Origin of the sequence: Streptomyces cinereospinus (assembly GCF_042430725.1) — a bacterium.
Lineage (GTDB): Bacteria > Actinomycetota > Actinomycetes > Streptomycetales > Streptomycetaceae > Streptomyces > Streptomyces cinereospinus.
Genome location: NZ_JBHMCY010000001.1, coordinates 55,123 through 111,480 on the forward strand (window position 1 = coordinate 55,123; position 56,358 = coordinate 111,480).

Consider the following 56,358-nt stretch of genomic DNA (forward strand, 5'->3'; position numbering starts at 1 on the left):
GAGCCCACGCACGGGAAACAGGCACGCACGGGACACGAGCCCACGCACGGGAAACAGGTCCGCCCGCGCCCGGCGGCGCCACCCGGTGGCCGACCAGCCCCCGGCGTGTGCCCGCGCCGCCGGGGGCGGGCCCGTCACTCCGTGATCAGCAGCAGCTTTCCGACGTGGCCGCTCTCCTCCATCAGGCGGTGGGCCTCGGCCGCGTCCCGCATGGGCAGCTCGCGGTCGATCACCGGGCGGACGTGACCGGCGTCGAGCAGCGGCCAGACGTGTTCGCGTACGGCGGCGACGATGGCCGCCTTCTCACCGAGCGGCCGGGCGCGCAGCGAGGTCGCGCTGATCGCGGCCTGCTTGGCGAGCAGGGCACCGATGTTCAGCTCGCCCTTGACCCCGCCCTGCATGCCGATGATCGCCAGCCGGCCGCTGACGGCGAGGGCCTGGATGTTGCGGTCCAGGTACTTGGCACCCATGTTGTCGAGGATGACGTCGGCGCCCGCCCCGGCCGTGGCCTGCCGGATCTCCTCCACGAAGTCCTGCTCGCGGTAGTTGATCAGGATGTCGGCGCCCAGCTCGGCGCACCGCCGCAGCTTCTCCTTGCTGCCCGCGGTGACGGCGACCTTCGCGCCGACGGCCTTGGCGAGCTGGATCGCCATGGTGCCGATGCCGCTGGACCCGCCGTGCACGAGCAGGGTCTCCCCGGGGCGCAGGTGGGCGACCATGAAGACGTTCGACCAGACCGTGCAGGTCACCTCGGGCAGCGCCGCGGCCTGCCGCACGTCGAGGCCGCGCGGCACCGGCAGCAGCTGACCGGCCGGGACGGCGACCCGCTCGGCGTAACCGCCGCCGGAGAGCAGCGCGCAGACCTCGTCGCCCACGGCCCACCCCGCCACGCCCGCGCCGATCGCGGTGATCCGTCCGGAGCATTCCAGGCCGGGATAGGGGGAGGCGCCGGGCGGCGGGTCGTAGAAACCCCGGCGCTGCAGGACGTCGGCCCGGTTGACCGCGCCGGCCACCACCTCGACCAGCACTTCGCCCTCTCCGGCGACCGGGTCCGGGACCTCGTCCCACACCAGCGCCTCGGGCCCACCAGGTTCGGGAATCGTGATCGCATGCATGAAAGGGACGCTACCTCTCGGGCCGGGGACCCGGGCGGCTCCGCCGTCGGCCCGGTCCGCCGAGAAACCACCGTGCGCGACCGATGAGTTCGCGCGACGGTGAAGGTCTGCCCCTGCGTAACCCGAGTACGCGGAAGGACACCACACCATGAGCCAGCAGACGCCCGGTCTGGCCATCGAGACCGCGGGCCTGGTGAAGACGTTCGGCGAGACGAAGGCCGTGGACGGAGTCGACCTGGCCGTGCCCACCGGCACGGTGTACGGCGTCCTCGGCCCGAACGGCGCCGGGAAGACCACCACCGTGAAGATGCTCGCCACCCTGCTCCGGCCGGACGGCGGCGAGGCCCACGTCTTCGGCCACGACGTCGTCCGGGAGGCGGACGAGGTGCGCGGCCGGGTCAGCCTGACCGGCCAGTACGCGTCCGTGGACGAGGACCTCACCGGCACCGAGAACCTGGTCCTGCTCGGCCGGCTCCTCGGCCACCACAAGAAGGCCGCGCGGGAGCGCGCCGCCCAGCTGCTGGAGGCCTTCGGACTGACCGACGCGGCCGGGAAGCAGGTCAAGAACTACTCCGGCGGCATGCGGCGCCGGATCGACATCACCGCGTCCATCCTGAACACGCCGGACCTGCTGTTCCTGGACGAGCCGACCACCGGCCTCGACCCGCGCAGCCGCAACCAGGTGTGGGACATCGTGCGCGCGGTCGTCGCCCAGGGCACGACCGTGCTGCTGACCACGCAGTACCTGGACGAGGCCGACCAGCTGGCCTCCCGGATCGCCGTCATCGACCGCGGGAAGGTGATCGCCGAGGGCACCAAGGGCGAGCTGAAGGCGTCCGTCGGCGCCGGCTCCGTCCATCTGCGGCTGCGCGACGCGGAGCAGCGGCCGGAGGCCTCACGGGTGCTGCGGCGGGTGCTGCGGGCGGACGTCCAGCTGGAACCGGACCCGGTGGCACTGACCGCGCGCGTCGGCGCGGGGACGTCGAACGGCCGGGGCACCGCCGAGCAGGCCGCCGCCGCGCTCGCCGAACTGGCCCGCGCCGGCGTCGTCGTCGACACCTTCTCACTGGGCCAGCCGAGCCTGGACGAGGTCTTCCTCGCCCTCACCGGACACGACACCACGGCGCACGACGCGCCGCGGGCGCACGACGCGCCACAGGCTGACGACGGACCGCAGGCTCACGACGGACCGCAGGCTCACGACGGACCGCAGGCTGACGACACCAAGGACGGGGCCGCCGCATGACCATCGCGACCAGCACCGAGACCACCAAGGAACTCGCCCCCGTCAGCACCGAATCGCTGGCCGCGCTGCTGGTGGCCAAGGAGCGACCGCCGCGGCCGAGCGCCCTGTCGGCGTCGCTGACCTTCGGGTGGCGGGCGATCCTGAAGATCAAGCACGTACCGGAGCAGCTGTTCGACGTCACCGCCTTCCCGGTCATGATGGTGCTGATGTACACGTACCTGTTCGGCGGGGCGCTGGCGGGCTCACCGAAGGAGTACATCCAGTTCCTGCTGCCGGGCATCCTGGTGATGTCGGTCGTGATGATCACCATGTACACGGGGGTCTCGGTCAACACGGACATCGAGAAGGGCGTCTTCGACCGGTTCCGCTCCCTGCCGATCTGGCGGCCGTCGACGATGGTCGGCTACCTGCTGGGGGACGCGCTGCGCTACACCATCGCGTCCGTGGTGATGCTGGCCGTCGGCGTCTCTCTCGGCTACCGGCCGCACGGCGGGGCCGGTGGCGTGGCCGCGGGGATCGCGCTGCTGGTGGCCTTCTCGTTCGCCTTCTCGTGGATCTGGACGATGTTCGGGCTGCTGCTGCGCACCGAGAAGTCGGTGATGGGCGTCAGCATGATGGTGATCTTCCCGCTGACCTTCCTGTCCAACGTCTTCGTCGACCCGCGCACCATGCCGGGCTGGCTCCAGGCGTTCGTCAACAACAGCCCGGTCACCCATCTGGCCTCCGCGGTGCGTGGACTGATGGGCGGCGAGTGGCCCACCGGTGAGATCGCCTGGTCGCTGGGGTGGGCCGCCGTGTTCGTCCTGGTCTTCGGGCCGGTCACCATGCGGCTGTACAACCGCAAGTAGACCGCTCAGAGCCGCGGGGCGCGCCGCTCGTCCGGGGCGGCCCGCGGCACGATGGTGATCACCCGGTCCGTCAGCTCCAGCGTGTGCACGGCCGGATCGTCGTAGTGCAGCACCCGGTGCCCGCGGACGACGCTGATCACCAGGTCGTCCGTCTCGCGCGGGTTCCGGCCCACCTCGGCCCTGGTCACCGGCCGGTCGACGACGTCGAGGCCGCTGCCCTGGCGGATGAGGTCCTCCATGACCAGGCCGGCGGCCGGGCTGAGCACGGACAGGCCCAGCAGCCGCCCGGCCGCGCCGGCACTGGTGATGACCTCGTCGGCGCCGGACTGCCGCAGCAGCGGCGCGTTCTCCTCCTCGCGGACCGCGGCCACGATCGTCGCGCCCAGGTTGAGCTGCCGGGCCGTCAGCGCCACCAGGACGGCCGTGTCGTCGCGCTGGGTGGCGATGATGATCTGCGCCGCCCGCTGCACCTCGGCGCGCCTGAGCACGTCGCTGCGAGTCGCGTCCCCGAGCACGGCGGCGTAGCCCTCGGCCGTCGCGGCGTCCACCGCCTTGGCGCTCGGGTCGATGACGACGACCTGCTCCTTCTTCCGCCCCGTGGCGCAGACGGCCTGGATCGCGGCCCGCCCCTTCGTACCGAAGCCGACGACGACGGTGTGGTCGCGCAAGGGGGACCTCCAGCGGGTGTGCGGGACAGCGGACCGGGTACGGCGCCCGGACGTCGGGTCCGACGCTACCGAGCCGCCGGGCGCGCGCCCACCCCGGTCGGCGTGTCGGCCCGGGGGGCACGGGGAACGCGCCGGACGCTGTGCGGAACGATGGATCCGAGTGTCCGTACCGACGCAGCAGGGGGCCAGCGATGAAGGACGACGAGCATCCGCCGACGCACGGGGTGAGGTCCGCGTTGCTGCGGTCCCTGTGGAGCCGCTCGCGCAAGGAGGCCCGTGACGACGCGGAGGCGGGCCGCTCCATCACCATGCCGGTGCTGAACGTCGTACCGCCGTTGCAGCAGGTCCTCAAGCGCCTGTTCCTGGCGATACTGGTGCTGGTCATCACCGTCCTGATCGTCTATGCGGACCGTGAGGGCTACAACGACAACTCCGACGGCTCCCTCGACCTGCTCGACGCCGCGTACTACGCCACCGTCACCCTTTCCACCACCGGATACGGCGACATCACCCCGGTCAGCGGAACCGCCCGGCTGACCAACATCTTCGTCATCACCCCCCTGCGCGTGCTCTTCCTGATCATCCTGGTCGGCACCACCCTGGAGGTGCTCACCGAGCGCACCCGCCAGCAGGTCCGCATCCACCGCTGGCGCGCCCGCACCCGGGACCACGTCGTGGTCGTCGGCTATGGCACCAAGGGGCGGCACGCCGTGGAGACCCTGATCGGGCAGGGCATCCGCAAGGAGCGGATCGTCGTCGTGGACGCCCAGCACAAGATGGTCGAGGCGGCCGGCGACGACGGGCTGGTGGCGGTGACCGGCGACGCCACCCGCTCGGACACCCTGCTCAAGGCCGAGCTCCACCGCGCCACCCGCGTGATCATCGCCCCGCAGCGCGACGAGACGGCCACGCTGATCACCCTGACCGCCCGCCAGCTGAACAAGCACGCCACGATCGTCGTCGCGGTCCGCGAGGACGAGAACGTCCCGCTGCTCAAGCAGAGCGGCGCGGACACCGTCGTGACCAGCTCCAGCTCGGCCGGCCGGCTGCTCGGCACGTTCACGGCCACCCCGCCCGTGGCCCGGACGCTGGAGGACCTGATGACCCTCGGCAGCGGGATGGACCTCATCGAGCGCCTGGTGACCCCCGAGGAGGTCGGCCGGACGCCCCGCGAGTGCGCCGACCTGGTCGTCGCGGTCGTACGGAACCGCAAGATGCTGGACTACACCGAGGGGTGGCAGACGGAACTGCGACCGGGGGACCGGGTCATCACCATCAGCCGGCCGGTCGCCGCCGCCTGACTCCCACCCCGGCGGCCAGGGAGCGTGCCCGATGTTTCACGTGAAACACAGCCCGCTTCCGGGCGCGGCCCACGGCAGGTCGAGGAGCTCCGCCGCCTGACCGGCCCGCCCCCCACCCGGAGGGACCACCGCCAGGGCGTCCGCGACCGCGACGCCCCGCAGCATGGCCGGACCGTTGTAATGCAGCGGCACCGCACGGTCCGCCCGCAGCACGACGGGGACGAGCCGGGTGTCGTACGGATGCCCGTGCACCGCCTCCCGCAGGGGCAGCGCGTACGGCTCCCGCGCCGGCCGTGCCGCCAGCGTGCGCAGCAGGGGTTCGGCGAGGGTGAGCAGACCGGAGACGGCGGCCAGCGGATTGCCCGGCAGGCCGACCAGGTGCTGGCCCTCCCGGGTGCGGGCCAGCAGCATCGGGTGGCCCGGGCGGACCTTGACGCCGTCGACCAGGAGTTCCGCGCCGATGCGGCGCAGGGTGGGATGGACGTGGTCGACGGGGCCGGAGGCGGTGCCGCCGGTGGTGAGGACGAGGTCGGCGCCGCTGGCCGTGATCGCCTCGTACAGGGCGTCGGCGTCGTCGCCGATCCGCCGCACGGCCGTGACCTCGGCACCGAGCGCCCGCAGCCACGGCGGCAGCAGGGGGCCGAGGGCGTCCCGGATGAGCCCGTCGTGCGGCAGGCCCTCGGAGAGCAGTTCGTCGCCGAGGACCAGGACCTCGGCGCGGGGGCGCGGTACGGCGGTGAGCGTGTCGTACCCGGCGGCCGCGGCGAGGCCCAGCACGGCCGGGGTGACGAGGGTGCCGGGCGGCAGCAACTGGTCGCCGACGCGGCACTCCTGGCCGCGCGGCCGGATGTCCTGGCCGTGGCCGAGGTCGCGCGTGGCGTGCAGTCTGCCCCGGTCGTCCACCCGGCCGTGCTCACTGCGCAGCACCGCGGTGGTGTCGGGCGGGATCCGGGCGCCGGTGGCGATCCGGACGGCCTCGCCGTCACCGAGCGGCACGGGTGCCGCGTGGCCCGCGAGAATGCCCTGCTCCCGTACGTCCCAGGGTCCGGGTCCGGCGACCGCCCAGCCGTCCATCGCGGAGCTGTCGAAGGAGGGCAGGTCGGTGAGGGCGGTGAGGGGGGCGGCCAGGGGAAGGCCGAGGGCGGCGTCGAGGGGGAGCGGGGCGGGGGCGCGGCGGCTGCCGCGCCGGACGGCACGGGCGGCGGTCTCCCGGGCCTCCGGCCAGGGGGTGGCCTGGTGGGCGCGGTCCTGGGGCCGGTGGCCGCTCGCCGCGGGTGCCGCCGCGGCGGGGGGCGGGGCGGGGACGCCCGCGGTGTCCCGGGGCGGGGCGCCGTCCCGGTGGCGTGACCTGTCGTGGTCGTCCCTCACGAGTGCCAGCGCCTCCTCGACGTGACGGTCCTGGATGTCCTCGCCGTCCTGGATGCCAGAGGTGGTCATCCGGCGTCCGGGCGGGGCTCCGGGGCGGTCTGGGGGCCGGGGTCGGTTCGAGGGCCGGAAGCGGCGGGGTCCGTGGAGGCGGAGCCCGAGGGGGCGGAGTCCGTGGGCGCGGCGGCTGCGGGATCGGCGGCCGTGGGATCGGCGCTCTCCTCCTCCGCCCAGCGCAGCGCCAGGGCGGTGGCCCTGCGGGAGGCCTCGGCGACGGCGTCGGGGCCGCCGCCGGCGCGCGCCGCGGCGTACCCCACGAGGAAGGTGGTCAGCGGGGCCGCGGGCCGTGCCACCTCGTGGGCCGCGTCGCGGGCGAGGTCGAGCAGGACACCGGTGTCGACGTCGAGGTCGATGCCCAGCTCGTCCTTGACTGCGGAGATCCATTCATCCAACACGAGCCCATGCTCCCTGATGCGTGCCCTGGCAGTGGCGATGTCGTCCCAGGTGTCGCAGTCGAAGGACGCGACGGGGTCGGGGACGCGGGTGAGGTTCAGTTCGGCGGTGAGGAGCCGCAGGGGCAGGCCGGTGAGGCCGCCGTGCTCGGCTCCGAGGTGCGCGAGGGTGCCGCGCAGCCGCGGTGCCCGGTAGGCGGCCACGAGTGGCTGGTCACGGCCGTCGGGATCGGTGAGCAGCACGCCGTCGGCGGTGCCCGCGTCGAGTGCGGCGAGCAGTGCCCCGACCGTGCGTGCGCCGAGAAAGGGCAGATCCGCGGAGAGGACCACCACCCGGTCGGTGCCGGTCAGCGGCAGACCGGCCGCGAGGGCGGCCAGCGGTCCGCCGCCGGGCGGATCCTCGCGCGCCCACGTCACCGGCCGTGCGGTCGGCCTCGGACCGGCCACGACGACGGTCGTCCGGGCGCCGGCGCAGGCGGCGAGCACCCGGTCCAGCAGCGGGCGTCCGCCCACCCGTACACCGGGCTTGTCCGCCCCGCCGAGCCGCCGCGCGCCGCCCCCGGCGAGCACGACGGCGTCGTAGTCGCCGGACCGGCCGGATGCGGAGCCGGAGGGCTGCTTCTCGCTCACCCCCTGAGTATGCGTGCCGCCCGCCGTCCCGGGAAACGCGGGCGGACCCCGGTCACAAGGTGCGCAGCAGCACCGCCGGTCGTTCCACGCAGTCCGCGACATGGCGCAGGAAGCCGCCCGCCGTGCCACCGTCGCACACCCGGTGGTCGAAGGTGAGAGAGAGCTGCACGACCTGCCGCACCGCGAGCTCACCCTCGTGCACCCACGGCTTGGGGACGATACGGCCGACGCCGAGCAGGGCGGCCTCGGGGTGGTTGATGATCGGCGTGGACCCGTCCACGCCGAACACCCCGTAGTTGTTCAGCGTGAAGGTGCCGCCCGTCAGGTCCGCGGGGGTGAGCCGGCCGGCCCGGGCCGCCTCGGTCAGCCGGGCGAACTCCGCGGTGAGGTCCTCGGCGTCCCGGGTGTGCGCGTCGCGGACGACCGGCACGACCAGCCCTCGCTCGGTCTGCGCGGCGAACCCCAGGTGCACCTGGTCCAGCCGGACGACCTCCCTGGCCGCCATGTCCACGGTGGAGTTCAGCTCGGGGAAGCGGGCGAGCGCGGCGGTGCAGATCCGGGCCAGCAGGGCGAGCAGGGAGATCGTGGGACCGCCGGCCGCGTTCATCTCGGTGCGGGCCCGCATCAGCTCCGTAGCGTCGGCGTCCACCCAGCAGGTCGCGTCCGGTATCTCCCGCCGGCTGCGGGAGAGCTTGTCGGCGACGGCACCGCGCACGCCCTTCAGCGGGACGCGCAGGCCGGTGGCGTGGGCGGAGGCGGCCGGCGCGGCCGCCGGTGCGGACGGGCCCGCCGGTGCGGAAGCCGCCGGGGTGGTGGGCACGCGCGGGTGCGGCTCCGTGCGCGCCGGGGCGATGGCGGTGTGCGCCGGTGCGGTGGCCGGGTGGGCGAGCGGCTCGGTCCGCGGCCGGGCGGTCCGGCCCCGCGCGGCGGCGGCCCGCAGCGCGTACTCCACGTCGGCGCGCAGAATCAGCCCGTCTGGGCCGGAGCCCGTCAGTTCCCGCAGGTCCAGCCCGTGCTCCCGGGCCAGCCGCCGGACGAGGGGGGAGATCACCGGAACGGGCCCCTCACCGCGGCCGCCGTCACCGCTGACGTGGGAGTCGGGGCGGGCGGCCGGCGTGCCCGGAGCCGGGGCGGCCGGCCCCTGCGCGGCGCTCGGCCCCGCCGCGGGCGCGCCGGGGGTCCGGGGACGCACCCTGCGGCGCCGCGCCGGCGGCGCGCCCGTGCCGTAGCCGACCAGGACGTTGCCGGAGCCGGTGCCGGAGCGCGTGCCGGAGCCGTTGGCCGAGGCGGTGCCGGCGGTCTCGGGCGCCCGCGGACCCGGGCCCGAGGCCACGTCCGGCCCCGCCCCGGCACCCTGGGCCGTCCCGAACGCCGGACCGGGGCCCGGGCCCTGGCCGGTCTCGCGCGCCGGACCGGAGCCCACGCCCTGGCCGGTCCCGTACGCCGGGCCGGAGCCCGGGCCCTGGCCGGTCTCGCGCGCCGGACCGGAGCCCACGCCCTGGCCGGTCCCGTACGCCGGGCCGGAGCCCACGCCCGAAGCGGTACCCGTAGCCGGATGACCGGAGCCCGCTCCCTGGACGGTCCCGTAGGCCGGCCCGGAACCCGCGTCCGGCCCCTCGCCCGCGTCGTCGGAGGCCGCCGCCCCCACCGCCACCGTCAGCAGCGGGGCCCCCACCGGGAGCTCCGTGCCCTCCTCGCCGAAGCGGGCCGTGACCACGCCCCCGTAGGGGCAGGGGACCTCGACCATCGCCTTGGCCGTCTCGACCTCGACGACCGGCTGGTCGACGGCGACGACGTCACCGACCTGAACCAGCCAGCGCACGATCTCCGCCTCGGTGAGCCCTTCTCCGAGGTCGGGGAGCTTGAACTCCAGCACCTGTGCCATCAGCTCTCGGCCTCCCATTGCAGACGCGCCACGGCGTCCAGGATGCGGTCGACGCCGGGGAGATGGTGCCTCTCCAGCATCGGCGGCGGGTAGGGGACGTCGAACCCGGCCACGCGCAGCACCGGCGCCTCCAGGTGGTGGAAGCAGCGCTCCGTGACCCGGGCCGCGATCTCCCCGCCCGGTCCGCCGAACCCGCCCGACTCGTGGACCACGACCGCTCGCCCGGTCCGTCGCACCGAGGCACAGACCGTCTCGTCGTCGAACGGCACCAGCGAGCGCAGGTCGACGACTTCGAGGTCCCATCCCTCGGCCCGGGCCGCCTCGGCGGCTTCGAGGCAGACGGGTACCGACGGCCCGTACGTGATGAGTGCGGCGCTCCGGCCGGAGCGCCGCAGCACCGCGCGGCCGATGGGTTCAACGGTCTGCGGGTCGTCCGGGTTCCAGGCGTCCTTCGACCAGTACAGCCGCTTGGGCTCCAGGAAGACGACCGGGTCGTCGGAGGCGATGGCGGCGCGCAGCAGGCCGTAGGCGTCGGCGACGGTCGCGGGGGTGACGACATGGAGGCCCGGGGTCGCCATGTAGTAGGCCTCGGACGAGTCGCTGTGGTGTTCCACCCCGCCGATGCCGCCGCCGTAGGGGACGCGGATGGTGATCGGCAGGGGCATCTTCCCGCGCGTGCGGTTGCGCATGCGCGCCACATGGCTGACGAGCTGCTCGAACGACGGGTAGGCGAACGCGTCGAACTGCATCTCGACGACCGGCCTGAGCCCGTACATCGCCATGCCCACGGCCGTGCCGAGGATGCCGGCCTCGGCGAGCGGGGTGTCGGTGCAGCGGTCCTCGCCGAACTCCCCGGCGAGCCCGTCGGTGACGCGGAAGACACCGCCGAGGGTGCCGACGTCCTCGCCCATGACGTGCACGGACGGGTCGGCGGCCATGGCGTCGCGCAGCGCCCGGGTGAGGGCCTGGGCCATGGTGGCGGGCTTGACGGCGACCGTCGTCATCACAGCTCTCCTTCCCGCGCGGCCCGGAGTTCGGCCGCCAGCAGGGCCTGCTGCTCGCGCAGCTGCGGGGTCGGCTCGGCGTAGACGTCGGCGAACAGGTCCATGGGGTCGAGCCCGGGGTCCTGGTTCAGGCGGGCGCGCAGACCGGCGGCGAGCGCCTCGGCGTCCTCGCGCGCGGCCCGCACCCCGGCCTCGTCGAGCCAGCCGCGCTCGGTCAGCTCCCGTTCCAGCAGCGCGATCGGGTCGTGCGCCCGCCAGGCGTCGAGCTCGGAGTCCGCGCGGTAGCGCTTGTCGTCGTCCGCGTTGGTGTGCGCCTCCAGGCGGTACGTCACCGCCTCCACCAGCGTGGGACCACCGCCCACGCGCGCGTGCCGGATGGCGTCGGAGAGCACCTCGTGCACGGCGGCGGCGTCGTTGCCGTCGACCAGGCGGCCCGGCATGCCGTACCCGACGGCCTTGTGGGCCAGGGAGGGCGCGGCGGTCTGCTTGGCCAGCGGGACGGAGATCGCGAAGCCGTTGTTCTGGACCAGGAAGACGACGGGGGCCTGCCAGACGGCGGCGAAGTTCAGCGCCTCGTGGAAGTCGCCCTCGCTGGTGCCGCCGTCGCCGACGATCGCCAGCGCGACCACGTCGTCGCCCTTGAGGCGGGCGGCGTGCGCGAGGCCGACGGCGTGCGGCAACTGGGTGGCGAGCGGGGTGCACAGGGGGGCGACGCGGTGCGCGTACGGGTCGTAGCCGGTGTGCCAGTCGCCGCGCAGCAGGGTGAGGGCCTCGACCGGGTCCACGCCCCGGACGACGGCGGCGAGGGTGTCGCGGTAGCTGGGGAAGAGCCAGTCGCGCTCCTCCAGGGCCAGCGCGGCGGCGACCTCGCAGGCCTCCTGGCCGGTGCTGGACGGGTAGACGGCGAGGCGGCCCTGCCTGGTGAGAGCGGTGGCCTGCGCGTTGTACCGGCGGCCGCGCACCAGCTGGGCGTGGAGCCGGCGCAGCAGCGCGGGGTCGGCCTTGGCGGCGGCCTCGGTGCCGAGCACGCGGTACGGAGCCGCGTCGGGCAGCAGCGGCGAGGGGTCGGTGCGGGGCTGCCAGGCGGGCGGCGGCGACGGCTTGTACGCGCCACGCTGCTCCATGACCGTCATGACGGCACCTCCTCGTGGGAGCGGCTTCGGGGAGGCGCGTATCTGTGATGCGCCTCACCTACCGATTGTTCGGTCGACGGCACATTTTGGCTACAGGCCCCCCAGGGCTGTGGACAAACGGTTCTCCACAACCTGAGATGGACGCAGTACGTCCATGGTAGAGAGGTGGGGGGACATGGCATCTGAACAAACGGCCGACGAGCCGGAGGCCGGCGTCCTCCTGCCGCCGCCGCGTCCGCTCGACGCGATCGACCAGGACATCCTGCGGATGCTCCAGTCCGACGGCCGCTCGTCGATACGGTCCGTCGCCGAACGGGTCCATGTCTCCCGGGCCAACGCCTACGCCCGTATCAACCGGCTCGTGGAGGACGGCGTCATCCGCGGTTTCGGGGCCCGCGTCGACCACGAGCGCGCGGGCCAGGGGACGTCGGCGTACATCACCCTGAAGATCGTCCAGAACTCCTGGCGCACCGTGCGCGAGCAGCTCAGACAGCTGCCCGGCGCCTCGCACATCGCCCTCGTCGGGGGCGATTTCGATGTCCTGCTGCTGGTGCACACCCCCGACAACCGGGCCCTGCGCGAGGTGGTGCTCACCCGGCTCCAGGCGATCCCCGAGGTGCTCAGCACGCGCACGCTGCTGGTCTTCGAGGAGGAGGACCTGGAGCCGCAGGGCTGAGCGCCGGGGCGACCGGCCCCCGCGGGCCGGTCGCCCCGGCCCGGTGCGTCAGCCCGCCCGGCGCAGCCCCTCGAACACCAACTGCGCGATCGCGTCGGCCACTTCGCGCTCCCCCACGCCGCGCGGGTCGGGGCGGTACCACTCGACGATCGAGTTGATCATGCCGAAGACCAGCCGGGTGGCCAGCCGCACCTCCACGTCGCCGCGCACGTCGCCGTCGGCGGCGGCCGCCTTCAGCAGCTCGGCGACCCGGTGGTCGAAGTCGCGGCGGCGCTCCAGCGCCCACCGCTCGGTGTCCGTGTTTCCGCGCACCCGCAGCAGCAGCGTCACGTACGGCAGTTCGGCGATGAGCACCTCGACCATGCGCCGCACGACGTACTCCAGCCGCTCGGCGGAGCGCCCCACGCGCGCGTGCTCCTCGTCCAGGATCCCGAACAGCCCGTCCAGCGCCCGGCTCACGGCCCGGCGCAGCAGCTCCTCCTTGCCCGTGACGTGGTGGTAGATCGACGACTTGGAGATGCCGGCCGCCTTGGAGAGGTGCTCCATGGAGGTGCCGTCGTAGCCGCGCTCGTTGAAGACCTGGACGGCGACCGACAGCAGCGTCTCCGGGGTGTACGTGTCGCGCTTGGCGGTGGTCATGACGTGCTGCCCTCCCGCTTGTCGGTGGCGTACGCGTGGCGGTAGAGCGCGAGGGACGGCGCGTAGCGTCCCGAGGGGTCGCGCAGGTGCAGGTCGTCCAGGAGGGCGTAGGCCCAGGAGCGGCCGAGCCGGCGGCTCCACTCGAAGGGGCCCAGCGGGTAGTTGACGCCGAGCCGCATCGCGGTGTCGATGTCCTCCTCGGTGGCGACACCCTTGGCGACGGCGTCGTGGGCGAGGTCGACGATCCGCGCGACCGTGCGGGCGACGATCATGCCCGGGACGTCGCCGATGACGCTGACCTTCTTGCCGAGCGCCTGGAACAGGCCGGTGGCCTCGGCGAGCGTCTGCGGGGAGGTGTCCTGGGAGGCGGACAGGGCGATCCGGCCGGCCCGGCGGTAGTCCAGGGCGAGGTCGAAGTAGACGACGTCCCGGAACTCCACCGAGGTCTGGCCGTCGGCGAGCGCCAGCTGCCCGCCGCTGGGCAGCACCAGCCGGGTGCCGTGGTCCTCGTCCTCCTCGCGCACCTGGACGCCCGCCTCGCGGATCAGCGCGAGCAGGCCGGACGCGGGGCCCAGATCGCCCTCGGCGACGACGTACGCGGGCGGCCGGGCGGTCTCCGCGGTGTGCGGCTCGGGGCGCTCGGCGCCGTCCCGGTAGTCGTACCAGCCCTGTCCGGACTTGCGGCCCAGCCGGCCGGACTCGACCAGGCGGCGCTGGGCGAGCGACGGGGTGAAGCGCACGTCCTGGAAGAGGGACTGCCACACCGAGTGCGTCACGGACTCGTTGACGTCCTGCCCGATGAGGTCGGTCAGCTCGAAGGCGCCCATCCGGAAGCCGCCGCACTCGCGCAGCACGGCGTCGATGGTGGCGGGGTCCGCGCCGTGCGCCTCGTAGACGGCGAAGGCCTCGGCGTAGAACGGCCGGGCGACGCGGTTGACGATGAAGCCGGGGGTGTCCGCGCAGGCCACCGGCGTCTTGCCCCAGGCGCGGGCCGTCTCGTACGCGCGCGTGGCCGAGGTGACGTCCGTGGCGGACCCGGAGACCACCTCGACCAGCGGCAGCAGCGGGGCCGGGTTGAAGAAGTGCAGGCCGACGAAGCGGCCGGGGACGCGCAGGGCGCCGCCGACGGCGGTCACCGGCAGGGAGGAGGTGTTGGTGGCGAGCAGACAGTCCTCGGCGACCACGTCCTCCAGCTCGCGCAGCAGGTCCCGCTTGACGTCCAGCCGCTCCGGCACGGCCTCCACGACGAGGGCCGAGTCCGCGAGCTCGGCGAGGCTCCCGGCGGGCCGCAGGCGGGCCCACGCGGCGTCCCGTTCCGCGCCGGTGAGCCGTTCCTTCTCGACGAGCCGGTCGAGCCGGGCACCGATCGCCGCGGCGGCCTCCCGGGCGCGCCCGGGGACGGCGTCGTACAGCCGTACGGGATGGCCGGCGACCAGCGCCACCTGGGCGATGCCCTGGCCCATGGTGCCGCTGCCGACGACGGCCACGGGGCTGCTGAGGTCGAGTGCTGTCATGGACGCGATCCTCCCGCACGGGGTTTTCCACAGATGCGGCGGACTCCCTTGAACCGACCGATCGTTCGGTTACTCTAACTCTGACCGCCCGATCCCACCCCTGTTGCTGCCCAGGTCATGAGCTCGACGAGGAGCTCACCAGACGAGGAGTTGGTCCCGCATGGCCGCCGAACTCACCGCCCACGAGCTGATCGCCCAGCACCGGCCCACCCTCGACCAGGCGCTGGAAGCCGTCCGCACGCGCGCGTACTGGTCCCCGCACCCCGAGCACCCGAAGGCCTACGGGGAGCACGGAAGCCTGGACGCGGCCGCGGGCAAGGCCGCCTTCGACGCCCTGCTCGGCACCCGCCTCGACCTCGGCCAGCCCGGCACGGACGGCTGGGTGGACGGCGAGGTCTCCCCCTACGGAATCGAGCTGGGCGTCAGCTACCCGCACGCGGACATCGAGGTGCTGCTGCCCGCCATGCGGGCCGGACAGCGCGCCTGGCGCGACGCGGGCCCCAAGGCCCGGGCCACGGTCTGTCTGGAGATCCTCAAGCGGATCAACGACCGGACGCACGAGTTCGCGCACGCGGTCATGCACACCTCCGGCCAGGCCTTCATGATGGCGTTCCAGGCGGGCGGCCCGCACGCCCAGGACCGCGGCCTGGAGGCGGTGGCGTACGCGTACGCGGAGCAGGTCCGCGTCCCCGGCACCGCCGAGTGGACCAAGCCGCAGGGCAAGCGCGACCCGCTGGCGCTGACCAAGCGCTTCACGGCGGTCCCGCGCGGGATCGGCCTGGTGATCGGCTGCAACACCTTCCCGACGTGGAACGGCTACCCGGGCCTGTTCGCCTCCCTGGCCACCGGCAACGCGGTCCTGGTGAAGCCGCACCCGCGCGCGGTGCTGCCGCTGGCGCTCACCGTGCAGGTCGCGCGCCAGGTGCTCACCGAGGCCGGCTTCGATGCGAACCTGGTCGCGCTGGCCGCCGAGCGCCCCGGCGAGGGCATCGCCAAGACCCTCGCCGTCCGCCCCGAGATCCGGATCATCGACTACACCGGCTCGACGGCGTTCGGCGAGTGGCTGGAGGCCAACGCCCGCCAGGCGCAGGTGTACACCGAGAAGGCCGGCGTCAACACCGTGATCGTGGAGTCGACCGGCGACTACAAGGGGATGCTGTCCAACCTGGCGTTCTCCCTGTCGCTGTACAGCGGCCAGATGTGCACCACCCCGCAGAACCTGCTCGTCCCCCGCGACGGCATCCGCACCGACCAGGGCCCGAAGTCCTACGACGAGGTGGTCGCCGACCTGGCGCAGGCGGTCGACGGGCTGCTCGGCGACGACGCGCGCGCGAACGCCCTGCTCGGCGCGATCGTCAACCCGGACGTCAAGGCCCGCCTGGAGGCCGCGCCCGGCCTCGGCGAAGTCGCCCTGGCCTCCCGGGAGGTCGGCAACCCCGAGTTCCCGGCGGCGGTGGTCCGCACGCCCGTCATCGTCAAGCTGGACGGCGCCAAGCCGGACGACGAGGCCGCCTGCATGAGCGAGTGCTTCGGCCCCGTCTCCTTCGCCGTCGCCGTCGACTCGGCCGCGGACGCGGTGCGGCTGCTGCGCCGGTCCGTGCGGGAGAAGGGCGCGATGACGGTCGGCGCGTACACGACCGACGAGGAGGTCGAGCGGGAGATCGAGGAGGCCTGCCTGGAGGAGGCCGCGCAGCTCTCGCTCAACCTCACCGGCGGGGTGTACGTCAACCAGACCGCCGCCTTCTCCGACTTCCACGGCTCGGGCGGCAACCCGGCCGCCAACTCGGCCCTGACCGACGGCGCGTTCGTGGCGAACCGCTTCCGGACGGTGGAGGTCCGCCGGGAGGCGTGACCCGTCACGACGCGGCGCCCCCGGTCGCGCTCCAGTGGTACAGCGTCATGGCCACACTGGTCGCGAGGTTGTAGCTGGAGACCTGGGGGCGCATCGGCAGCGCCACCAGGCGGTCGGCACGCGCGCGTACGGCCGCGGACAGCCCGCTGCGCTCCGAACCGAAGGCGAGCAGCGCGTCGTCGGGCAGCTTCAGGCCGCGGATGTCCTCGCCCTCCGGGTCGAGCGCGAACAGCGGCCCGGGCGGCAGTTCGCCGACCTCCAGCCGCTCCACGGCGGTCGCGAAGTGCAGCCCGGCGCCGCCGCGGACGACCGTGGGGTGCCAGGGGTCGAGCGGGCCGGTCGTGACCACGCCGGTCGCCCCGAAGCCGGCCGCCAGCCGGATCACGGCCCCGGCGTTGCCGAGGTTGCGCGGCTGGTCGAGGACGACGACGGGCGCGCCGCGGGGCGTGCGGGCCAGCGCCCGCAGCCGGCCCTCCCGGGACGGCCGTACCGCCAGGGCGGCCACGGCGGTGGGATGCGGACGCGGCACCAGGGAGGCGTACGTCTGCTCCGGCACCTGGGTGAGCAGCGCGGCCAGCGTCTGCCGCACGTCCGGAGCGAGCTCGTCGGCGAGGGCCAGCGCGGCCTCGCGGTCGGCGGTGACGGCGACGGGTACCTCGGCGCCGAAGCGCAGGGCGTGCTTGAGGGCGTGGAAGCCGTCGAGCAGCACGGAGGTGCCGGCGAGCCGGCGCCAGGCGCTCACCCGCTGCTCCGCGCGGCCGGCGGCGTCCGGGCCCGCGGGGTCGTTCATGCCCTGAAGCCTACGCGGCTTCGCCCGGAGTCCCCGGGCCGCCCGGGAGCCTCGGGCGTCCGCTGCGCGGGGATCACGGGGCCGGCGCGCCGCGGCAGCCGGGCACGCGCGCGTGCGGCCAGGCCGCCCAGGCGGCGCAGGAACGGCGTCGGCAGGAACACCGCGTCCGCCGCGATCATCGCCAGCGAGAAGAAGGGCAGCCCGAGCACCACGGCGATCACGGCGTGCTCGGTGATCATGGCGGCCAGCAGGACGTTCTTGACGCGCCGGTGCAGCAGCGTGAACGGGAAGGCGACCTGGACCAGCACGGTCCCGTACGTCACGAGCATCACCACGGTGCCGCTCGCGGACAGCAGGTCGGCGAGGGCGGGCCAGGGCGAGAAGTACTCCAGGTGCAGCGGGTAGTGGACCGCGGTGCCGTCCTGCCAGCGGGAGCCCTGGACCTTGTACCAGCCGGCCGTGGCGTAGATCAGACAGGCCTCCGCCATGATCACGAACAGGGCGGCGTTGTGCAGGACGTTGGCGACCGCGTCGAGCAGGATCCGCGGCTCGCCGCCGCGCGTGAGGCGCCCGGCGAGCCACCACAGGGCCTGCGCCCCCCACACGCCCCACAGCAGCGCCGGCACCGGCCAGTCGCCGTCCAGCCGGCCCAGCGCGGTCACACCCGACAGCGCCAGCCCGAGCCCGCCCCACAGCGCCGGTCCGGTCCGGTCGGTGACCCGCTCCCCGCGCGCCTGGACGCGCGGCGTGCCCGCCGGGCCCGCCGCGCGTCCAGCGACCACACCTGGCCGCACCGCGTGAAGACCAGGTAGATGCACATCAGGTGCAGGACGTTGTCACCGCCGTCGCCCATGAAGACGCTGCGGTTCTGCAGCGAGAGCACGCCGACCATGAAGAGCACGGACAGGGTGCGGGTGCGCCAGCCCAGCATCAGCAGCAGGCTGGAGAGCACCCCCAGCGCGTAGACGGTCTCGAACCACAGCTGCCCGTCGGACCACATCAGTGCGGTGAAGGCGCCGTTCGCGCCGATCAGCTGCTCGGCGAGCACCCAATTCCACGGTCCGTCGGGGCCGTACAGCTCCTGCCGGTGCGGGATCTCGCGCAGCAGGAACAGCAGCCAGGTCGCGGCGAAGCCGATCCGTATCACGGCGGCCTGGTAGGGGCCGAGCGCGGACTCGGTGACCCGGGCGGCGGCCCGGGAGACGGCGAGGGCGAGGCGGCTCACCGCACGCCCCCCTCGGCCTCGTCGTCCGGCACCTGCCACCAGGGCAGCACCCGGTACACCGGCTCCAGCGAGATCCGCTCCTCGCTCCACTCGGGCGGGCGGACGTGGGTGGTGCGCGAGCGGACCTGGACCCGCTCCACCACGCCGCCCGGCCCGGCGGCGTCGGCGCGGTGCAGGCGCAGCACCACGATCCGGCGCAGATAGGTCTCGCTCAGCGAGCCGCGCAGGCCCGAGGGGCGGTTGTCGCCGTCGTGGGTGGCGGTGAAGAAGTCCCAGGCCCGGCGCAGCTCGTTCTGCTGGGTGTGGCTCGGCAGCGGGTTGCCGTCGATGGCCTCGCCGTCCTGTGCGGACAGGTCGTACCAGCCGGTGGTGCGGCTGCCGCCGTCACCCGTTCGCAGCTGGGCGCGCACCTGGACCGCGATGTCCTGCTGGAGCGGGTTGGGCGCGAACAGCTTCCAGTTCTGCTCGAACTCCGGGTAGATCCATGCGTCGACGGCCTCGCCGTGCTGCTCGGTGACCGTGTTCGACGGCGCGACGTGCAGGAAGACCATCCCCAGGTGCACGCAGACGGCGGCCGCGACGACGGCGAGGGCCAGTACGGCGCCGATCTGGTAGCGCGGCGAGAGGGCGGCGACGCCGGTGCGGTGTTCCGGCAGGGGCTCGCGGACGACGCCGGGTGCGCCCGGCTCGCCCCGCGGGTGCGGGACGGTCGCCCTCCGGTCGTCCGTGTCCTTCGCGCCCTGCGCGTCCATTCCGCCCCGATCCCGATCCCGATCCGGTCCGCCTGCGCCGCCGGCAGCCCCCTCGCAGGCGAACGGTACTCAGGCCGGCCCACCGGGCACAGGCCCTTCCATCAGCTCGTCCACACCCGCGCCGACGGGTTCTCCACAGCGGTTGACACCTTACGGCGCCCGGCCGACCATGGAATCGCACGAACCGAACGATCGGTCGGGAGCTTGCTCCGGGCAGGCCCAGGGTCGAGGAGGCCTGATGGCGACAGCAGCCGCGCGGCGGACGGACCACACAACGGCGTACGACGACCGGGACGGCACCGCCGCCACCGCCGGGTACGAGCGCGCCTTCGACGCCGCCGTGGCCGCCGACGAGCGCATCGAGCCGCGCGACTGGATGCCCGACGCCTACCGGGCGACGCTGGTGCGGCAGATCGCCCAGCACGCCCACTCCGAGATCATCGGGATGCAGCCGGAGGCCAACTGGATCACCCGCGCGCCCTCGCTGCGCCGCAAGGCCATCCTGATGGCCAAGGTCCAGGACGAGGCCGGCCACGGGCTGTACCTGTACAGCGCCGCGGAGACCCTCGGCACCAGCCGCGACGAGCTGCTGGACAAGCTGCACAGCGGCCGCCAGAAATACTCCTCTATCTTCAACTACCCCACACTCACCTGGGCGGACATCGGCGCGATCGGCTGGCTGGTGGACGGCGCCGCGATCACCAACCAGGTGCCGCTGTGCCGCTGCTCCTACGGCCCGTACGCGCGCGCGATGGTCCGCATCTGCAAGGAGGAGTCCTTCCACCAGCGCCAGGGCTACGAGCTGCTGCTGGCCCTCAGCCGCGGCACTCCCGAGCAGCACGCGATGGCGCAGGACGCGGTGGACCGCTGGTGGTGGCCGTCCCTGATGATGTTCGGACCGCCCGACGACGCGTCGCAGCACTCCGCGCAGTCGATGGCCTGGAAGATCAAACGGCACTCGAACGACGAGCTGCGCCAGCGCTTCGTCGACATCTGCGTCCCCCAGGCCGAGTCCCTGGGCCTCACCCTGCCCGACCCGGACCTGCGGTGGAACGAGGAGCGCGGGCACCACGACTTCGGGGCGATCGACTGGACGGAGTTCTGGGAGGTCCTCAAGGGCAACGGCCCGTGCAACGAACAGCGCGTCACCCAGCGCAGGCGGGCGCACGAAGAGGGCGCCTGGGTACGGGAGGCGGCCGCGGCGTACGCGGCCAAGCACAGCGAGACGGGAGCGACCCGCGCATGACGAACACCGACTGGCCGCTGTGGGAGGTCTTCGTGCGCTCGCGCCGCGGCCTGTCCCACACCCACGCCGGCAGTTTGCACGCCCCGGACGCGGAACTCGCCCTGCGCAACGCGCGTGATCTCTACACCCGGCGCGGCGAAGGCGTCTCCGTCTGGGTCGTGCCCTCCGCCGCCGTCACGGCGTCCTCCCCGGACGAGAAGGACCCGTTCTTCGAGCCGGCCGCCGACAAGCCCTACCGCCACCCGACGTTCTACGAGATCCCGGAGGGGGTGAAGCACCTGTGACGGCCACGGTTCCGGCGACGGCCGCCCTCGCCCTCGGTGACGACGCCCTGGTGCTCTCCCACCGCCTGGGGGAGTGGGCCGGCCACGCACCCGTCCTGGAGGAGGAGGTCGCCCTCGCCAACATCGCGCTGGACCTGCTCGGCCAGGCCCGGGTGCTGCTGTCGCTGGCCGGCGACGAGGACGAGCTGGCGTACCTGCGCGAGGAGCGCGCCTTCCGCAACCTCCAGCTGGTCGAGCAGCCCAACGGCGACTTCGCCCACACCATCGCCCGCCAGCTGTACTTCTCCACCTACCAGCACCTCCTGCACGCCGAACTGGCCACCGGCGACGGCCCCTTCGCCCCCCTGGCCGCGAAGGCCGTCAAGGAGGTCGCCTACCACCGCGACCACGCCGCGCAGTGGACCCTGCGGCTCGGCGACGGCACGGACGCCAGCCACGCGCGGATGCGGCGGGCGTGCGAGGCGCTGTGGCGGTTCACCGGCGAGATGTTCCAGCCGGTGGAGGGCCTGGACGTGGACGGGGAGCGGCTGGGGGCGGCCTGGCTGGAGGCGGTCGGTGACGTGCTGCGCCGCGCCGGTCTCACGGTCCCCGAGGGACCGCGGTCCGGGGCGTGGAGCGCGGGCGCGGGCCGGCAGGGCGTGCACACCGAGTCGTTCGGGCGGATGCTCGCCGAGATGCAGCACCTGCACCGCAGCCACCCGGGGGCGTCATGGTGACCACCACCGCCCTGGAGGAGGAACTCGTCGCCGTCGCCGGCTCGGTGCCCGACCCCGAGCTGCCCGTCCTCACCCTGCGCGAACTGGGCGTGCTGCGCGCCGTGCGCCTGCGCGGCGAGGACGCCGTCGAGGTGGAGCTGACGCCGACGTACACCGGCTGCCCCGCCCTGGAGGCCATGTCCGTGGACATAGAGCGCGCGCTGCACGAGCACGGCATACGGGAGGTCACCGTGCGCACGGTGCTCACCCCGGCCTGGTCGACCGACGACATCACGCCCGAAGGCCGCCGCAAACTCAGGGAGTTCGGCATCGCGCCCCCGCGGGTGCGCACCGCTGCCGGGCCGGTGTCCCTGCCGCTGAGCCCGACGCGCACGCTCACCGGGGAACGCGCGCACACCGAGGAGCCGGGTGCCGACGGGCCCGTCCCCTGCCCGCACTGCGGTGCCGCCGGCACCGAGCTGCTGAGCCGCTTCTCCTCCACCGCGTGCAAGGCGCTGCGGCGCTGCCTGACCTGCCGTGAACCGTTCGACCACTTCAAGGAGTTGTGATGGCCCGCTTCCACACGCTCCCGGTGACCGCGGTCGACCGGCTCACCGACGACTCCGTCGCCGTCACGCTCGCGGTCCCCGAGGAGCTGCGCGCGGAGTTCCGGTACAGACCCGGGCAGCACATCGCCCTGCGGCGCACCGTCGACGGCGTCGAGATCCGGCGGACGTACTCGATCTGCTCCCCGGCGCCGCAGGACGGCGCGGGACCGCGCACCCTGCGGGTGGGCGTCCGGTTCGTCGAGGGCGGCGCCTTCTCGACGTACGCCCTGAAGGAGATCGGCCTCGGGGACGAGCTGGAGGTGATGACACCGGCCGGCCGCTTCACCCTCGACCCCGCGCCCGGCCGGTACGCCGCGGTCGTCGGCGGCAGTGGGATCACACCCGTGCTGTCGATCGCGACGACCCTGCTGGCGCGCGAGCCCGGAGCCCGGTTCTGCCTGATACGCAGCGACCGTACGACCGCCTCGACGATGTTCCTGGAGGAGGTCGCCGACCTCAAGGACCGCTTCCCCGAGCGGTTCCAGCTGGTCACGGTGTTGTCCCGGGAGGAGCAGCAGGCGGGTCTGCCGTCCGGGCGGCTCGACCGGGAGCGGCTCACCGGGCTGCTGCCGGCGCTGCTGCCGGTGGCCGACGTGGCGGGCTGGTTCCTGTGCGGGCCGTTCGGGCTGGTGCAGGAGGCCGAGCGGGCGCTGCGCGGGCTCCGGGTGCCGCGCGGCAGGATCCACGAGGAGATCTTCCATGTGGACGCCGCCCCGGCCGCCGCCCCCTCGGACGGCCCGGCGCACAGCACGGTGACCGCGCGGCTCGACGGCCGCGGCGGGACCTGGCCGGTGCGGGACGGTGAGTCGCTGCTGGAGACGGTGCTGCGCAATCGCCCGGACGCGCCCTACGCCTGCAAGGGCGGGGTCTGCGGCACCTGCCGGGCCTTCCTGGTCTCCGGCGAGGTGCGCATGGACCGCAACTTCGCGCTGGAGCGGGAGGAGACGGAGGCGGGCTACGTGCTGGCGTGCCAGTCGCACGCGGTGACGGAGAAGGTGGAGCTGGACTTCGACCGGTAGCGCCGCCACGGCCGCGCACCGACCGCCCCGGCGCCCGGGGCGGCGCCGGGGCGTCGAAGGCACGGCACCGTCCCTCGAAACCGGGCCGGCCCGGGCGGGGCCACACCGGGCCAGTCCCACACCGAACCGGGCCGGGCAGTCCCACACCGAACCGAGCCGGACGATCCCACACCGAACCGAGCCGGGCGGGCCTACACCGGATCAGATCGGGCCGGGCTGCCCCGATGCGGCCGGGCGGCCTCAGACGACCGCGCCCGGCTCCCCCGCGTCCGTGATCACCGGACGCCCGTGGGCCTGCCACGCCTCCATGCCGCCGGCGACGTTCACGGCGTCCACGCCCTGCTGGTTGAGGTACATCGCGACCTGGGCCGAGCGGCCGCCGGAGCGGCAGATCACGTGCACGCGGCCGTCCTGGGGAGCGGCCTCGGTCAGCTCGCCGTACCGGGCGACGAACTCGCTCATGGGGATGTGCAGCGCCCCTGCGGCGTGGCCCGCCTGCCACTCCTCGTCCTCACGGACGTCCAGCAGGAAGTCGTCGTCCTTGAGGTCCGTGACCCCGACCGTGGGAACAGCTCCGAAATTCATGCTTCCGACGCTACCCGAAGCACCGCCGCGCCCCGTCCCGGGACGGCCGGCCCCGCCAGGCCCCACGGCTCACTGACCGGTCAGCGCCGCCAGCTCCGCCTCCCGCCCCGCGACCTCCGCCAGCAGCTGCTCGGCGATCTCGTCGAGCAGGCGGTCCGGGTCGTCCGGCGCCAGCTTGAGCATGGAGCCGATGGCGCTCTCCTCCAGTTCCCGGGCGACCATCGTGAGCAGTTCCTTGCGCTGGGCGAGCCACTCCAGGCGGGCGTACAGCTCCTCGCTCTGACCGGGGCGGCGCTCCTCGGGCGCCGGCCCGGCCGCCCACTCCTCGGCCAGCTCGCGCAGCAGCGCCTCGTCGCCCCGGGCATAGGCGGCGTTCACGCGGGTGAGGAACTCCTCCCGCCGCTTGCGCTCGCCCTCCTCCTGCGCGAGGTCGGGGTGGGCCTTGCGGGCCAGGTCGCGGTAGCGGCGGCGGGCCTCGTCGCTGGGGCGCACCCGCTGCGGTGGCCGGACCGGCTGCTCCGTGAGCATCGCCGCGGCCTCCGGGAACAGGCCGTCGCCGTCCATCCAGCCGTGGAACAGCTCCTCCACGGAAGGCATCGGCAGCACCCGGGCCCGCAGCTCCTGCGCACGGCGCAGGTCCTCCGGGTCGCCGCTGCGGGCGGCCTTCGCCTCGGCTATCTGCGCGTCCAGCTCTTCGAGGCGGGCGTACATCGGGCCGAGCTTCTGGTGGTGCAGCCGGGAGAAGTTCTCGATCTCGACGCGGAAGGTCTCCACCGCGATCTCGTACTCGATCAGCGCCTGCTCGGCCGCCCGCACGGCCCGCTCCAGCCGCTCCTCGGGCCGGGGCGCGCCGTCCTCGGGCGCCGCCCGCTCCGCACCGGCGACACCACCCTGCTCAGCTTCCGGGGTCGTCACCCGACCAGCGTAGGCCACGACACGAGCCCCCTTCGGCGCACCGGCCCCGAAGACACCCGCACCCCTCGCCACACCGGCCCCGAAGACATGCGCACCCCTCGCCACACCGACGCCGAAAAGACCCGCCCCCTCACCACACCGGCCCCCAAGAGACCCGCCCCCCTCACCACACCGGCCTCAGGGGCACCCATCACTCACCCACCCGACACCCCCGCCCGGCCTCACCTCACCGCGCTCCCCACCCCCCTCAAACCCCTTGCTCAGCCGCGACCCGCCCCGCCCGCACCGCCGCCACCAGGGCCGCGTGATCCGCCTCGGTCCGGTCGGCGTAGGCGACGGCGAACGCGGCCACCGCCTCGTCCAGCTCCTCGTTCTTGCCGCAGTAACCGGAGATCAGGCGGGGGTCGGCGCTGTGGGAGTGGGCGCGGGCCAGCAGCGCGCCGGTCATCCGGGCGTAGTCGTCGAGCTGGTCGGCGGTGAGTGCCGCGGGGTCCACGCTGCCCTTGCGGTTGCGGAACTGCCGGACCTGGAAAGGGCGGCCCTCGACGGTGGTCCAGCCGAGCAGGATGTCGCTGACCACCTGCATCCGCTTCTGCCCGAGGACCACCCGGCGACCCTCGTGCTCGACGGGCGGCGCCTCGAAACCGGCCGTGCGCAGATGGGGCAGCAGCGCCGAGCCCCGTGCCTCCTTCACCTGAAGGATCAGCGCCTCACCGCGGTGGTCCAGGAGCAGCACGACGTACGAGCGCAGCCCCACGCTGCCCGTGCCCACGATCCGGAACGCCACGTCGTGCACCGCGTGCCGGGACAGCAGCGGCAGACGGTCCTCGGACAGCGTCGCCAGGTAGTCCTCCAGCGACGCCGCCACGGCGGCGGCCTCCGCGTCCGGGACACGGCGCAGCACCGGCGGCGCGTCGACGAACCGGCGGCCGCCCTCCTCGGTCGACTCGGTCGACCGGGCCGCGAACCGCCCGCTGGTGTTGGCCCGCGCCTTCTCCGAGACCCGCTCCAGCGTGCCGAGCAGGTCGTGGGCGTCGGTGTGGGAGACCAGTTCCTCGTCGGCGATGGCGTTCCACGCGTCCAGCACCGGGAGCCGGGCCAGCAGCCGCATGGTGCGGCGGTAGGCGCCGGCCGCGTCGTGGGCGGCCGCCCGGCAGGTGTCCTCGTCGGCACCCGTCTGCCGGCCCGCCAGCACCAGCGACGTGGCGAGCCGCTTGAGGTCCCACTCCCAGGGGCCGTACACCGTCTCGTCGAAGTCGTTCAGGTCGATGACCAGGCCGCCGCGCGCGTCGCCGTACAGGCCGAAGTTCGCCCCGTGGGCGTCGCCGCAGATCTGGGCGCGGACGCGGGTCATGGGGGTGCGGGCGAGGTCGTACGCCATCAGTCCCGCCGATCCGCGCAGGAAGGCGAACGGCGTGGCCACCATCCGTCCGACCCGTATCGGGGTGAGCTCGGGGATCCGGCCCTCGTTCGACTCCTGGACGGCCGCCACCGCGTCGGGGCGGGCGGCGTCGAGGTCGAGGGTGGCGTGGGCGTGCCGCGGCACCCGGTCGCGCAGGGCCTTGCCCTCCGCCTTGGGCGAGCGCGCGCCGCTCTCGGACCACTCCGCGAAACCCCGCACCCGCGGGATCCGCACCGCCCCGGAACCCGCGTCCCGCACACCGGCATCGGTCATCACGACCGCCTCCCCCGTGACTGGCACGAACATCACCTCGTGCACGAACATCAACTCGTGCCGACCGTACAACCGGCCGCCGCATCACGTCAGACCCTGTGGACAACTCCCCACCGCCACTCCCCACCTGTGGAAAACCCGCCCGACGGCGACCCTCCCCGGGACCGCGGACAGAACCAACGGACCCGTGGACGGACCGGCGCAGTCGGCGCACACCGTCAGAGCGACCCACGGGCGCGGGTCGGCACACACCGTCGGAGCCACCCACCGGCGCACCCCCGCCACCAACCGCAGATCCGTCCCCGCCACCCCGCTCCCCCCGAACTCACCGCACCCGCCGACCCCTTGACCGCCCCCGGAACAACACCGCGGGGCCTTGTTCGTGAGATAGCTCACGAACAAGGCCCCGCGACGTACTTCTTCCGGCCCGCGTGTCCTCACAGGCCGTGACACGGAGAGAACCCGTGACACAACGAGAAACGGGTCCCTGCCGGTGACTTCCGTCACTTGCAGGGACCCGTTCCCTCTGTGCGCGAGGGGGGAGTTGAACCCCCACGCCCTTGCGGGCACTGGAACCTGAATCCAGCGCGTCTGCCTATTCCGCCACCCGCGCATTGGGTGTGTCTCCGGTCCGGCCCTTTCGGGCTGGCGCCTTCCGACACCCAGAACATTAGCACGCTGGACGGGGTGGGTTCACATCCCTTGTCCAGGGCAGGGACACCCCCGGACCGGCACGCCGACCGGCACACTGACCGGCACACTGACCGGCACACTGACCGGCCGTCGCACGTATCAACCTCGTACCGGTACGGCCCGTCCGACCCGGAGCCGGGCGGAGTCCACAGTCCGGTGCGGGACACTTGTTTGCGACCCCCTCTACGATCCATGCCAGACGTTCGAAGGGGAGCGCCGCAGGGAACTTCGTCAGGCGTCGACACCCGTCGGCCGGGCTGACAGGGGGAACCAGCCGATTAACCGGCGCGTGGATACGATCAGTAAGCAGTACCGGGTAGGCAGTACACAGGACGGCAACACCGGAGGAGGTGCCCCATGGGAGTCCTGAAGCGATTCGAGCAGCGTCTCGAAGGTCTGGTCAACGGCACCTTCGCCAAGGTGTTCAAGTCCGAGGTCCAGCCGGTGGAGATCGCCGGTGCGCTCCAGCGGGAGTGCGACAACAACGCCACCATCTGGAACCGGGACCGCACCGTCGTCCCCAACGACTTCATCGTGGAACTGAGCGCCCCGGACTTCGAGCGCCTCAGCCCCTACTCCGGCCAGCTCGGCGACGAGCTCGCCGGGATGGTCCGCGACTACGCCAAGCAGCAGCGCTACACCTTCATGGGTGCGATCAAGGTCCACCTGGAGAAGGCGGACGACCTGGACACCGGTCTGTACCGGGTGCGCAGCCGTACGCTCGCCTCCTCCAGCAGCCAGCAGGCCCCCGCGCCCGGCGGTGGCGCCCGCCCCGCCGGCCCCCCCGCCGGCGGCTACGGCTACCCGCCCCCGGCCGGCCCCGCGCGGCCCGCCGGCGCTCCCCCCATGCCGTCCGCGCCCCCGCCCGGCGCCCGCCCCGGCGGGTACGGTTATCCGCAGCCGGCCCAGCCCGCCGACCAGCGTCCCGGCACCGCCCCCGGCTCCCGAACCAGGTACTGGATCGAGATCAACGGCACCCGCCACCAGATCTCCCGCCCGACGCTGGTGCTGGGCCGCAGCACCGAAGCCGACGTGCGGATCGACGACCCCGGCGTGTCCCGCCGGCACTGTGAGATCCGGACCGGAACGCCCTCGACGATCCAGGATCTCGGGTCCACCAACGGCATCGTGGTGGACGGACAGCACACCACCCGCGCTACGCTCCGCGACGGCTCGCGGATCGTCGTGGGCAGCACCACCGTTATCTATAGGCAAGCCGAAGGGTGATCCGGGGGCAATGTCAGAGCTGACCCTCACGGTCATGCGGCTGGGTTTCCTGGCCGTACTGTGGCTGTTCGTGATCGTGGCCGTGCAGGTCATCCGAAGCGATCTGTTCGGTACGCGCGTCACTCAGCGCGGGTCCCGGCGGGACGCGGGCCGGGCGCAGCAGGCGCAGCGCCAGGCGCCCCCGCAGCAGCGCCAGCAGCCGGCCGGCGGGCGGGCGCGCCGCAACGCCCCCACCAAGCTGGTGGTGACGGAGGGCACACTCACCGGCACCACCGTCGCGCTGCAGTCCCAGACCATCACCCTGGGCCGGGCGCACGACAGCACGATCGTGCTGGACGACGACTACGCCTCCAGCCGCCATGCCAGGATCTACCCGGACCGGGACGGTCAGTGGATCGTCGAGGACCTCGGGTCCACGAACGGCACCTACCTCGACCGGACCCGCCTCACGACCCCCACGCCGATCCCGCTGGGTGCACCGATCCGCATCGGCAAGACCGTCATCGAGCTGCGGAAGTAGTACGACAATGAGCGAGCGGAGCGAGCACGCAGTGGCGGCCGGCACCCCGGGCCGCGGCGCGCTCCCGACCGGAGGGTGGGCAGTGTGGCTCGACAGGAGCGGCTGTACCGGGAGCAGCCGACGGGCGAGGTGCGCATGAGTCTGTCACTGCGCTTCGCCGCCGGTTCGCACAAAGGCATGATCCGCGAGGGCAACGAGGACTCCGGATACGCCGGTCCGCGCCTGCTCGCCATCGCCGACGGCATGGGCGGCGCGGCGGCCGGCGAGGTCGCCTCCTCCGAGGCGATCTCCACCATCGTCCAGCTCGACGACGACATCCCCGGCTCCGACGTCCTCACCTCGCTCGGCACGGCGGTCCAGCGCGCCAACGACCAGCTGCGCCAGATGGTCGAGGACGACCCGTCGCTGGAGGGCATGGGCACCACCCTCACCGCCCTGCTGTGGACCGGCCAGCGGCTCGGCCTGGTGCACGTCGGCGACTCGCGCGCCTACCTGCTGCGCGACGGTGTCCTCACCCAGATCACCCAGGACCACACGTGGGTGCAGCGGCTGGTCGACGAGGGCCGGATCACCGAGGAAGAGGCCACCACCCACCCGCAGCGCTCGCTGCTGATGCGCGCCCTCGGCAGCGGCGACCACGTCGAGCCCGACCTGTCGATCCGCGAGGTCCGGGCCGGCGACCGCTATCTGATCTGCTCCGACGGGCTGTCCGGCGTCGTCTCCCACCAGACGATGGAGGAGACCCTCGCCAGCTACCAGGGTCCGCAGGAGACCGTGCAGCAGCTGATCGAGCTGGCACTGCGCGGCGGCGGTCCCGACAACATCACGGTGATCGTCGCCGACGTGCTGGACCTCGACACCGGGGACACCCTCGCCGGGCAGCTGTCCGACACCCCGGTCGTGGTCGGCGCGGTCGCCGAGAACCAGCACCACCTGCACGACAACGGCATCATGCAGACCCCGGCCGGCCGCGCCGCCGGCCTCGGCCGCCAGGTGCCCGGGCAGGGCGGGGGCGGCGGCGAGTTCGGCCCGCCCGGCTCCGGCGACACCACCGGCTACATCCCCACCGACGGGATCGGCGACTACGGCGACGACGACTTCGTCAAGCCGCGGCCCCGGCGCCGCTGGCTGAAGCGGTCCGTCTACGGCATCCTCGCGCTCGCCGTCATCGGCGGCGGCCTGTACGGCGGCCACCGCTGGACGCAGACGCAGTACTACGTCGGCACCAACGGCGAACACGTCGCGCTGTACCGCGGCATCAGCCAGGACCTGGCCTGGGTCTCGCTGTCGGAGGTCGAGAAGGACCACCCCGAGATCGAACTCAAGTACCTGCCGCCGTACCAGCAGCAGCTGGTCGAGGCGACGATCGCCGAGGGCGGGCTGAAGAACGCCCAGGCGAAGATCGACGAGCTGGCCGTGCAGGCCTCCGCGTGCGAGAAGGAGGCGCAGCGGCGCGCCGCCGAGAGCGAGGACAACGCGCGGACCGGCCAGGGCGAGGCCGGCGGCACCACGGGAACCACCCGCACCTCGTTCACGTCCAAGGCCACGCCGACCCCGTCGGCCACCGGATCCCCGACCCCGACCCCGACCCAGTCCGCGACCGCGCCCACTCCCAGCCCCGGCCCCAGCCTCTCGGAGGAAGAGCAGAAGGTCGTCTCGCTGTGCGGTAAGCAGTAGGCAAGGCGTGAGAGGCCCCGTCACACGATGAGCAGTACTACCAACACGTCGACGCAGCACACGTCCACGATCGGCTCGATCGGCACGCCGAGCAGGCGCAACACCGAGCTCGGTCTGCTGGTGTTCGCCGTCGTCATCCCGGTCTTCGCCTATGCCAACGTCGGCCTCGCGATCAACGACGAGGTGCCGGCCGGCCTGCTGGGCTACGGACTCGGCCTCGGTCTGCTGGCCGGCGTCGGCCATCTGGTCGTCCGCAAGTTCGCGCCGTACGCCGACCCGCTGCTGCTGCCGCTGGCCACCCTGCTCAACGGGCTGGGGCTGGTCGCCATCTGGCGGCTGGACCAGTCCGAGCTGCTGCAGGACATCGGCCAGGCCGGTACGGCGTCCCCGCGCCAGCTGATGTACACGGCGATGGGCATCGCGCTGTTCATCGTGGTGCTGATCTTCCTCAAGGACCACCGCGCGCTCCAGCGCTACACGTACATCTCGATGGTCGGCGCGCTGTTCCTGCTGCTGCTGCCGCTGGTGCCGGGCCTCGGCCAGAACATCTACGGCGCGAAGATCTGGATCAACGTCGGCGGCTTCTCCATCCAGCCCGGTGAGTTCGCCAAGATCGTCCTGGCGGTCTTCTTCGCCGGCTACCTGATGGTCAAGCGGGACGCGCTCGCCCTGGCCAGCCGCCGCTTCATGGGCCTGTACCTGCCGCGCGGCCGCGACCTCGGCCCGATCCTCGTGGTCTGGGCGATGTCGATCCTGATCCTGGTCTTCGAGACCGACCTGGGCACGTCGCTGCTGTTCTTCGGAATGTTCGTCATCATGCTGTACGTCGCCACCGAGCGGACCAGCTGGATCGTCTTCGGTCTGCTGATGTCCGCGGTCGGCGCGGTCGGCGTGGCCTCCTTCGAGACCCACATCCAGCAGCGCGTCGCCGCCTGGCTGGACCCGATGCGCGAGTACACGCTCTCCCGGCAGGACGTCGAGGGCCACTCCGAGCAGGCCATGCAGGCGCTGTGGGCGTTCGGCTCCGGCGGCACCCTGGGCACCGGCTGGGGCCAGGGCCACTCCGAGCTCATCCGGTTCGCCGCCAACTCCGACTTCATCCTCGCCACCTTCGGCGAGGAGCTCGGCCTGACCGGCGTGATGGCGCTGCTGCTGCTCTACGCCCTGATCGTGGAGCGCGGTGTGCGCACCGCCCTGGCCGCCCGCGACCCCTTCGGCAAGCTGCTCGCCATCGGCCTGTCCGGCGCCTTCGCGCTGCAGGTGTTCGTCGTGGCCGGCGGTGTGATGGGGCTCATCCCGCTGACCGGTATGACGATGCCGTTCCTCGCCTACGGCGGCTCCTCGGTGATCGCCAACTGGGCGCTGATCGGCATCCTGCTGAGGATCAGCGACACCGCGCGCCGCCCGGCGCCGTCCCCCGCCCCCAACCCCGACGCCGAGATGACCCAGGTGGTCCGCCCGTCATGAACAAGCCCCTGCGCCGGATCGCGGTCTTCTGCGGACTGCTCGTCCTGACCCTGCTGATCCGCGACAACTGGCTCCAGTACGTCCGGGCGGACGAGCTGGCCACCGACACCGACAACCGCCGGGTGGCCATCGAGCGGTACGCCACCCCGCGCGGCGACATCATCGTCGACGGCAAGGCCATCACCGGCTCCAAGCGGGCCGCCAGCGGCGACTTCGAGTACGTCCGCACCTACAAGGACGGCCCCATGTGGGCGCCCGTCACCGGTTACGCCTCCCAGGCCTTCGGCACCAACCAGCTGGAGAACCTGGAGGACGGCATCCTCACCGGCAACGACGACCGGCTGTTCTTCCGCAACACCCTGGACATGCTGACCGGCAAGAACAAGGCCGGCGGCAACGTGGTCACCACCCTCAACGCGGCCGCGCAGAAGGCGGCGTACGACGGCCTGGCCGAGCGCGGCAAGGGCGCGGTGGTGGCGCTGGACCCGGAGACCGGCGCGATCCTGGCGCTGGCCTCCTACCCGTCGTACGACCCCTCGACGATCGCCGGGTACTCCGACGACGACCAGAAGGCCTGGAACAAGCTCCAGAAGAAGGAGAACCCGAACGACCCGATGCTCAACCGGGCGCTGCGGGAGACCTACCCGCCGGGGTCGACCTTCAAGGTGGTCACCGCCGCGGCGGCGCTGGAGCACGGCCTGTACACGGACGCGGACTCGCCCACGAAGACGCCGCTGCCGTGGACCATGCCGGGCACCACCACCGAGCTGAAGAACGAGGGGGACATCCCCTGCAGGAACGCGACCCTCAGGGTCGCCCTGCAGTGGTCCTGCAACACCGTCTTCGGCAAGGTCGGCTCCGACCTCGGCAACGACAAGATGCTGGAGACGGCGGAGGAGTTCGGCTTCACCTCGGAGCAGTTCACGCCGGTCCGCTCCAACGCGTCGGTGTTCTCCGACGACATGAACCAGTCGCAGACCGCGCTGTCCTCGATCGGCCAGTTCAACACCGCCGCGACGCCGCTGCAGATGGCCATGGTCGCCTCCGCGGTCGCCAACGACGGCACGCTGATGAAGCCGTACATGGTCGACAAGCTCCAGGCGTCCAACGTCGACACCATCGAGCAGACCGAGCCGGAGGAGCTCAGCAGGCCGCTGTCCTCGGACAACGCCCAGATCCTCCAGTCGATGATGGAGACGGTCGTCGACAAGGGCACGGGAAGCAACGCGAAGATCGACGGCGTCACCGTGGGCGGCAAGACCGGTACCGCCCAGCACGGCGTCGACAACAGCGAGAAGCCCTACGCCTGGTTCATCTCGTACGCCAAGCTCGACGACGGCAGCTCGCCGGTCGCCGTGGCCGTGGTGGTCGAGGACGAGGCGGCGGACCGCGGCGACATCTCCGGCGGCGGCCTCGCGGCACCCATCGCGAAGAGCGTGATGGAGGCGGTCATCCAGAGCAAGCGGTGAGAGCCCCGTCACGTCGTCTTCACATCGGCGCACGTTGCGATACCGGTCCTGTATCGGCTGACGGGCTTGGCCAGGTCACACACAGCGAGCCGGGTACGGTAGGCCCGGACGGCAGTCTCGGGCCGCACGACACGCAGGCCGGGACCGACGGAGAGGGCTGGTAGGTAGCTTATGGAAGAGCCGCGTCGCCTCGGCGGCCGGTACGAGCTGGGCCCGGTGCTCGGCCGTGGTGGCATGGCGGAGGTTTACCACGCGCATGACACCCGGCTCGGGCGCCAGGTGGCGGTGAAGACGCTGCGCGCGGACCTCGCGCGCGACCCGTCGTTCCAGGCCCGCTTCCGCCGGGAGGCCCAGTCGGCCGCCTCACTCAACCACCCCGCGATCGTGGCGGTCTACGACACGGGCGAGGACTACATCGACGGGGTCTCGATCCCGTACATCGTGATGGAGTACGTCGACGGCTCCACGCTCCGGGAACTGCTGCACTCCGGCCGCAAGCTGCTGCCGGAGCGCGCCATGGAGATGACCATCGGCATCCTCCAGGGCCTGGAGTACGCCCACCGCAGCGGCATCGTCCACCGCGACATCAAGCCGGCCAACGTCATGCTGACGCGCAACGGCCAGGTCAAGGTGATGGACTTCGGCATCGCCCGCGCCATGGGCGACGCCGGCATGACGATGACGCAGACCGCGGCCGTGATCGGCACCGCCCAGTACCTCTCCCCGGAGCAGGCCAAGGGTGAGCAGGTCGACGCGCGCAGCGACCTGTACTCCACCGGCTGCCTGCTGTACGAACTGCTGACGGTCCGCCCGCCCTTCGTGGGCGACTCCCCCGTCGCGGTCGCCTACCAGCACGTGCGGGAAGAGGCGCAGCCGCCGTCCGTCTTCGACCCCGAGATCACCCCGGAGATGGACGCGATCGTCCTGCGGGCGCTGGTCAAGGATCCCAACTACCGCTACCAGTCGGCCGACGAGATGCGCGCCGACATCGAGGCCTGCCTCGACGGCCAGCCGGTCGCGGCCACCGCGGCCATGGGCTCCGTGGGCTACGGCGGCTACCCCGACGACCAGCCGACGACGGCCCTGCGCTCCGACGGCCACGGCCACGCGGGCGCGACGACACTGCTCCCGCCGGTCAACCCGGACGACGGCGGCTACGGCTACGACGACCGCCCGGACCGGCGCCGTCAGAAGAAGTCCAGCACCTCGACGGTCCTGCTGGTCGTCGCGGCGGTCCTGGTGCTCGTCGGCGCGATCATGATCGGGCGGTTCGCGTTCAGCGGCGGCGGTGTGGGCAACGACACGGTGCCGGTGCCGAACTTCGTGGGCCTGACCGCGGAGGACGCCCAGAGGCAGGCGGAGAACAGCGACCTCGTCCTGGAGGTCGAGAACAAGCCCTGCGAGGACCAGAAGAAGGGCAACGTCTGCTCCCAGGACCCGCAGCCCAAGACCGAGGTCGACAAGAACACCCCCGTCAACATCGTGGTGTCGACGGGCGCGCCGAAGGTGGCCGTGCCCAGTGTGATCGGTCTCACCGCCGAGGAGGCCACGGCCAAACTCGAGGGCGAGGACTACGAGTTCAAGATCGAGACGGAGACCCGGGTCTCCTCGGAGGAGCCGGACACCGTCCTGGAGCAGAACCCGGCCAGCGGCCGGGAGGTCGAGAAGGGCTCCACGATCACCCTGGTCGTCGCCAAGGCCGAGGAGAAGGCGACCGTCCCGAACGTGGTCGGCCAGGCCTGTGACGCTGCCCAGAAGCAGTTGCAGGACAACAACCTCACGGGCACCTGCACCGAGGTCCCGACCACCGACCCCAACCAGGACGGCAAGGTCGTCGAGGTGACCCCGCCGGCGGGCTCGCAGGTCGACAAGAACTCGACGGTGGCCATGAAGGTCGGCAAGCTCCAGCAGCAGAAGACGAAGGTCCCGAGCGTCGTCGGACAGACGGTGGGCCAGGCCAGGCAGACCCTGAACGCGGCCGGCTTCACCAACATCCAGTTCGAGGGCGGCAGCGACCAGAGCGACGGGGCGTTCGTCACCGCGCAGAACCCGCAGGGCGAGACGGAGGTCGACGACCCCGCCGCCACCCAGATCACCCTGCGCACCGTGGGTCTGGGCGGCAACAACGGAGGCAACGGCAACGGCGGCCTCTTCGGCGGCGGCGACGGCGACTGACCGCCCCACGTCGTACGACCGAGCCCCGGCACCCCGTACAAGAGGGGCCGGGGCTCGGTCGTCGTGCCTACGAAGCCCGGGGACCGGGACCGCCTCAGCCGCGCAGTTCCTCCGGCGGGGTCCGTTCGCCGTCCACCTTCTCCACGCGCGTCAGCTCGCCCCAGACCACGTACCGGTAGCGGCTGGTGAAGACCGGGGTGCAGGTGGTCAGCGTGATGTACTTGCCGGCCTTCGTGCGGCCGGACTCGCGGGGGATCGCGTCGAGGACCTTGACGTTGTACTTCGAGGTCTCGGGAAGGACGGCGTAGACCTTGTAGACGTACCAGGTGTCCTTCGTCTCGAAGACGATCGGGTCGCCCTTGCTGATCCGGTGGATGGCGTGGAACTTGGCGCCGTGGCCGTCGCGGTGGGCGGCGAGCGAGAAGTTGCCGTTCTTGCCGCTGGTGGGCAGGGTCGCCTTGACGGGGTCGGTGTAGTAGCCGGCGACGCCGTCGTTGAGCAGCTCCGCCGAGGTGCCCTTCTTGATGAGGATCTCGCTCTTGTTCATCGTGGGCACGTGCAGGAAGCCGATGCCGTCCCTGGTGTCCAGCGCGCCGGGGCCGCCGGCCTCCTGCGAGGTGGCCCACTTGTCGCGGACCTTGTCGCCCTCCTGGTCCGCCTTGCGGTCGGCGAGGACGTTCGTCCACCACAGCGAGTAGACGACGAACAGGCCGAGCACGAGGCCCGCGGTGATGAGGAGTTCACCGAAGACACTGACCGCCAGGGCGATCGGGCCGGGTCCGCGGCGCCCGGGCCGGGGCGCCGCGGGGGCGGCGTCGGTGTGCTCTTCACGATCGGTGGTCGCTGCCACGTATCATCTGCCCTTAACTGACGAGCGCATCCGGCTTGCCCTTGCTGCGCGGCCGTTCCTCGACCATCTTGCCCCAGACGATCATCCGGTACTTGCTCGTGAACTCCGGCGTGCACGTCGTGAGGGTGATGTAGCGGCCCGGCCCGGTGAAGCCCGATCCGGCGGGGACCGGGTCGAGGACGCTCACGTTGCTCGGCGAGGTCACCGGCAGGATCGACGCCATGTCGTAGACGTAGTACGTGTCCTGCGTCTCGACGACGATCGGGTCGCCCGGCTGGAGCCTGTTGACGTACCGGAACGGCTCGCCGTGCGTGTTGCGGTGGCCCGCGAGTCCGAAGTTGCCGGTCTCGGCGTCCGGCATCGCCGTCTTCAGCGCGCCCTCGGCGTAGTGGCCCACCATGCCCCGGTCGAGCACCTTCTCGTTGCTGATGCCCTCGGCGATCGGCACCACCACGTCCAGCTTGGGGATGTGCAGCAGCGCGAAACCCTGCCCGGGCCGGAAGGCGCCGGGGTTGCGGGTGCCGTTCGCCCAGTCGTCCTGGAGCTGGCTGGCCTCGTTGCCGGCCTGGGCGTGCGCCCGGACGTTCGTCCACCACAGCTGGTAGGTGACGAACAGGAGCATCAGCACACCGGTGGTGATGAACACCTCGCCGATCAGCCGGCTGGCCACGACCGCGGGGCCGGGCCTGCGGGCCCGGGCGAGCCGGCGGGCCTCGACGCGGGAGAGCCGGCGGCCGGGCCCGTCCGCCGTCGGCTGCTCCGCGGCCGCCTCCACGGGAGCGGCGTGGCCCGCGTGGCGCCGGTGGCGGCGCTTGGCGGCCTTCCTGCGGGCCGCGCGGCCGCCCGGGGTGACCCCGGTGCCACCGGTGCCCGTTGTGGCTTCTGTGGGCCCTGTGGGCGGTGTGGGTTCCGTGGAGGATGTGACGGCCGGGGCCACCGCGGTGGCCGCGGTGGCCGCGCCCCGGGCAGCGCGCCGGGCGCCGGGCGGTACGGCCCCGCCCCGCGCCTGCGCCACCCGCAGGGCCATCGTCTCCGCGTCCGCCGGCGCCCCGCCCGCGGCCGCCTCGTACGGCTGCTGCTCGTACCAGTCCCCGAGCGCGCCCGCCGCCTCGTACGGCTGCCGGCCGTACGAGGAGCCCTGGTCGCCGGCGTCGCCGTAGGCGGCCGCGCCGGACTCGCGCTCGGGGCGCAGCGCGGTCACGCCGTGGCCCTGCCCACCACCGGGGCGAGCCCCGCCGACCTCGCCACCGCACCCTCGTCGCCGCACTCCGCCAGCCAGTTGGCCAGCATCCGGTGGCCGTGCTCGGTCAGCACCGACTCGGGGTGGAACTGCACGCCTTCGACGGGCAGTTCCCGGTGGCGCAGGCCCATGATGACGCCGTCGCGGGTGCGGGCGGTGACCTCCAGCTCGGCCGGCACGGTCGGCGGCTCGGCGGCCAGGGAGTGGTAGCGGGTCGCCGTGAACGGCGAGGGCAGACCGGCGAAGACGCCCCTGCCCCCGTGCTCGACCAGGGAGGTCTTGCCGTGCAGCAGCTCGGGGGCGCGGTCCACCACCCCGCCGTAGGCGACCTGCATCGACTGCATGCCGAGGCAGACGCCGAAGACGGGCACCCCGGCGGCGGCGCAGTGCCGGACCATGTCGATGCAGACGCCGGCCTGCTCGGGCGCGCCGGGGCCGGGCGACAGCAGGACGCCGTCGAAACCGTCGTCGGCGTGCGCGGTGCCGACCTCGTCGTTGCGCCGGACCTCGCACTCGGCACCCAGCTGGTACAGGTACTGGACCAGGTTGAAGACGAAGCTGTCGTAGTTGTCGACGACGAGAATGCGCGCGCTCACTGGTTGTCCACCGTCACATCGTTGAAGGGCAGCAGCGGTTCGGCCCAGGGGAACACGTACTGGAACAGGACGTAGACGGCGGCCAGGACCAGTGCCAGTGAGATCAGCGCCTTGACCCACGCGTTCCCCGGCAGATGCCGCCAGATCCAGCCGTACATGCCGTCCCTTCCGTCGCGCCACGGCACCAGAAATCCACGCCGTACTGCACCAGACTAACGGCGCGGGGCGGCTGGTTTCCCGGCCTCCACGGGCTGTGCGGAATCCGGCGGGAAGGCGCTCACTCCACGGGCCGGGCGTACCGCAGGTCCACCGTGCCCGAGTAGCCGGGCAGCGTCACCGTCCCGTTCTCCGCCACGTTCCAGCCGAGCCCGTAGACGTTGACGTACACCATGTAGTTCTGGATCGCCGGGGAGGCGGAGAGCGCCTGCCGGAGCCGCTCGGGGTCGCCGACCGCGGTGATCTTGTACGGCGGGGAGTAGACGCGGCCCTGGAGGATCAGGGTGTTGCCCACGCAGCGCACGGCGCTGGTGGAGATCAGCCGCTGGTCCATGACCCTGATGCCCTGGGCGCCGCCCTGCCACAGGGCGTTCACCACGGCCTGGAGGTCCTGCTGGTGGATGACCAGGTAGTCGGGCTGGGGCTCGGGGTAGCCGGGGAGTCTGGCGGTGGCGTTGGGCGGGGCGTCGTCGAGGGTCACCGTGATCGCCTCGCCGGTGAGCTCGTGGGTCCCGGCCTCCTTCTCCAGGGCGGCGAGCTTGTCGTCCTCCGCCTTGGTGCTGCCGTCGTCCCGCTCGGCCAGGGACTCCACGTCCTCGCGCAGGGCGGCGTTGGTCTCGTCCAGCTCGCCGTTGTTGCGGCTGCGCTCGTGGATCAGGTCCGAGAGCCTGAGCAGGGACGTGTCCGTGCGGATGTTGGTGCCCTTGGCGGTGTGGAAGCTGGTGAAGAAGATGAGGCCCGCGAGAGCGAAGACGGCCGCGGTGAGCAGCCGCACGGGCCGGAAGGCCCATCGGCGCCCCGCGCTGGATCCCGTCCCGGGGGAGTCGGCAGAATTGCTCAACGTACCCTTATCTCCTTCGGCGCCGCGGAAGCACTACGCTAACGGACGCCCGGGGGAGCGCTCGGTGTCCCCTTGTACGCTGCCCCGAGCCCGACCCAGTTCCCTGCGCGGCCACGCAGCGCATCGACAGGAGAGACCCTCGTGCCGAAGTCACGTATCCGCAAGAAGGCCGACTACACGCCGCCGCCGTCGAAGCAGGCGACCAGCATCAAGCTGACCAACCGCGCCTGGGTCGCACCGGTCATGCTCGCCCTCTTCCTGATCGGTCTGGCCTGGATCGTCGTCTTCTACGTGACCAACAGTTCGCTGCCCGTCGAGTCGCTGGGCAACTGGAACATCGTTGTCGGCTTCGGGTTCATCGCGGCCGGGTTCGGCGTCTCCACGCAGTGGAAGTAGCCGGTCGACGGACGGGCCACCGGGCGGTGAACGGAGTTCTGCCCATGGCTATCCGCTGAGTTATCCACAGCTTGGGGTCACTTTCCACACCTGACCTGGGGAAAAGACGACGATCTGTGGATAACCCATCGAGCGTTGACACCGGTACGACCGTCGCACGATCTCCCGAAAGACTGTTCGCCCTCTGCCTGACCTGCGGAAACGCATGTCATAGGCAGGGGGCACAGGTGTTCCTGCACCGTATGCACAAGATCCGGCACACGCTGTGGACAACTGCCCGGCTCAGTGGATAACCCCCTGGCTCAGCTGAGCTGAACCGTGCGCAGCAGCGTCACCCCGACGACCACGGCCAGCATCAGCGCACAGGCGCCGTACTGCACCAGGGCCCGCCGCTCACGCGGGGCGTGCACCATCGCGTAGCCGATCACCAGACCGCCGACGAGACCGCCTATGTGCGCCTGCCAGGCGATGTTGCTCCAGGTGAACGTGAAGATCAGGTTGATCGCCAGCAGGACCAGGACCGGCCGCATGTCGTAGTTGAGCCGGCGCATGAGGACGGCCGTCGCGCCGAAGAGCCCGAAGACCGCGCCCGAGGCGCCGAGCGAGGCGGTCGTGGGAGCCGCCAGCAGATAGGTCAGCGCGCTGCCCGCCAGTCCGGAGACCAGGTAGAGCGCGAGGAAGCGGGCCCGGCCGAGGGCCGCTTCCAGGGGGCCGCCGAGCCACCACAGGCTGAGCATGTTGAAGGCGACGTGCCAGATCGCCTCGTGCGCGAACATCGACGTGACCAGGCGGTACCACTCGCCCTCGGCCACCCCCTCCGTCGGGCCCCAGGGCGCCGGCGGCCACGCGCCGACCAGCACCAGGCCGTCCAGCACCGACGGGCGGAACTGGACGAGGAGGAACACCGCCAGGCTGATCCCGATCAGGATCTTGGTGAGCAGCCGGGGGTCGGCGGCGACCGTGCCGCCCGCCAGGGTGCGGGGGCGGGAGGCGCCCGGCGCGTGGCCGGTGCCGGCGGCGCCGCGGACGCATTCGGGGCACTGGAAGCCGACCGAGGCGCTGACCATGCAGTCGGGGCAGATGGGGCGCTCGCACCGCGTGCAGCGCACGCCGGTCTCGCGGCCCGGGTGGCGATAGCAGACGGGCGCGCTCTGCGCGTCCGGCTGACTGCCCTGCGCCTGGTCCATGAGGTCCCCTCGGTCGTCGTCTCGGCGCTGCAACGCCCCGCTCATCTTTACGGACGAGCGGGGCGCCAGGTTCCCACCGGCAGGTCTCGGACCCGTTCCGGGGGCATGTTCCTCGCGGCGCCGCGCGGGCTCAGGCCTCGCGGGACTCGACGACGACCGTCTCGATGACGACGTCCTTGAGCGGGCGGTCGGTGCGCGGGTTGGTCTGGGTGCTCACGATGGAGTCCACGACCTTCTGGCTGGCCGCGTCCGTGACCTCGCCGAAGATGGTGTGCTTGCGGTTCAGCCACGCCGTCGGGGAGACGGTGATGAAGAACTGCGAGCCGTTGGTGCCCGGGCCCGCGTTGGCCATGGCCAGCAGGTACGGCTTGTCGAACTGCAGGTCCGGGTGGAACTCGTCCGCGAACTGGTAACCCGGTCCGCCCGTGCCGTTGCCCAGCGGGTCGCCGCCCTGGACCATGAAGCCGCTGATGACCCGGTGGAAGACCGTGCCGTCGTACAGCCTGGCGGTGGACTTCTCACCGGTCGCCGGGTGGGTCCACTCACGCTCGCCCTTGGCGAGCTCGACGAAGTTCTTGACCGTGTTCGGCGCGTGGTCCGGGAACAGCCGAACCTGGATGTCGCCGTGGTTGGTCTTCAGGGTGGCGTAGAGCTGCTCGGCCACGATCTGCCTTCCGTTGTCTTCCTGTGACCCCCCGATCCTCGCACGGTCCACGCCCGGCGTCGCCCGACGCCCGCTGACAGGCGGGTATCCGGGCGTATCGGTTGCGCAATTCCGGACGAGTCGCCCCTCGGACACGGGCGCCGGAGGTCGATTCGTGGCATTGTCGACGACAAGCTCCTGTTGTTCCGTGTTCATCCGCTGTTGCACCGTGATCACCCATCCGCTGCCGCACCGCGATCGTGACCCGGATGCCCGCCCGCGCATGCCGCATCGCTTCCGGACAGGCATGATCCGTAAAAGGGTGGAAAGTCGAAATACCGTACGCCACCGAGGAGGAGGAACCCGTGACCCGCATCGACAGCGTGCGCGCCGCGACCGGCTCGGCGAAGGACAGCGTGCTGCACGCCGCGGAAGTGGTGGCGCCCTACGCCGACACGGCCAAGGACCGGGCCGCGCACTACGCACACGAGGCACGCGTACGGCTCGCGCCCAGGGTGTCGCAGGCCGCCGGGCAAGCTCGCGTGCAGTACGCGTCGCATCTCGCGCCGCACGTGGAGCAGGCCCGCCACCAGGTCCGCGCGCATGTGCCGCCGAAGGTCGACCACGCCGCCCACGAGGCCACCGTCCGCGCCCGCGACGCCGCACGGCAGGCCGCCGAGTACTCCCGGCCGAGGATCGAGCAGGCGGTGGCCGCGGCCGGGCCCGTCAAGGACGAGGCCGCGGCCCGGGCCGCGGCCGTCCTGGCCGCGCTGCGCGGTCAGGTCTCGTCGAAGGAGATCCAGAAGCTCGTCCGCAAGCACGAACGCCGGGCGAAGGCCGGCCGGGCCGTGAAGGTGCTGGCCGTCGCCGGGGCGATCGCGGGCGGCGCCTACGCCGCCTGGAAGTGGTGGGACAAGCAGGCCAACCCGGACTGGCTGGTCGAGCCCCCCGCCGCGACCGAGGTCCCCGAGTCCGGCGGGCTGACGTCGGTGGACGGCAGCGGCGAATCCGCCCTCGACCCCGAGGTGCAGGCCAAGGAGGCCGAGGAGGAGGCCGCGCACCGCGACGACCGCGGCTGAGCGTCGCGGAGGCTGCGGCCGGGTGGATTCCTGAGTGCCGGTGGGGCGGGCGACCTGAGGTCGCCCGCCCCACCGGTGTCTCACGTGGAACGGACCCGACGCGGGCGGGGAGCGGAGAGGGGAACGGAGAGGGTGGAGGGGAGCGGCGATCGCGGTTGCAATGCTGAGCAGCCCTCATGCCTCGTCACAGGGTGACTGCGGGGGTCGGTGGGGGGTGTTTGCGCAAAGGGGGTCTTCCGCGGCCGGGGGTGGTCCGGGCGGCTCGCGCAAAGTGGCGGCTCGGGCGGACTGACGGCCCGGGCCGGCCGGCGGCTCGGGCTGGCCGGCGGCTCGGGGGCGGCCTGGCAGTGCGGGCGGCTCGCGGCTCTGGCTGTCCGACGGGCTCGGGCGGCCCGGTGGCTCGGGCGGCCTGGCGGCCCGGCGGCCCGGCGGCCCGGGCAGTCACGGCAGTGCCGGGCGCTCTGGCGGCCGGGAGGAAGACGGAGGGGGAGCGGAGGGGGAGCGGAGGCCGACGCACACGCCGCCGACGCCTGCCACAGAGGGACGAAGAATGCCCTCTGAACCACGTTTCCGCAGTTCAGAGGGCGTCTGAGAAGTGGAGCCTAGGGGAGTCGAACCCCTGACATCTGCCATGCAAAGACAGCGCTCTACCAACTGAGCTAAGGCCCCCGGAAGAGGAACATCCGCCGGAACAACCGCGTACCGGCAGGCGCCGCAGACCAGAGTAGCGGGTCACCCCGGGTATCTCGCAAAAAGATTGGGGGGTCCCCCGGAACGACCACGCTCCGTAAGATGCTCCGCGTGGTTCGCGACAGCGAACCGCCGTGATGGGGAAGCGATGGGGAGACGCAATGGACGCCGCACAGCAGGAAGCCACCGCAAGAGCGCGGGAACTGCAGCGGAACTGGTACGGGGAGCCGCTGGGGGCGCTCTTCCGTAAGCTCATCGACGATCTTGGGCTGAACCAGGCCCGTCTGGCGGGGGTGCTGGGGCTGTCCGCGCCGATGCTGTCGCAGCTGATGAGCGGTCAGCGGGCGAAGATCGGCAACCCGGCCGTGGTGCAGCGGGTGCAGCTGCTCCAGGAGCTGGCCGCGCAGGTCGCGGACGGCAGCGTGAGCGCGGCCGAGGCCACCGAACGGATGGACGAGATCAAGAAGTCGCAGGGGGGCTCGGTGCTCAGCAACACCACCCAGACCACGAACAGTTCGGGAGCACCGACGGTCAAGCGGGTCGTCCGGGAGATCCAGTCCCTGCTGCGTTCGGTGGCCGCCGCGGGGGACATCATCGACGCCGCGGACACCCTCGCCCGGAGCCACCCGGAGCTGGCAGAGTTCCTCCGGGTGTACGGGGCCGGGCGCACGTCCGACGCCGTCGCGCACTACCAGGCGCACCAGAGCTGAGCCGAGGCCTGCGTCGTCGGGAACATTGGGGGGAGGAGCGGCGCACAGCGATGGGTGAGGTCTTCGCCGGACGGTACGAGCTGGTCGACCCGATCGGACGCGGGGGCGTGGGCGCCGTGTGGCGCGCCTGGGACCATCGCCGCCGCCGTTACGTGGCCGCCAAGGTGCTGCAACAGCGCGACGCGCACTCGCTCCTGCGCTTCGTCCGCGAACAGGCGCTGCGGATCGACCACCCCCACGTGCTCGCGCCCGCCAGCTGGGCCGCCGACGACGACAAGGTCCTGTTCACCATGGACCTGGTCGCCGGCGGTTCGCTCGTCCATCTCGTCGGGGACTACGGCCCGCTGCCGCCGCTCTTCGTCTGCACCCTGCTCGACCAGCTCCTGTCGGGCCTGGCCGCGGTGCACGCGGAGGACGTCGTGCACCGTGACATCAAGCCCGCCAACGTACTGCTGGAGGCCACCGGCACCGGGCGGCCGCGCCTGCGGCTGTCCGACTTCGGCATCGCCATGCGGCTGGGTGAGCCGCGCCTGACCGAGACCAACCTGGTGGTGGGGACGCCCGGGTATCTCGCGCCCGAGCAGATGATGGGCGCGGAACCGGACTTCCCGGCGGACCTGTTCGCCGTGGGGCTGGTCGCGCTGTATCTGCTGGAGGGCGCCAGGCCGGACGCCAAGGCCCTCATCCAGTACTTCGCGGAACACGGGACGCCCGGAGCGCCCAAGGGCGTGCCCGAACCGCTGTGGCAGGTCGTGGCCACGCTGTTGCGGCCCGACCCGGTGGCCCGGTTCCGCACGGCCACGGGGGCGCGCAAGGCGCTCGCCGCCGCGGTCGAACTGCTCCCGGAGCCCGGGCCCGACGACGAGCAGATCGAGGTCTTCGACCAGCTGGGGCCCCTGCCACCGGGCTACGGCCCGGACGGTCCGCTCAAGCCGGGCGGCGGAAGGCGCAGGGCGGCGGACCCGGCGAAGACGTCCGGTGCGGTGCCGTCCGAGGCGGGGGGCGACCCGGGGGCGGCGGACCCATGGCCCGGCACCCACTCCATGGTGTCGCGCGCAAGCGCGAGTGCGTCGGACACGTCGCGTGCGTCGAAGGCGCCCGGCGCCACGTCGAATACGTCCGGTGCCGCGTCGAATACGTCCGGTGCCGCGTCGAGTACGTCCGGCGCCGCGTCGAACATGCCCGGCGCCTCAGACGTACCCGCCGATCCACGCCGGCACCCCGCCGCACCCCCGCCGCAGCCGGGCGGGATGTCCGACACCGGCAGCTTCCACCTGCCGCCGCCCCAGCCGACCGTCACCAACCGGAACTCCCCCGCCGGGCCCGCACGGCACCACAGCCCTCCAGAGCAGCAGCCGCAGCGGCAGCCCCCACCCCGGCACGACGGGCCTCCCCCGTACCCTCCACCCGCACAGCCGTCCGTCCTCTCCCCCCAGCCGCAGGCGCCGCTCCGCCCCAGTCCGCCGCCCCCCGGCCCGGTCGCCCCGGTGATGCCTCAACGCGCTGACGCGGACAGTTCCGGCCGCGTAGTCCCGGACCGCCCGCCGACCGGCGGGGAGGTCTCCACCGCCTCCTACACCGCTCAGGACCCGCAGCCCTCGCAGCACCCGCCACACCCGCGGGAACCGCAGTACCCGCAGGGCACCCAGCCCCCGCAGGCCCCGCACCCCCCACAGGGCCTCCATCCCTCCCAGAGCCCGCAGGTCCCGCAGACCCCGCCGCCGCGCCCGTCCCGCCATCGCCGCGCCGTCCGCCGCCGCCCGGGCCCGCCCGCCGCCGTGGTCGTCCCGCTGCTCCTGCTGGCGCTGGTCTGCTACGCGGTGGGGTTCTGGGCCCTGGCCCAAGGCTGAGCCCGCCTCCGCCCGCCTACCCGGCGGGCCCGGCCCGCCGCCGCGCGACCACCGTCCACACACCGAGCCCCACCAGGATCGCGCTGCCCCCACCGATCCCGGCCACGGCGACCGCGGTCATCGCCCCGTCGTCCCCGGCCCCTCCAACCCCACCCACCACGGCTCCCCCGCCGCCCGCAAGACCACCGTCCCGGGCCTCGAAGACCCCGTCCGGCACGGGCCGCCCGGCGTAGGCGGGTCCCTCCTGCGCCGTCCCCCTGAGCCCCACGCGCAACGTCAGCCCGAACGGCCCGTCGCCGAACTCCTCGGCCACGTCGGCGGAGAGGTGCACGACGAGGCAGTAGGAACCGGCGAAGCGCATCGCGCTCACCCGGCTGGTGAAGGAGTGACGGTTGGCGTGGTCGGCCGGCGGGAGCGGGGCCAGCGCCGCGGCCCGCTGGGTGCCGTCGTAGCCGACGCCCTTGTGGGCGACGAGACCGCGTACGGGGTTGTAGAGGGAGACATCCAGCGCGCCGACGGCGTAACCGGCGCCCGACGCCGCCGCGCCGAGTTCCGCCGTGGCGGACAGCTGCCGGCCCCAGTCGACCGGGACCTCGTAGAAGAGGGTCTGCCCGGGGGCGATGTCGTCGCTCCAGACGCCCTGCCCCACGGTGGTCGCGCTCGCGAAGCCGGCGCCGCCCGCCCGCCGTACCGGCTCGTCCGCGGGCGGTGCGGGGGTCGCGGAGTCCCAAACCCGCGGCGTCCGGGTGGCACCGGCCCGGGTCAGCGCCGGCTCCTGGACCGCGACGAGCTCCAGGGCCCAGTCGACCGGCGCCGAGTCGCTCCTACCTGCGCGCTCGACGACCACGTAGTACGTTCCCGCGCCCCCGCAGCGGGTCCCGCCCGCCTCGCGCGCCCCTGCCGCCGCGATCGGATGCGGGCTGCGGGCGGCGCCGAAGGTCGCGGTGTCGGAGGTGCAGAGCCTGCCCTCGGCGTCCTGCACGGACACCTTGACGCCCTCGACCGCGGAGACCTCGGCGCCCGGGTCGGGTACGGCGGTGGCGGAGACGTACGCGTTCGAGGCGGCGTCGAGTGCGAGGCGGTAGTACGCCTCGCCGCCGGGCGGCAGGGTGCTCCGGTACGTCCGGCCGGTCTCCAGCGGTACGGCGTCGGCGGTCCCGGTGGCGGCGGGAACGGTCCGGGCGTCCTCGGCGAACGCGAAGGAGCCGACGGACCCGGCGCCGGGCCCGGAAGCCCCCGGTGCCGAGCCGGCCGCCCGGGCGACCCCCGGCGGCGCCACCAGCGTCGGCAGCAGCACCAGCAGCAGGGCCCCCGGCAGTGTCCGCGCCCCTATACACCACCGCGCCGTCCGCCGCCGCCCGATCACGCGCCGCCCACCCCCGGGGAGTTCCGCCCTCGAACCGTCCGTGCCTGGCCCATCCTGCCCCGCGGACCCCTCGGCCGGCACCCGCGGACACGCAAAACCCCGACCGCGAGGCGGCCGGGGTCTGTTCACTTCCGGTTGTCGGTGCTCACGAACCCGTGGGCACGGAGTCAGTCGCCTCCGTCCACAGATCCTGCTCGGCGCGATCCGCCTGGATCTGGCGGTACACGAGGAGCCCGCCGATGGCGGCCAGTGCGACCAGGAGAAGCTTCTTCACCGCGCTACCTCGTCTTTCCTTGACGTAGGGGACCTCTGGCGCCCGACTATACACACCGGCCGATACCGATCGGTGACCTGCGCCGGGCCCCAACTCCCCACCGGCACCGCGCACTAGAGACACCGGATCCAGAGGGTGACCACCGCTCTACGGAGGGTGAGTTTTGCCCTGCCATCACCACTCTCCCGCCGTCTTCTTGTCTTTTCGGGCCTCTTGCACCCATCCGAGTGGTGTTGATCTGACATACGACGCGTCACGGGCGTCGGTCCCACACTTGGCGATCCCCATACACATCATGAGGACAGTACGCAAATCGCCCAACCCGAAAGTGAGGGGCCATGACCCGGAACCCGGTCATGAAGCTGTGGAACATCGTCGTCACCGCCTTCCTCGCGCTGTTCACGGCGCTCGGACTCGTCACCACGTCCGCCTCCGCGGCCGTACCGCAGACCGAGTCGGCCCGCAACAGCAACAGCGACAGCAACAGCACCGCACTCCCCACCGTGCCGACGACGTCCCCCCGGGCCTGGTCCCATGCCAGGTCCCTGCCCCCCACGATGAAGCAGCGGATCAGGGCCGAGGCCCACGGGAAGTCCCCCCGGTGCAGGCACCGCCCCCTCGCCGGAACCGCCCGGACCGACACCTCCGCCGGCACCACCGCCACACCGGACGACGGCTGCGAGGCGCGACCGCCGGCCGCCGGCCCCGTATCGATCCCGCTCCAGCGCTGATCCCCTTCCTCCCCTTCCCGCTCTCTCCTCCCGCCTCTTCCGTCTCCCTTCATCCCTGTCGTCACGGCGAACTTGCGTACATCGCCACCTGCCGAGGCCCGGCCACTCCCTCAGTGGCCGGGCCCTCGTGTTCCCGGCCCACCGTGTCGATCACGTCCTGCCCCGGCCCTCAACGAGCGCCCTGCACCCGCAGACTCTGAAAAACTCGACATAAACGACGCCCCTCCGACACCGCCCCTCCGACACCGCCTCCACGACACCGCGCCTACGGCACCGCACCTACGACGAGAACTCACGAAGACTCACGACGGCCCACCGCCCCGCCCCACCCCTACGGGAGGACGCCCGTGGACTTCGACGCTGTCGCCGACGAGCTGTACGGGCTGCGCCCGGAGCACTTCACCGCCACCCGCGACACCCGTGCGGCCGAGGCCCGCACGACCGGCGACCGCGCCCTCGCGGAGCGGATCGGCGCGCTGCGCCGCCCCAGTCCGGCGGCCTGGGCGAGCAACCTCCTGGTCCGTGCACAGCCCGACCAGGTCGAACCGCTGCTGCGGCTGGGAGAGGGCCTGCGCCGGGCCCACCACGACCTGGACGGCGCCCAGCTGCGCGAACTCGTCCGGCAGCAACGCGCCCTGGTCGGCGCCCTGTCCCGGCAGGCCGCGCACCTCGCCGCACAGGCCGGCCGCCGGATCACCCCCGATGCCCAGCGGGAGGTCGAGAGGACCTTGCAGGCCGTCCTCGCCGACCCGGAGGCGGCGCGGGAGTGGGCGGCGGGCAGGCTGGTCAAGGCACTCGACGCCGCCGTCGGCTTCCCCTCGGTCGCCCAGGACGCCGTACGACGTGCTCCCGCGGTGTCCGCGGTGCCGGCGCCGGCGGCCCGCCGCGAGAGCGCGGCGGCGGAGAACCGGCGTGCGCGTCTGGCCGAGGCGCGCCAGGAGGCGGAGCACGCCGAGGGCGACCTGCGGACCGCCGAGGCGGAGTCGGCGGCGGCCGCCGGGGAAGCCGCGGACGCCCAGCAGCGGGCGGACCGGCTGCACCAGCGCGTCGGCAGCCTGACCGAGGAGCTGCGGCGGGCCGAGGAGGAACACCGACAGGCCGTGGCCGCCGAGCGTCAGGCCCGCGAACGCGCCCGCTTCGCCGACCGCCGCGTCACCGAGGCCCGCCGCCACGCCAGCTCCGCGGCCGCACGCGTGAAACGGCTGACCGAGAAAACCCACCGAACCACATGACCACCGACCGATTCCGGTCTCAGCGATACGGTCCGGCACGCGAAAGACCCCCAGCCCTAGTGGACTGGGGGTCTTCTCGCTGGTGGGGCTAACAGGATTTGAACCTGTGGCCTCATCCTTATCAGGGATGCGCTCTAACCAACTGAGCTATAGCCCCGCCGCGCTCTGCGGTGTGTCTCCCGCGCGCTGACTCCTGAAGATTAGCGCACGACCGGGGCAGTCCCAAAATCGATGGCCGCGGGACGTTTGAGGGGCTCCTCACTCGTCCTCGGCGAGCGTCAGCTCCACGCCGCCGACGAAGCCCGCGGAGAGGTTGTAGATGAACGCGCCGAGGGTCGCCAGCGCCGTCGCCAGGACGACGTCGATGACCGCGATGATCGTCGTGAACATCAGGACGTTGGGCAGCGACAGGAACGCCTGAAGGTCGAAGCCGTTCGACTCGTTCGAGCCGGTGGCCTCGGAGATCGTGCCGCCGACCGTGGAGAAGACGCCCATCGCGTCCATGACCATCCACAGCACCGCCGACGCCACGATCGTGCAGATGCCGAGCGCGATGGAGAGCAGGAAGCTGACCTTCATCACCGACCACGGGTCGGCCTTGGCCACCCGCAGCCGCGCCTTGCGCACACGCGGCGTGGTGCGGGCCCCCGTGCGCGGCCGGCGCAGCCCGCTCCCGGGAGCGGGCGTCTGGTAGGCCTGCGGCGGGTGGTACGGCCCGGAGGACTGCTGCTCCGGCTGCCGCTCGCCGGGCAGCGGGGACGCGGCCTGCGTCCCCGCCTGCTGGGCGCCCGGAGCGGCCGGGCCCGCTCCAGCCGCGTACTGCTGGGTCTGCGGGCCTCGGGTGTCCGTCACAGTTCCCCCCTGGGATCCATGAGTGTCAGGCGAGTGGGAGGACGCCTGGGCATCCTTGGCGGGCGACTTGATCGCCCGCAGCTGCGTCGTGTGCGGGTCCGTCGCAGACGCGGCGGAGCCACGGCCGCCGCCGTCCGTCTCCGCACCGGTCGAGGTACCGGCCGGGATACCGGTCGATCCGGCGCCCGTGGCTCCGCTCACGCTGACTCACTCCTCGTGCTACTCGGCCGGGGGCGCCTCGCCCTCGTCCGTGCCGGTGGTGACGGCACCCTCGGCGGTCTCGTCGGCGGCCAGATCACCGTCGACCTCCTCCGCCTCGCGTCCCGCCTCGGCGTTACGAGCGATGCCGACCACGGCATCGCGCTTGCCCAGATTGATCAGTTGGACGCCCATGGTGTCACGGCCCGTCTCCCTGACCTCGTTGACTCGCGTGCGAATCACACCACCGGACAGCGTGATGGCGAGGATCTCGTCGGTCTCCTCGACCACCAGCGCGCCGACGAGCGACCCGCGGTCCTCGACGATCTTGGCGGCCTTGATGCCGAGGCCGCCGCGACCCTGGACGCGGTACTCGTCGACGACGGTTCGCTTGGCGTACCCGCCGTCGGTGGCAGTGAACACGAACGTACCGGGTCGAACAACATTCATCGAGAGCAGTTCGTCCCCCTCGCGGAAACTCATGCCCTTGACACCCGAGGTCGCGCGTCCCATCGGCCGGAGCGACTCGTCCGTCGCGGTGAACCTGATCGACTGCGCCTTCTTGCTGATCAGCAGCAGATCGTCGTCCGGCGAGACGAGTTCGGCGCCGATCAGTTCGTCGTCGGAGCCGTCCTCCCGCTCGCGCAGGTTGATCGCGATGACACCACCCGAACGCGGCGAGTCGTAGTCCTTCAGCGAGGTCTTCTTCACCAGGCCGCCCTTGGTGGCCAGGACCAGGTAGGGCGCCGCGTCGTAGTCGCGGATCGCGAGGATCTCGGCGATCGCCTCGTCCGGCTGGAAGGCCAGCAGGTTCGCCACGTGCTGCCCGCGCGCGTCGCGGCCGGCGTCCGGCAGCTCGTACGCCTTGGCCCGGTAGACCCGGCCCTTGTTGGTGAAGAACAGCAGCCAGTGGTGGGTGGTGGAGACGAAGAAGTGGTCGACGATGTCGTCTTCCCTCAGCTTCGCCCCGCGTACGCCCTTGCCGCCGCGCTTCTGCGCGCGGTAGTCGTCCGTCTTGGTGCGCTTGACGTAACCGCCGCGCGTGACGGTGACGACGATGTCCTCCTCGGCGATCAGGTCCTCGATGGACATGTCACCGTCGTAGGGGACCAGCTGGGTCTTGCGGTCGTCGCCGTACTTCTCGACGATCGCGGCCAGCTCCTCGCTGACGATGCCGCGCTGGCGGACCGGCGAGGCGAGGATCTGGTTGTACTCGTTGATCTTGGCCTGGAGCTCGTCGTGCTCCTGGACGATCTTCTGGCGCTCCAGGGCGGCCAGCCGGCGGAGCTGCATCTCCAGGATCGCGTTCGCCTGGATCTCGTCGATCTCCAGGAGGTCCGTCAGGCCGCCGCGCGCGATCTCGACGGTGTCGCTGCGCCGGATCAGCGCGATGACCTCGTCGATGGCGTCCAGCGCCTTCAGCAGACCGCGCAGGATGTGCGCCCGCTCCTCGGCCTTGCGCAGCCGGAAGCGCGTACGGCGGACGACGACCTCGATCTGGTGGGTCACCCAGTGCCGGATGAACGCGTCCAGCGAGAGGGTGCGCGGCACTCCGTCGACCAGCGCCAGCATGTTGGCGCCGAAGTTGGTCTGCAGGTCGGTGTGCTTGTAGAGGTTGTTGAGGACGACCTTGGCGACCGCGTCCCGCTTCAGCACGATGACCAGCCGCTGGCCGGTGCGCGAGCTGGTCTCGTCGCGCACGTCGGCGATGCCGCCGATCTTGCCGTCCTTCACCAGGTCGGCGATCTTCTGCGCGAGGTTGTCCGGGTTCACCTGGTACGGCAGCTCGGTGACGACCAGGCACTGGCGGCCCTGGATCTCCTCGACCTCGACCACCGCGCGCATGGTGATCGAGCCACGGCCGGTCCGGTACGCCTCCTCGATGCCCTTGCGGCCCACGACCAGCGCGCCGGTCGGGAAGTCCGGGCCCTTGATGCGCTCGATCAGCGCGTCCAGGAGCTCCTCGTGCGAGGCCTCGGGGTTCTCCAGGTACCACTGCGCGCCGGCCGCGACCTCGCGCAGGTTGTGCGGCGGGATGTTGGTCGCCATGCCGACCGCGATGCCCGCGGAGCCGTTGATCAGCAGGTTGGGGAAGCGGGACGGCAGGACGGTCGGCTCCTGGGAGCGGCCGTCGTAGTTGTCCGTGAAGTCGACGGTCTCCTCGTCGATGTCGCGGACCATCTCCATCGACAGCGGCGCCATCTTGCACTCGGTGTAGCGCATGGCCGCGGCCGGGTCGTTGCCCGGGGAGCCGAAGTTGCCGTTGGAGTCGACGAGCGGCATCCGCATGGACCACGGCTGCGCGAGGCGGACCAGGGCGTCGTAGATGGAGCTGTCGCCGTGGGGGTGGTAGTTGCCCATGACGTCGCCGACCACGCGGGCGCACTTGTAGAAGCCGCGCTCGGGACGGTACCCGCCGTCGTACATCGCGTACAGCACGCGGCGGTGGACGGGCTTGAGGCCGTCCCGGACGTCCGGCAGCGCGCGGGAGACGATGACGGACATCGCGTAGTCGAGATACGAGCGCTGCATCTCCGTCTCGAGCCCGACGGGCTCGACACGGAGGATCTGGCCCTCTTCTTCAGGCGTGACGGGGGTGTTCTCGTCGGCCATGGCTGGTGAAGATCCTTCCTGGTGCGGTCAGCTGAGACCGACTCAGATGTCGAGGAAGCGGACGTCCTTGGCGTTGCGCTGGATGAACTGGCGGCGGGCCTCGACGTCCTCGCCCATCAGGACCGAGAACAGCTCGTCGGCCTGCGCGGCGTCGTCGAGGGTGACCTGGCCGAGGACGCGGTGCTCCTGGTCCATCGTGGTGACGCGCAGTTCCTCGGCGTTCATCTCACCGAGACCCTTGAAGCGCTGGATCGAGTCCTCCCGGATCCGCTTGCCGCGCTGGCGGCCCATCTCGATCAGCGCATCGCGCTCGCGGTCGGAGTACGCGTAGTCCACGTCCTCCCGGCCCCATTTGATCTTGTAAAGCGGGGGGCGGGAGAGGAACACGTGGCCCGCCTCGACCAGCGGCCGCATGAAGCGGAACAGGAAGGTCAGCAGCAGGGTGTTGATGTGCTGGCCGTCGACGTCGGCGTCCGCCATCAGGATGATCTTGTGGTAGCGCAGCTTCTCGATGTCGAAGTCCTCGTGCACACCGGTGCCGAAGGCGGAGATCAGCGCCTGGATCTCCTGGTTCTGCAGGATCTTGTCGATCCGCGCCTTCTCGACGTTGAGGATCTTGCCGCGGATCGGGAGGATCGCCTGGTACTCCGGGTTGCGGCCGGACTTGGCCGAGCCGCCGGCGGAGTCACCCTCGACGATGAAGATCTCGCACTTGACGGGGTCGTTCGACTGGCAGTCGGACAGCTTGCCGGGCAGCGAAGCCGTCTCCAGCAGGCCCTTGCGGCGGGTGAGGTCGCGCGCCTTGCGGGCCGCCACGCGCGCGGTGGCCGCCTGGATGCCCTTGCGGACGATGTCCGCGGCCTCGTTCGGGTTGCGGCCCAGCCAGTCGCTGAGGTGTTCGTAGACCGCCTTCTGGACGAAGGTCTTGGCCTCGGTGTTGCCCAGCTTGGTCTTGGTCTGGCCCTCGAACTGCGGCTCGCTCAGCTTGACCGAGATGATCGCCGTCAGGCCCTCGCGGATGTCGTCACCCGTGAGGTTGTCGTCCTTCTCGCGGAGCAGCTTCTTGTCGCGCGCGTACTTGTTGATCAGGTTGGTCAGCGCCGCGCGGAAGCCCTCCTCGTGGGTGCCGCCCTCGTGGGTGTGGATGATGTTGGCGAAGGAGTACACGCCCTCGCTGTAACCACTGTTCCACTGCATGGCGACCTCGAGGGACAGGCTCTTGTCCTTGTCCTCTGCTTCGAGGTCGATGACGGAGGGGTGCACCACGTCTCCCTTGCGGGAGTTGAGGTACTTCACGAAGTCGACGATGCCGCCCTCGTAGTGGTACGTGACGGTCTTGGCCTCGGCCTTCTCGTCCGCACCCGCCTCGTCCGCCCCGGAGGTGGCCTTCGCCGACTCGCGCTCATCGGTGAGTTTGATCGTCAAACCCTTGTTGAGGAACGCCATCTCCTGGAAGCGCCGCGAGAGCGTCTCGAAGGAGTAGTCGGTGGTCTCGAAGATGTCGCCGTCCGCCCAGAAGGTGACCGACGTACCGGTCTCCTCGGTGGCCTCGTGCCGGGCGAGGGGGGCCGTCGGGACGCCCATCTTGTAGTCCTGCGTCCAGCGGTGGCCGTCCGTCCTGACCTCGACCGCGACCTTCGAGGACAGGGCGTTCACCACGGAGACGCCCACGCCGTGCAGACCACCGGAGACCGCGTAACCGCCGCCGCCGAACTTGCCGCCCGCGTGCAGCACGGTCAGCACGACCTCGACGGCCGGCTTGTTCTCGGAGGGGACGATGCCCACCGGGATGCCTCGGCCGTTGTCGACGACCCGGACGCCGCCGTCGGCGAGGATCGTGACGTCGATGGTGTCCGCGTGTCCGGCCAGCGCCTCGTCGACGGAGTTGTCGACCACCTCGTACACGAGGTGGTGCAGTCCCCGCTCACCGGTCGAGCCGATGTACATGCCGGGTCGCTTGCGGACCGCGTCCAGACCCTCGAGGACGGTGATGGCGCTGGCGTCGTACGAAGCCGTGACCCCGCCGCTCGCTGCGGCGGCCGCGGCGTTCACGCCGGCGTCGGTGGACGGGATGTTCTCGTTGGGGTTGCCGGAATCGGCCACGAAGCGCCCTTTCTGGCACAGCACGAGCCGGGCTCCAGGGGATGCCCCCTTTGGGGGAGGGTTGCCGGAGCGGCTGCGGCATGTTGCGTTGGTAAGCCCTGTTCAGCGTTGCTCAGCTTTTCCCGGACGGTCCCCACGGTCGGGGCGGGATTGTCACCCAGTCTACCGGTAGCGCCGACAGTGAGGGGGGTTTGCCGGTACCTGAGTCCGCATGTGCCGCCCTGAACCAGCCTCGGCCGGGTCCCGATATAGGGAAGGGGTCTCCAAGAGGCTCACAGAGGCACTCAGCGCTTCCGGGCGTCAACCCTTCGCTACTCCGGGGCCAGGTCAGGATTCGCAACCGTGTGCGGTTGTATGACGATCGGTGCGCACCGGTGGACAACGCCGACCACGGGGCGCTGGAGATGTAACGCAGGTCACTCCTGAGACGTGACATACCTCACTCTTCGGTCGGGCGGTCACTCCGGTCGGCATCGCACGTGTGACGGCCGTCGCCCGCGGGTTCAGCCGTAGGTGTCGCCGGGGCCGGTGCTCCCCGGGGCGCGCAGGGGGCCGTAGCGCCGGGCCGGGCCGCCGGGGCCGAGCACCTTGATCGCCCTGACCGCGCCGTGGCCGAGGTCCTCGTTGAGGCGGGCGACCAGCGTGGGGGCGAGCAGCCGCAGGTTGGTGGCCCAGGCGGTGGAGTCGCAGCGCACCACCAGCACCCGCTCGTCCTCGACGTACGTCTCCGGGACGCAGTGCTTGGCCACGTCGTCGCCGACGATCTGCGGCCAGCGGCCCATCACGCCGCCCACCGCGGCCGGGGCCTCCCAGCCGCGCTCACTGATCAGCCGGTTGATCGCCGAGCCGAGCGCCATCGGGTCGCGGCCGTCGGCCCGCGCGCCGGAGCGCAGTCCGCCGCGGCGCGCCTGCTTCCTCTGCTGCGCCGCGTCGCCCCGCGCGCGTGCGGCCTCCTTCGCCGCCCGCAGCGCCACGCGCGCGAGGTCGACGCCGGAGGGCTGAGGCGTCTTCTTCACCGGCTCGTCCGCGGTCATGCGCGCTCCACCGTCCCGTCGGCCACCGTGTACCGCGCCCCCGTCAGGACACGCGGGACGTCGTCGTCGACGGCGGCCGTCACCAGCACCTGCTCGCCCGGCGCGACCAGCTCCGCCAGCCGCTCCCGGCGCCGCGTGTCCAGCTCGGCGAAGACGTCGTCGAGGATCAGCACGGGCTCGTTGCCCTCGGCGCGCAGCAGGTCGTACGCGGCCAGGCGCAGCGCCAGCGCGCAGGACCAGGACTCGCCGTGGGAGGCGTATCCCTTGGCGGGCAGCTCACCGAGTCTGAGCTGCACGTCGTCCCGGT

At 72.3% G+C, this 56,358-nt stretch carries 49 protein-coding genes, 3 tRNA genes and 2 pseudogenes (1 of these 54 only partly in view); 22 read left to right on the plus strand and 32 right to left on the minus strand.

Going from position 1 to position 56,358, the window contains the following annotated elements; all coding sequences use genetic code 11:
• Nucleotides 1-134: 134 nt before the first annotated feature.
• Entirely contained in the window at nt 135-1,115 is a 981-nt protein-coding gene (locus ACFF45_RS00235) for an NAD(P)H-quinone oxidoreductase (protein ID WP_381340185.1), read from the minus strand.
• A 148-nt stretch (nt 1,116-1,263) separates the two neighbouring features.
• Here ACFF45_RS00235 and ACFF45_RS00240 point away from each other — a divergent pair, with 148 nt between their 5' ends.
• Both ACFF45_RS00240 and ACFF45_RS00245 read left to right on the plus strand, forming a co-directional pair.
• Nucleotides 1,264-2,361, plus strand: a complete 1,098-nt coding sequence (locus ACFF45_RS00240) for an ATP-binding cassette domain-containing protein (protein WP_381340187.1) — start codon at nt 1,264-1,266, stop codon at nt 2,359-2,361.
• A complete protein-coding gene (locus ACFF45_RS00245) occupies nt 2,358-3,209 on the plus strand; it encodes an ABC transporter permease (RefSeq protein ID WP_381340190.1) in 852 nt (283 codons plus the stop codon). Before ACFF45_RS00240 ends, ACFF45_RS00245 begins: the two co-directional genes overlap by 4 nt.
• A gap of 5 nt (nt 3,210-3,214) precedes the next feature.
• Here the strand turns inward: ACFF45_RS00245 and ACFF45_RS00250 are convergent.
• Nucleotides 3,215-3,895 (minus strand): annotated as a pseudogene (locus ACFF45_RS00250) (potassium channel family protein); the annotation flags it as partial.
• A gap of 173 nt (nt 3,896-4,068) precedes the next feature.
• Between ACFF45_RS00250 and ACFF45_RS00255 the strand changes: the two are divergent.
• Entirely contained in the window at nt 4,069-5,178 is a 1,110-nt protein-coding gene (locus ACFF45_RS00255) for a potassium channel family protein (RefSeq protein WP_381340193.1), read from the plus strand.
• A 36-nt stretch (nt 5,179-5,214) separates the two neighbouring features.
• On the opposite strand, the gene ACFF45_RS00260 is transcribed toward ACFF45_RS00255, so the two are convergent.
• The 5 genes from ACFF45_RS00260 to pdhA are packed head-to-tail and all read right to left on the minus strand — an operon-like array spanning nt 5,215 to nt 11,647.
• Nucleotides 5,215-6,615: a molybdopterin molybdotransferase MoeA gene (locus ACFF45_RS00260; protein ID WP_381340195.1), complete on the minus strand. Its 1,401-nt coding sequence runs from the start codon at nt 6,613-6,615 to the stop codon at nt 5,215-5,217.
• The gene (locus ACFF45_RS00265) at nt 6,612-7,625 is read right to left on the minus strand and encodes an NTP transferase domain-containing protein (protein WP_381340198.1); all 1,014 of its coding nucleotides are present in this window, start codon (nt 7,623-7,625) and stop codon (nt 6,612-6,614) included. Before ACFF45_RS00265 ends, ACFF45_RS00260 begins: the two co-directional genes overlap by 4 nt.
• A gap of 52 nt (nt 7,626-7,677) precedes the next feature.
• Entirely contained in the window at nt 7,678-9,510 is a 1,833-nt protein-coding gene (locus ACFF45_RS00270) for a 2-oxo acid dehydrogenase subunit E2 (protein WP_381340200.1), read from the minus strand.
• Nucleotides 9,510-10,514 carry an alpha-ketoacid dehydrogenase subunit beta gene (locus tag ACFF45_RS00275; RefSeq protein ID WP_381340203.1) on the minus strand — a complete coding sequence of 335 codons (1,005 nt, stop codon included), beginning with the start codon at nt 10,512-10,514 and terminating at the stop codon, nt 9,510-9,512. The genes ACFF45_RS00270 and ACFF45_RS00275 overlap by 1 nt, the downstream gene beginning before the upstream one ends.
• Nucleotides 10,514-11,647, minus strand: coding sequence for a pyruvate dehydrogenase (acetyl-transferring) E1 component subunit alpha (gene pdhA / locus ACFF45_RS00280; protein ID WP_381340205.1), 1,134 nt, complete (start codon nt 11,645-11,647; stop codon nt 10,514-10,516). The genes ACFF45_RS00275 and pdhA overlap by 1 nt, the downstream gene beginning before the upstream one ends.
• 175 nt (nt 11,648-11,822) lie before the next feature.
• Between pdhA and ACFF45_RS00285 the strand changes: the two genes are divergently transcribed.
• On the plus strand, nt 11,823-12,323 hold the full coding sequence (locus ACFF45_RS00285; RefSeq protein WP_381340207.1) for an Lrp/AsnC family transcriptional regulator: 501 nt from the start codon (nt 11,823-11,825) through the stop codon (nt 12,321-12,323).
• A 48-nt stretch (nt 12,324-12,371) separates the two neighbouring features.
• Here the strand turns inward: ACFF45_RS00285 and ACFF45_RS00290 are convergent, their stop codons facing one another.
• Together ACFF45_RS00290 and ACFF45_RS00295 are read right to left on the minus strand one after the other, a co-directional pair.
• Complete coding sequence (locus ACFF45_RS00290) at nt 12,372-12,962, minus strand: TetR/AcrR family transcriptional regulator (protein WP_381340209.1); 591 nt, start codon at nt 12,960-12,962, stop codon at nt 12,372-12,374.
• A complete protein-coding gene (locus tag ACFF45_RS00295) occupies nt 12,959-14,476 on the minus strand; it encodes a 3-hydroxyacyl-CoA dehydrogenase (protein ID WP_381340212.1) in 1,518 nt (505 codons plus the stop codon). Before ACFF45_RS00295 ends, ACFF45_RS00290 begins: the two co-directional genes overlap by 4 nt.
• 160 nt (nt 14,477-14,636) lie before the next feature.
• On the opposite strand from ACFF45_RS00295, the gene paaN reads away from it, so the two are divergent.
• Nucleotides 14,637-16,328 carry a phenylacetic acid degradation protein PaaN gene (gene paaN, locus ACFF45_RS00300; protein ID WP_381340214.1) on the plus strand — a complete coding sequence of 564 codons (1,692 nt, stop codon included), beginning with the start codon at nt 14,637-14,639 and terminating at the stop codon, nt 16,326-16,328.
• A gap of 4 nt (nt 16,329-16,332) precedes the next feature.
• Here the strand turns inward: paaN and ACFF45_RS00305 are convergent, their stop codons facing one another.
• The 3 genes and pseudogenes from ACFF45_RS00305 to ACFF45_RS00315 all read right to left on the minus strand — a co-directional run bounded on the left by ACFF45_RS00305 (nt 16,333) and on the right by ACFF45_RS00315 (nt 19,095).
• The gene (locus tag ACFF45_RS00305; protein ID WP_381340216.1) at nt 16,333-17,118 is read right to left on the minus strand and encodes a TrmH family RNA methyltransferase; all 786 of its coding nucleotides are present in this window, start codon (nt 17,116-17,118) and stop codon (nt 16,333-16,335) included.
• Nucleotides 17,115-18,343: pseudogene (locus ACFF45_RS00310) on the minus strand (HTTM domain-containing protein). Before ACFF45_RS00310 ends, ACFF45_RS00305 begins: the two are co-directional and overlap by 4 nt.
• Complete coding sequence (locus tag ACFF45_RS00315) at nt 18,340-19,095, minus strand: DUF5819 family protein (protein WP_381340219.1); 756 nt, start codon at nt 19,093-19,095, stop codon at nt 18,340-18,342. The pseudogene ACFF45_RS00310 and the gene ACFF45_RS00315 overlap by 4 nt, the downstream one beginning before the upstream one ends.
• 238 nt (nt 19,096-19,333) lie before the next feature.
• Here ACFF45_RS00315 and paaA point away from each other — a divergent pair, with 238 nt between their 5' ends.
• Genes paaA through ACFF45_RS00340 form a run of 5 tightly spaced genes read left to right on the plus strand, consistent with a single transcriptional unit; the run spans nt 19,334 to nt 22,947 of the window.
• Entirely contained in the window at nt 19,334-20,341 is a 1,008-nt protein-coding gene (gene paaA, locus ACFF45_RS00320; RefSeq protein WP_381340222.1) for a 1,2-phenylacetyl-CoA epoxidase subunit PaaA, read from the plus strand.
• Nucleotides 20,338-20,625: a 1,2-phenylacetyl-CoA epoxidase subunit PaaB gene (paaB, locus tag ACFF45_RS00325; protein WP_381340225.1), complete on the plus strand. Its 288-nt coding sequence runs from the start codon at nt 20,338-20,340 to the stop codon at nt 20,623-20,625. The genes paaA and paaB overlap by 4 nt, the downstream gene beginning before the upstream one ends.
• A complete protein-coding gene (gene paaC, locus ACFF45_RS00330) occupies nt 20,622-21,341 on the plus strand; it encodes a 1,2-phenylacetyl-CoA epoxidase subunit PaaC (protein ID WP_381340228.1) in 720 nt (239 codons plus the stop codon). Before paaB ends, paaC begins: the two co-directional genes overlap by 4 nt.
• Nucleotides 21,335-21,889 (plus strand): 1,2-phenylacetyl-CoA epoxidase subunit PaaD, encoded by a 555-nt coding sequence (gene paaD / locus ACFF45_RS00335; protein WP_381340231.1) that lies wholly within the window; start codon nt 21,335-21,337, stop codon nt 21,887-21,889. Before paaC ends, paaD begins: the two co-directional genes overlap by 7 nt.
• Entirely contained in the window at nt 21,889-22,947 is a 1,059-nt protein-coding gene (locus ACFF45_RS00340) for a 2Fe-2S iron-sulfur cluster-binding protein (RefSeq protein WP_381340233.1), read from the plus strand. Before paaD ends, ACFF45_RS00340 begins: the two co-directional genes overlap by 1 nt.
• 240 nt (nt 22,948-23,187) lie before the next feature.
• Here ACFF45_RS00340 and ACFF45_RS00345 read toward each other — a convergent pair whose 3' ends face one another.
• The 4 genes from ACFF45_RS00345 to ACFF45_RS00360 all read right to left on the minus strand — a co-directional run bounded on the left by ACFF45_RS00345 (nt 23,188) and on the right by ACFF45_RS00360 (nt 26,735).
• Nucleotides 23,188-23,532: a rhodanese-like domain-containing protein gene (locus ACFF45_RS00345; RefSeq protein ID WP_381340235.1), complete on the minus strand. Its 345-nt coding sequence runs from the start codon at nt 23,530-23,532 to the stop codon at nt 23,188-23,190.
• A gap of 69 nt (nt 23,533-23,601) precedes the next feature.
• Nucleotides 23,602-24,447: a hypothetical protein gene (locus ACFF45_RS00350; protein WP_381340237.1), complete on the minus strand. Its 846-nt coding sequence runs from the start codon at nt 24,445-24,447 to the stop codon at nt 23,602-23,604.
• A 247-nt stretch (nt 24,448-24,694) separates the two neighbouring features.
• Nucleotides 24,695-26,155, minus strand: coding sequence for a DUF2252 domain-containing protein (locus ACFF45_RS00355; protein ID WP_381340239.1), 1,461 nt, complete (start codon nt 26,153-26,155; stop codon nt 24,695-24,697).
• Nucleotides 26,156-26,651: 496 nt separating this feature from the next.
• A tRNA-Leu gene (locus tag ACFF45_RS00360) sits at nt 26,652-26,735 on the minus strand.
• A 437-nt stretch (nt 26,736-27,172) separates the two neighbouring features.
• Between ACFF45_RS00360 and ACFF45_RS00365 the strand changes: the two genes are divergently transcribed.
• The 6 genes from ACFF45_RS00365 to pknB all read left to right on the plus strand — a co-directional run bounded on the left by ACFF45_RS00365 (nt 27,173) and on the right by pknB (nt 35,350).
• A complete protein-coding gene (locus ACFF45_RS00365) occupies nt 27,173-28,042 on the plus strand; it encodes an FHA domain-containing protein (RefSeq protein WP_381340242.1) in 870 nt (289 codons plus the stop codon).
• Between the two features lie 10 nt (nt 28,043-28,052).
• On the plus strand, nt 28,053-28,562 hold the full coding sequence (locus ACFF45_RS00370) for an FHA domain-containing protein FhaB/FipA (protein WP_218516028.1): 510 nt from the start codon (nt 28,053-28,055) through the stop codon (nt 28,560-28,562).
• A gap of 135 nt (nt 28,563-28,697) precedes the next feature.
• Nucleotides 28,698-30,239, plus strand: coding sequence for a Stp1/IreP family PP2C-type Ser/Thr phosphatase (locus tag ACFF45_RS00375; protein ID WP_381340550.1), 1,542 nt, complete (start codon nt 28,698-28,700; stop codon nt 30,237-30,239).
• A gap of 27 nt (nt 30,240-30,266) precedes the next feature.
• Nucleotides 30,267-31,706 carry an FtsW/RodA/SpoVE family cell cycle protein gene (locus ACFF45_RS00380; protein WP_381340245.1) on the plus strand — a complete coding sequence of 480 codons (1,440 nt, stop codon included), beginning with the start codon at nt 30,267-30,269 and terminating at the stop codon, nt 31,704-31,706.
• Nucleotides 31,703-33,175, plus strand: a complete 1,473-nt coding sequence (locus ACFF45_RS00385) for a peptidoglycan D,D-transpeptidase FtsI family protein (protein ID WP_381340248.1) — start codon at nt 31,703-31,705, stop codon at nt 33,173-33,175. Before ACFF45_RS00380 ends, ACFF45_RS00385 begins: the two co-directional genes overlap by 4 nt.
• Before the next feature lie 171 nt (nt 33,176-33,346).
• Nucleotides 33,347-35,350, plus strand: a complete 2,004-nt coding sequence (gene pknB / locus ACFF45_RS00390) for a Stk1 family PASTA domain-containing Ser/Thr kinase (protein WP_381340251.1) — start codon at nt 33,347-33,349, stop codon at nt 35,348-35,350.
• Nucleotides 35,351-35,444: 94 nt separating this feature from the next.
• On the opposite strand, the gene ACFF45_RS00395 is transcribed toward pknB, so the two are convergent.
• The 5 genes from ACFF45_RS00395 to ACFF45_RS00415 all read right to left on the minus strand — a co-directional run bounded on the left by ACFF45_RS00395 (nt 35,445) and on the right by ACFF45_RS00415 (nt 39,093).
• Nucleotides 35,445-36,200, minus strand: coding sequence for a class E sortase (locus ACFF45_RS00395; protein WP_381340253.1), 756 nt, complete (start codon nt 36,198-36,200; stop codon nt 35,445-35,447).
• Nucleotides 36,201-36,213: 13 nt separating this feature from the next.
• Nucleotides 36,214-37,401, minus strand: coding sequence for a class E sortase (locus ACFF45_RS00400; RefSeq protein ID WP_381340256.1), 1,188 nt, complete (start codon nt 37,399-37,401; stop codon nt 36,214-36,216).
• Nucleotides 37,398-38,036 (minus strand): aminodeoxychorismate/anthranilate synthase component II, encoded by a 639-nt coding sequence (locus ACFF45_RS00405; protein ID WP_381340259.1) that lies wholly within the window; start codon nt 38,034-38,036, stop codon nt 37,398-37,400. The genes ACFF45_RS00400 and ACFF45_RS00405 overlap by 4 nt, the downstream gene beginning before the upstream one ends.
• Nucleotides 38,033-38,194: a hypothetical protein gene (locus tag ACFF45_RS00410; RefSeq protein WP_381340261.1), complete on the minus strand. Its 162-nt coding sequence runs from the start codon at nt 38,192-38,194 to the stop codon at nt 38,033-38,035. The genes ACFF45_RS00405 and ACFF45_RS00410 overlap by 4 nt, the downstream gene beginning before the upstream one ends.
• Before the next feature lie 119 nt (nt 38,195-38,313).
• Complete coding sequence (locus ACFF45_RS00415; RefSeq protein WP_381340263.1) at nt 38,314-39,093, minus strand: DUF881 domain-containing protein; 780 nt, start codon at nt 39,091-39,093, stop codon at nt 38,314-38,316.
• 141 nt (nt 39,094-39,234) lie between these two features.
• Between ACFF45_RS00415 and crgA the strand changes: the two genes are divergently transcribed.
• A complete protein-coding gene (gene crgA, locus ACFF45_RS00420) occupies nt 39,235-39,489 on the plus strand; it encodes a cell division protein CrgA (protein ID WP_381340266.1) in 255 nt (84 codons plus the stop codon).
• A gap of 302 nt (nt 39,490-39,791) precedes the next feature.
• On the opposite strand, the gene ACFF45_RS00425 is transcribed toward crgA, so the two are convergent.
• Nucleotides 39,792-40,676, minus strand: coding sequence for a rhomboid family intramembrane serine protease (locus ACFF45_RS00425; protein WP_381340268.1), 885 nt, complete (start codon nt 40,674-40,676; stop codon nt 39,792-39,794).
• 130 nt (nt 40,677-40,806) lie between these two features.
• Nucleotides 40,807-41,340, minus strand: a complete 534-nt coding sequence (locus tag ACFF45_RS00430) for a peptidylprolyl isomerase (RefSeq protein ID WP_381340271.1) — start codon at nt 41,338-41,340, stop codon at nt 40,807-40,809.
• A 344-nt stretch (nt 41,341-41,684) separates the two neighbouring features.
• Here ACFF45_RS00430 and ACFF45_RS00435 point away from each other — a divergent pair, with 344 nt between their 5' ends.
• Nucleotides 41,685-42,398 (plus strand): DUF5324 family protein, encoded by a 714-nt coding sequence (locus ACFF45_RS00435; protein ID WP_381340273.1) that lies wholly within the window; start codon nt 41,685-41,687, stop codon nt 42,396-42,398.
• 596 nt (nt 42,399-42,994) lie between these two features.
• On the opposite strand, the gene ACFF45_RS00440 is transcribed toward ACFF45_RS00435, so the two are convergent.
• Nucleotides 42,995-43,067: transfer RNA gene (locus ACFF45_RS00440), tRNA-Ala, on the minus strand.
• Nucleotides 43,068-43,249: 182 nt separating this feature from the next.
• Between ACFF45_RS00440 and ACFF45_RS00445 the strand changes: the two genes are divergently transcribed.
• Both ACFF45_RS00445 and ACFF45_RS00450 read left to right on the plus strand, forming a co-directional pair.
• Nucleotides 43,250-43,798, plus strand: coding sequence for a helix-turn-helix domain-containing protein (locus ACFF45_RS00445; protein WP_381340276.1), 549 nt, complete (start codon nt 43,250-43,252; stop codon nt 43,796-43,798).
• Between the two features lie 50 nt (nt 43,799-43,848).
• Nucleotides 43,849-45,648, plus strand: coding sequence for a serine/threonine-protein kinase (locus tag ACFF45_RS00450; RefSeq protein ID WP_381340279.1), 1,800 nt, complete (start codon nt 43,849-43,851; stop codon nt 45,646-45,648).
• 16 nt (nt 45,649-45,664) lie between these two features.
• Here the strand turns inward: ACFF45_RS00450 and ACFF45_RS00455 are convergent, their stop codons facing one another.
• Nucleotides 45,665-46,945, minus strand: a complete 1,281-nt coding sequence (locus ACFF45_RS00455) for a hypothetical protein (RefSeq protein ID WP_381340281.1) — start codon at nt 46,943-46,945, stop codon at nt 45,665-45,667.
• Between the two features lie 214 nt (nt 46,946-47,159).
• Complete coding sequence (locus ACFF45_RS00460) at nt 47,160-47,288, minus strand: DLW-39 family protein (RefSeq protein WP_003999697.1); 129 nt, start codon at nt 47,286-47,288, stop codon at nt 47,160-47,162.
• Between the two features lie 338 nt (nt 47,289-47,626).
• Between ACFF45_RS00460 and ACFF45_RS00465 the strand changes: the two genes are divergently transcribed.
• Complete coding sequence (locus tag ACFF45_RS00465) at nt 47,627-48,019, plus strand: DUF6344 domain-containing protein (RefSeq protein ID WP_381340283.1); 393 nt, start codon at nt 47,627-47,629, stop codon at nt 48,017-48,019.
• A 347-nt stretch (nt 48,020-48,366) separates the two neighbouring features.
• Nucleotides 48,367-49,251: a coiled-coil domain-containing protein gene (locus ACFF45_RS00470; protein ID WP_381340285.1), complete on the plus strand. Its 885-nt coding sequence runs from the start codon at nt 48,367-48,369 to the stop codon at nt 49,249-49,251.
• Between the two features lie 80 nt (nt 49,252-49,331).
• On the opposite strand, the gene ACFF45_RS00475 is transcribed toward ACFF45_RS00470, so the two are convergent.
• From ACFF45_RS00475 to recF, 6 genes are all read right to left on the minus strand, one after another.
• A tRNA-Ile gene (locus tag ACFF45_RS00475) sits at nt 49,332-49,408 on the minus strand.
• Between the two features lie 101 nt (nt 49,409-49,509).
• A complete protein-coding gene (locus ACFF45_RS00480; RefSeq protein WP_381340288.1) occupies nt 49,510-50,304 on the minus strand; it encodes a DUF3566 domain-containing protein in 795 nt (264 codons plus the stop codon).
• An 18-nt stretch (nt 50,305-50,322) separates the two neighbouring features.
• Entirely contained in the window at nt 50,323-52,914 is a 2,592-nt protein-coding gene (gene gyrA / locus ACFF45_RS00485; protein ID WP_381340291.1) for a DNA gyrase subunit A, read from the minus strand.
• 42 nt (nt 52,915-52,956) lie between these two features.
• On the minus strand, nt 52,957-55,041 hold the full coding sequence (gyrB, locus tag ACFF45_RS00490; RefSeq protein WP_381340294.1) for a DNA topoisomerase (ATP-hydrolyzing) subunit B: 2,085 nt from the start codon (nt 55,039-55,041) through the stop codon (nt 52,957-52,959).
• A gap of 479 nt (nt 55,042-55,520) precedes the next feature.
• Nucleotides 55,521-56,051 (minus strand): DciA family protein, encoded by a 531-nt coding sequence (locus ACFF45_RS00495; RefSeq protein WP_381340297.1) that lies wholly within the window; start codon nt 56,049-56,051, stop codon nt 55,521-55,523.
• A protein-coding gene (gene recF, locus ACFF45_RS00500) for a DNA replication/repair protein RecF (protein WP_381340299.1) crosses the window boundary here: on the minus strand, nt 56,048-56,358 show its 3' end. Its footprint extends 811 nt past the window's final position; only the last 311 of its 1,122 coding nucleotides appear in the window; its start codon lies off the right edge, out of view; the stop codon is at nt 56,048-56,050. Before recF ends, ACFF45_RS00495 begins: the two co-directional genes overlap by 4 nt.

What these genes read in the sequence shown, in the direction of transcription:
- ACFF45_RS00260 (WP_381340195.1), bottom strand. Translation starts at nt 6,615, where the DNA reads ATGACCACCTCTGGCATCCAGGACGGCGAGGACATCCAGGACCGTCAC.
- gyrA (WP_381340291.1), bottom strand. Translation starts at nt 52,914, where the DNA reads ATGGCCGACGAGAACACCCCCGTCACGCCTGAAGAAGAGGGCCAGATC.
- ACFF45_RS00370 (WP_218516028.1), top strand. Translation starts at nt 28,053, where the DNA reads ATGTCAGAGCTGACCCTCACGGTCATGCGGCTGGGTTTCCTGGCCGTA.
- ACFF45_RS00450 (WP_381340279.1), top strand. Translation starts at nt 43,849, where the DNA reads ATGGGTGAGGTCTTCGCCGGACGGTACGAGCTGGTCGACCCGATCGGA.
- ACFF45_RS00355 (WP_381340239.1), bottom strand. Translation starts at nt 26,155, where the DNA reads ATGTTCGTGCCAGTCACGGGGGAGGCGGTCGTGATGACCGATGCCGGT.
- ACFF45_RS00495 (WP_381340297.1), bottom strand. Translation starts at nt 56,051, where the DNA reads ATGACCGCGGACGAGCCGGTGAAGAAGACGCCTCAGCCCTCCGGCGTC.
- ACFF45_RS00235 (WP_381340185.1), bottom strand. Translation starts at nt 1,115, where the DNA reads ATGCATGCGATCACGATTCCCGAACCTGGTGGGCCCGAGGCGCTGGTG.
- ACFF45_RS00445 (WP_381340276.1), top strand. Translation starts at nt 43,250, where the DNA reads ATGGACGCCGCACAGCAGGAAGCCACCGCAAGAGCGCGGGAACTGCAG.
- ACFF45_RS00345 (WP_381340235.1), bottom strand. Translation starts at nt 23,532, where the DNA reads ATGAATTTCGGAGCTGTTCCCACGGTCGGGGTCACGGACCTCAAGGAC.
- ACFF45_RS00315 (WP_381340219.1), bottom strand. Translation starts at nt 19,095, where the DNA reads ATGGACGCGCAGGGCGCGAAGGACACGGACGACCGGAGGGCGACCGTC.
- ACFF45_RS00240 (WP_381340187.1), top strand. Translation starts at nt 1,264, where the DNA reads ATGAGCCAGCAGACGCCCGGTCTGGCCATCGAGACCGCGGGCCTGGTG.
- pdhA (WP_381340205.1), bottom strand. Translation starts at nt 11,647, where the DNA reads ATGACGGTCATGGAGCAGCGTGGCGCGTACAAGCCGTCGCCGCCGCCC.
- ACFF45_RS00385 (WP_381340248.1), top strand. Translation starts at nt 31,703, where the DNA reads ATGAACAAGCCCCTGCGCCGGATCGCGGTCTTCTGCGGACTGCTCGTC.
- ACFF45_RS00340 (WP_381340233.1), top strand. Translation starts at nt 21,889, where the DNA reads ATGGCCCGCTTCCACACGCTCCCGGTGACCGCGGTCGACCGGCTCACC.
- ACFF45_RS00380 (WP_381340245.1), top strand. Translation starts at nt 30,267, where the DNA reads ATGAGCAGTACTACCAACACGTCGACGCAGCACACGTCCACGATCGGC.
- ACFF45_RS00305 (WP_381340216.1), bottom strand. Translation starts at nt 17,118, where the DNA reads ATGAACGACCCCGCGGGCCCGGACGCCGCCGGCCGCGCGGAGCAGCGG.
- ACFF45_RS00295 (WP_381340212.1), bottom strand. Translation starts at nt 14,476, where the DNA reads ATGACAGCACTCGACCTCAGCAGCCCCGTGGCCGTCGTCGGCAGCGGC.
- paaA (WP_381340222.1), top strand. Translation starts at nt 19,334, where the DNA reads ATGGCGACAGCAGCCGCGCGGCGGACGGACCACACAACGGCGTACGAC.
- ACFF45_RS00285 (WP_381340207.1), top strand. Translation starts at nt 11,823, where the DNA reads ATGGCATCTGAACAAACGGCCGACGAGCCGGAGGCCGGCGTCCTCCTG.
- ACFF45_RS00255 (WP_381340193.1), top strand. Translation starts at nt 4,069, where the DNA reads ATGAAGGACGACGAGCATCCGCCGACGCACGGGGTGAGGTCCGCGTTG.
- paaN (WP_381340214.1), top strand. Translation starts at nt 14,637, where the DNA reads ATGGCCGCCGAACTCACCGCCCACGAGCTGATCGCCCAGCACCGGCCC.
- pknB (WP_381340251.1), top strand. Translation starts at nt 33,347, where the DNA reads ATGGAAGAGCCGCGTCGCCTCGGCGGCCGGTACGAGCTGGGCCCGGTG.
- ACFF45_RS00270 (WP_381340200.1), bottom strand. Translation starts at nt 9,510, where the DNA reads ATGGCACAGGTGCTGGAGTTCAAGCTCCCCGACCTCGGAGAAGGGCTC.
- ACFF45_RS00425 (WP_381340268.1), bottom strand. Translation starts at nt 40,676, where the DNA reads ATGGACCAGGCGCAGGGCAGTCAGCCGGACGCGCAGAGCGCGCCCGTC.
- ACFF45_RS00410 (WP_381340261.1), bottom strand. Translation starts at nt 38,194, where the DNA reads ATGTACGGCTGGATCTGGCGGCATCTGCCGGGGAACGCGTGGGTCAAG.
- paaD (WP_381340231.1), top strand. Translation starts at nt 21,335, where the DNA reads ATGGTGACCACCACCGCCCTGGAGGAGGAACTCGTCGCCGTCGCCGGC.
- paaB (WP_381340225.1), top strand. Translation starts at nt 20,338, where the DNA reads ATGACGAACACCGACTGGCCGCTGTGGGAGGTCTTCGTGCGCTCGCGC.
- ACFF45_RS00465 (WP_381340283.1), top strand. Translation starts at nt 47,627, where the DNA reads ATGACCCGGAACCCGGTCATGAAGCTGTGGAACATCGTCGTCACCGCC.
- ACFF45_RS00275 (WP_381340203.1), bottom strand. Translation starts at nt 10,514, where the DNA reads ATGACGACGGTCGCCGTCAAGCCCGCCACCATGGCCCAGGCCCTCACC.
- ACFF45_RS00365 (WP_381340242.1), top strand. Translation starts at nt 27,173, where the DNA reads ATGGGAGTCCTGAAGCGATTCGAGCAGCGTCTCGAAGGTCTGGTCAAC.
- ACFF45_RS00245 (WP_381340190.1), top strand. Translation starts at nt 2,358, where the DNA reads ATGACCATCGCGACCAGCACCGAGACCACCAAGGAACTCGCCCCCGTC.
- ACFF45_RS00290 (WP_381340209.1), bottom strand. Translation starts at nt 12,962, where the DNA reads ATGACCACCGCCAAGCGCGACACGTACACCCCGGAGACGCTGCTGTCG.
- ACFF45_RS00375 (WP_381340550.1), top strand. Translation starts at nt 28,698, where the DNA reads ATGAGTCTGTCACTGCGCTTCGCCGCCGGTTCGCACAAAGGCATGATC.